The organism is Streptococcus sp. LPB0220, from assembly GCF_008727815.1.
In the GTDB taxonomy this organism is placed as follows: Bacteria; Bacillota; Bacilli; order Lactobacillales; family Streptococcaceae; genus Streptococcus.
In genome coordinates this window covers 1,666,956-1,724,626 of record NZ_CP044230.1, presented here as the reverse complement: position 1 = coordinate 1,724,626, position 57,671 = coordinate 1,666,956, and the positions used below count along the sequence as shown (strand labels likewise).

The window sequence follows — 57,671 nt, the reverse complement described above, 5'->3', positions numbered from 1 at the left end:
ATAAGAGAGGGAGCATCGTTTAATTTCGGATGCTCTTTTTCATAGCGTTCTTTCTCGCTGAAAGAATTCGCCCAAACAGTTGGAGCTCCAAAAAGAGTCCGTGCCGGAATCCCTTTTCCTTGGTTTTCATGGATAGCTGGAAGGATTTCTTGGATGAGGCTTTCTGCTTCTTCCTCTGATTTCCCGTTTTCAAGCAATTGGTGTTTGGCGATGCGGATAAATTCTTGGTTTTTCTTGCTGAGTTGATTCAAATCAAATTGAGACATAAATACTCCTTAGTGTTATTAGTAGGTGTTAGAACCATTTTTTATGGATGAGGTAGACGACGAGAGACCCGGTCAGGGCAAAAGCGATGAAAATGATGAGCCAGAAGGCGTTTGGTTCTCCATTGAGCGGTAATTCATTGTCTTTGAAGTTCATCCCATAGGCAGAGAAAATCATGGTTGGGATGGACATGACGATGGTCACCATGGCCAAGGTCTTCATGATGTTATTCTGGTTGTTGGAGATGATCGATGCGAAGGTATCGGTCATGGAGTGCAGGATATTTCCATAAATATCTGCCATCTCGATGGCCTGCTGGGTTTCGATCAAGGTATCTTCCAACAGATCCTCGTCTTCTAGGTATTTCTTGATGTTGCTAGTGGCACTGGTCAATTTCTTGATCACGCGCTCATTGGTTTTCAGAGAGGCCTTAAAGTAGACGATGGTTTTTTCCAACTCCATCAACTCAATCAGCTCTTCATTACGCGTTGATTTGTGCAATTGACTTTCAATCTGCTCGCTTTTGCGATCCAAGGTACGAAGCGCTGACAAGTAGAGTTCGGCGTTACGGTAGAGGATCTGAAAGATAAAGCGTGACCGCATAAAGGTATAGAAATTCCGCAAGCGTCGGTTGATAAAGATATCTAGAAGCGGCAATTTCTCCAAGCAAGTCGTGATAATAGCCTCTTCTGTCAGGATAATCCCTAGCGGAATCGTCACGTAGTAGGTCTGATTGTTCCGCTCTTCCTTGATGGGAACGTCGACGATGATCAAGGTATACTCATCTTCGATAGTCATACGGGACATTTCTTCCGCATCGAGTGGTGCCCGTAAGTCTGCAATATCGATATTAAAAGCAGAGGCGATTTCCATCGATTCACTTTGGGAAGGGTTCACAAGGTTGATCCAGCTACCGGGTTCCAGCGTCTCTATTTCTTTAAATTCAGTCGTTGTCGATAAAAAGACCTGTTTCATGGTGCCTCCCCTTGTTTTTTTACACCTTAACATTATATCAGAAAAAGGACAGTTTTGGATAAAAGAATACTAAAAAATTTGTTATAATGGAGGTTAACAAAAAGGTGATTAGAGTAAGAATATGCAAGATAAAATTGTCATTCATGGGGCACGCGCCCATAATTTAAAAAATATAGACGTGGAAATTCCACGGGACAAATTAGTCGTGGTGACGGGTTTGTCTGGTTCTGGAAAGTCCAGTCTGGCCTTTGATACTCTCTATGCAGAAGGTCAGCGCCGCTATGTGGAGAGCTTATCGGCCTATGCTCGGCAATTCTTGGGAAATATGGAAAAACCAGATGTCGACTCTATTGACGGCTTGAGTCCAGCCATTTCCATCGACCAAAAAACGACCAGTAAAAACCCACGTTCTACAGTGGGGACGGCAACAGAGATCAATGACTACCTGCGCCTGCTCTATGCGCGTGTAGGGACGCCTTATTGTATCAATGGACATGGGGCTATTACCGCTTCTTCGGTTGAGCAAATTGTCGATCAAGTCTTGGAATTACCAGAGCGCCAACGCCTGCAAATTCTAGCTCCCATTATCCGCAAGAAAAAAGGCCAGCACAAGAATATCATTGAAAAAGTCCAAAAAGACGGCTATGTTCGGGTTCGAGTTGACGGTGAGATCTATGATGTGACAGAGGTTCCAGAACTGTCTAAAAGCAAACAGCACACGATTGAAGTGGTGGTGGACCGAATCGTGATCAAAGAGGGCATCCGCTCGCGTCTCTTTGATTCGATTGAGGCAGCCCTTCGGATAGCGGACGGTTATGTGGTGATTGATACCATGGATGGAAAGGAACTGCTCTTTTCGGAGCATTATGCTTGTCCAGTCTGTGGCTTTACCGTTCCTGAATTAGAGCCCCGTCTCTTTTCTTTCAATGCGCCTTTTGGATCTTGTCCAGACTGTGATGGGCTGGGTATTAAGCTAGAGGTGGACTTGGATTTGGTGGTGCCAGATGATCGCTTAAGCCTTCGCGAAGGAGCTCTTGCTCCTTGGAATCCGATCTCTTCTAACTACTATCCTCAGATGTTGGAGCAGGCCATGATCCATTTTGGTATTGATATGGATCAGCCTTTCTCAGATCTCTCTCAAGAAGAAAAGGACTTGGTTCTCTATGGTTCAAATGGCAAGGAATTCCACTTTCACTATGAAAATGAGTTTGGTGGGGTTCGGGATATCGAGATTCCTTTTGAAGGGGTCGTAAACAACATTCACCGTCGTTTCCGTGAGACCAATAGTGATTTCACCCGCAACCAAATGCGCTCTTATATGAACGAATTGACCTGTGCGACCTGCCATGGCTACCGTCTCAATGACCAAGCTCTCTCTGTTCGTGTCGGAGGAGAAAAGGGGATGCATATCGGGGAAGTGTCAGATCTATCAATTGCGGACCACTTAAAAGCTGTGGATCAGTTGGTTTTAACGGACAATGAAGCTACGATTGCAAGACCGATCCTAAAAGAGATTAAAGATCGCTTGACCTTCTTAAACAATGTGGGGCTCAATTACTTGACCCTGTCACGATCGGCTGGAACCTTATCGGGTGGAGAAAGCCAGCGCATTCGCCTGGCAACCCAGATCGGTTCCAACCTCTCTGGTGTCCTTTACATCTTGGATGAGCCGTCTATCGGCCTCCATCAAAGGGACAATGACCGCCTGATTGCCAGTCTCAAGAAAATGCGCGATTTAGGCAACACCTTGATCGTCGTCGAACATGATGAAGATACCATGAGAGAGGCAGACTACCTGATCGACGTCGGCCCAGGTGCCGGTGTCTTTGGGGGAGAGATCGTTGCAGCAGGAACTCCAAAGCAGGTGGCTCGCAACAGCAAATCCATCACGGGTCAGTACTTGTCCGGCAAGCGCAAGATTCCGGTTCCAACAGAGCGCCGTTCAGGAAATGGTCGTTCTATTGAAATTACAGGAGCCAGTGAGAATAACTTACAAGATATCACAGCGCGCTTTCCTCTAGGAAAATTCATCGCAGTCACTGGAGTTTCCGGTTCTGGAAAATCGACCTTGATCAATGGCATCTTGAAAAAAGCCATCGCTCAAAAGCTCAACCGCAATTCGGAAAAACCAGGGAAATACAAGACCATTCAGGGGATTGAGCATATCGATCGCTTGATCGACATTGATCAAAGCCCGATCGGTCGGACCCCTCGTTCCAATCCAGCAACTTATACAGGTGTCTTCGATGACATTCGAGATCTCTTTGCTCAGACCAATGAAGCCAAAATTCGGGGCTATAAAAAAGGCCGCTTTAGTTTCAATGTCAAGGGCGGGCGTTGTGAGGCCTGCTCAGGAGATGGGATCATCAAGATTGAAATGCACTTCTTGCCGGATGTCTTCGTCCCTTGTGAAGTCTGCCATGGACGTCGATACAATAGTGAGACCCTCGAAGTCCACTACAAGGAAAAAAATATTGCAGAAGTGCTGGATATGACGGTCAATAAGGCAGTTGAATTCTTCAAGCACATTCCAAAAATTGAACGCAAACTCAAGACCATCCAAGATGTGGGCTTGGGCTATGTAACGCTGGGGCAACCAGCGACCACTCTTTCAGGAGGGGAAGCGCAGCGGATGAAGTTGGCTTCTGAATTGCACAAGCGCTCTACAGGAAAATCCTTCTATATCTTGGATGAACCAACGACCGGACTCCATACTGAAGATATTTCCCGCTTGATCAAAGTCTTAGAACGATTTGTGGATGATGGCAATACGGTCCTTGTGATTGAGCACAATTTGGATGTCATTAAGACAGCAGATCATATCATCGATTTAGGACCCGAAGGCGGTGTCGGTGGCGGAACTATTATTGCGACCGGAACACCAGAAGAGGTAGCAGCAAATCCTGCTAGCTACACAGGAAAATATTTGAAAGGAAAATTACAATGAATCAACGGATCAGCAACTTAAGAAACAAAATGAAAGCCCAAAACCTCAAAGCGGTATTGATTAACAATTTGAAAAATGTTTATTATTTGACCAATTTCTGGGGTTCAAACGGGACCGCTTTGGTGACAGAAGAACGCGTGGTCCTCTTTACAGATTCGCGCTACACCATCCATGCCCATGCGACTTGTTTCCCCTTTGTAGAGATTGTGGAAACCCGCGATGAGTTGACTGCAGCTGCAGAGATCGTTAAGGACCTTGGCATCAAAGAACTTGGTTTTGAGGACGAAGTGACGGTAGCCTACCATGCCCGTATGGCTTCTGTTTTCAGTGGCATTAGCCTTCAATCTCTAGCGAACTTTGTAATGGAATTGCGCTTGATTAAAGATGAAACGGAGATTGCGGCCATTAAAAAAGCTTGTAGCATCTCTGACCAAGCCTTCCATGATATTTTAGACTATATTAAGGTAGGGAAAACGACAGAGTTGGAAGCAGCGACTTTCCTCGATTTTAGAATGCGGGAGTTGGGAGCTTCTGGTGTATCTTTCGATATTATTTCAGCAGCTGGTGAACGCTCTGCCATGCCTCACGCGACTCCAAGTGATCGGGTCATTTCAGCAGGAGATGCCTTGACCCTTGATTTTGGTTGCTTGTATGATCACTATGTCAGTGATATGACACGGACTATCTATGCAGGACATGTCAGCGACAAGGAAAGAGAAATTTACGAAACCGTTTTGAAAGCCAATCAAGCCTTGATTGCTGCGGCTAAAGATGGACTTGGCTTCCGTGATTTTGATAAAATCCCACGTGATGTGATCGAGGCAGCCGGCTATGGTCAATACTTCACGCATGGAATCGGTCATGGAATTGGGCTAGATATCCACGAAGAGCCATACTTCAGCCAAACTTCTAAAGAAGCGATTCAAGCAGGGATGGTCTTGACAGATGAGCCAGGTATTTATATCGAAGGCCTCTCTGGTGTGCGGATCGAAGATGACCTCTTGATCACAGAAACTGGCTGTGAAGTCTTGACTCTTGCTCCTAAAGAATTGATTGTCCTATAAAATAGACAGTATTTTCTTAACCCCTGTGTAACAAACAAAGATAAGAAAAGAGGCCTATGAAAAAACGAAGTGTAATAGTTGGAATTCTTCTAGTAGTCCTGCTATTTGTATTTGCTCCTTCTGCCCATGCTGGTGTTGGTAATACAGATAGTGGTGGCAGTAGCTTGATTGATTCAGGTGGTGGTAGCAGTTGGTCCGATAGTGGCAGTAGCTGGTCCGATGGCGGAAGTAGTTGGTCTGGTGGCAGCAGCTGGTCTGGTGGATCCAGTAGCTACAGTTCTAGTTCTGGAACAGACTCTGGTGGTGTAGTGGCAGTTTTTGCTATCGTTGGATTGATTGGATTTATCTATAATATTGCAAAAGAGGCTAATGATAGTGATGAATCATTCTCTTCAAATAGTGGTCCAAAACGGACAACCGAAGAACGGGCTGGTCGACCAATTGAGAACAACTATGAAGCGATTCGCCGTATCCGTAAATTGGATCCAATGTTTGATGAAGACCGCTTCTTGTCGCAAGTCAAGCTGGTTTATCTTCAATTGCAGTCTGCCTGGACAGAAAAAGATTGGAATTCTGTGCGGAACTTAGAAAGTACCAGTCTTTATGAGCAACACTTGACGCAGTTGCAAGAGCATATTCGCGCCAAAACAACCAATGTTCTAGAGCGCGTGCGTGTGGAAGATTCGAAGATCAAAGACTTTATCGAAAATCCAGAAGGCAATGACCGCATTGAAGTTATTCTGTCTTCGACGATGAGAGATTACATCCGAAATGATGAAACGGGTCGTGTGATCGAAGGGGATCCAACCAAAGATCTCTTTACCGTTTACCGCATGGTCTTCCTCCGTGAACATGGAGCTCAGACAGAGATCATTAAGAATTCAGAAGTCGTTAGTGATCACTGTCCGAACTGTGGTGCGCCACTGACGATCGATTCAATCGACAAGTGTGAATATTGCCAAGCATCCTTGAAGCACAATCCAAAAGATTGGGTCTTGGATGTCTACGAAGTTGTGGATGAAATTGAATTCTACAGATAGGAGAATGTATGGGATTTATTAAAGCAGCCCTTTCAGCGGGCATTTCAAGTTTTCAAGATAGTAAATTTAAGGAAGCCATTACCCTGCCAGAAGCTGTTCCAGCAACAGCTTTGGCCATTAAGGGACAGCTCTTAACCAAAGATCCAGATGGGCGCTCTCGTCAGAGTAACCAAAATACGGGCCTATTGACAGATGGTTCTGTCGTCATCGTTCCCCAAGGCTATGTTGCTCTCTTGGTCAATAATGGAACTTTTCTAGGAGACCTTCTAGAAGCAGGGAGCCACGAATGGCAAGCCGGTGAAAATGCCTGGTTGTTTGAAAAGGGTGGTGTGAAAGGAACGTGGGATCAGTTCAAGAATCGTTTCTCCTTTGGAGCCCAAGTGGTCACCCAACAAGAAATTATTTTTGTGCGGATGCAACCTTTTACAGGAAATAAATTTGGCACTCAAAATCCAGTCGAGTATTTTAGCGACCGTTACCAACAACTTCTTAGTATTCGTTTTTATGGTCTTTATGATGTTAAAGTGGCAGATCCTGTACTCTTTTACATCAGTGCAGTCAGTCGTCAAATCACTGCAGATAAGCCATTTACCTTGGAAGATGTGGCTCAGGGAACCTTGCGCCAAAATCTGGCTCCAAAAATTGCAGTGGCCATTTCAAAATATACAGCAGAAAATAAAGCGGATATTTACAATATCAATGCAGACCAAGACGTCTTCAATGAAGTTGCAAAACGCGAAGTCAACAAGACTTGGACAGAATTATATGGTATCGAATTAACCAATGTCCTCATCGAAGATTTGAGCTACGATGCAGACAGTATGGCCAAGGTCAATAAACTGGACAGTGAATTGGCAGCGATGAAGTACAATACCATTGAAATCGAAGAACGTCGTGCTCGCAATGAAGCCTTGGTCGCAGCTGCTAAAAATGAAGGTGGCAATGGCATGAACATGATTATGGGGATGAACTTGGGTCAGGCCCTTGGCAATGACCTTCAAAAACAAGCCTCTCCAGCGCAAGACAAGCCTCATACCTTCTACATCGAAGTAGATGGCAAATATGTCCATGTCACCAAAGATGCTGATGGCAACATTGTGCCTGTGGACCAATAAGGAATAGAGAAGATGGAGTTGGAAATATAGATATTTTAAGGGCTCGTTCCTGCAATCTCTCTCCGCCTTCTAGCCTTCCTAAAAAGAGAAAATTGCTGTTTGAGAAAAATCAAATAGTGTGTTACAATAAAGAGTAATCTATTTTTAAAAAAGAGGTAATAAAACATGATCGAAGCAAGTAAATTGAAAGCTGGTATGACTTTTGAAACAGCTGACGGAAAATTGATCCGCGTTTTGGAAGCTAGCCACCACAAACCAGGTAAAGGAAACACTATCATGCGTATGAAATTGCGTGATGTCCGTACTGGTTCAACATTTGATACAAGCTACCGTCCAGAAGAAAAATTTGAACAAGCGATTATCGAAACTGTTCCAGCTCAATACTTGTACAAAATGGATGATACAGCCTACTTCATGAACACTGAAACATATGACCAATATGAAATTCCAGTTGTGAACGTAGAACAAGAATTGCTTTACATCCTTGAAAACTCAGAAGTAAAAATTCAATTCTACGGAAGCGAAGTCATCGGTGTAACCGTTCCTACAACTGTTGAATTGACTGTTGCAGAAACTCAACCATCTATCAAAGGTGCTACAGTGACTGGTTCTGGTAAACCTGCTACAATGGAAACTGGTTTGGTCGTAAACGTTCCTGACTTCATCGAAGCTGGACAAAAATTGGTCATTAACACTACTGAAGGAACTTACGTTTCTCGTGCATAAGAGACATCTCAGGGTGTCAAATAGAAAGGAACTTCTATGGCAACTGAACAATTTGGTGACATCGTTATTGCACCACGTGTATTAGAAAAAATTATTGCGATTGCGACAGCAAAAGTAGAGGGTGTCTATTCGCTTGAAAACAAGAGTGTTTCAGATAGCTTATCCAAACGCTCCCTTGGACGTGGCGTCTACCTTCATACAGAAGAAGATGGTCAAGTTTCAGTAGACATCTATCTCTATTTAGAATACGGAGTGGCTGTACCATCTGTCGCTGTAGCCATTCAAAAAGCGGTCAAGTCTGCAGTTTATGATATGGCAGATGTAACCTTGGATGCTGTCAACATTCACGTTGTCGGTATCGCAACGGAAAAATCTCCAAAACCGGACTTGAAAGACTTGTTTAATGAGGACTTCCTCAATGACTGATGAAATTTTATTAGAATCACGTCGAGATTTGCGTGAGCGCGCCTTCCAAGCCTTGATGGCCTTGGAATACGATGGAGACATTGTTGAAGCTTGTCGCTTTGCTTATCTACATGACAAGGACCTAGCAGAAGACAAAGAAGTCGATCTTCCTGCCTTTCTCATGAATCTCGTGACGGGTGTCTATCAGTCAAAAGATCAACTAGACCAACAAATCGGTCAACATTTGAAAACCGGCTGGACTGTTGAGCGCTTGACCTTGGTAGAGAAAAACATCCTTCGTTTGGGAATTTATGAAATGACAGAGTTTGATACACCACAGATCGTCGCAGTCAATGAAGCGGTGGAATTGGCCAAGGCCTTTTCGGATGAAACCTCTTCACGATTTGTCAATGGTGTCCTCAGTCAATTTGTGACAGAAGAATAAGTAAAAAGGGAGTGGGAAAGAACTCCAACTAGTTAAAAGAGTTCGTTTTTCCACCCCCGCACAGTTGATTAGGTCATCTTTGGAGCTTAAAAGGCGAACAAAGATGCCAATCAACCACTGCGTCATACAGTTATTTCTATTAAATATAAAATAAATATAAAAGGCTAGACAATTTTTGCCCAGCCTTTTTTTGACGAATAATAACCCCTACAGTATAGAACTGTAGGGGTTGTTTTAGACACTTTTTCCAGAGTGGAGACTAACGGGCAAGAAATAACCGGTAGTCGCTACTTTTTTTCCTTCGATCTTTTGGAGTAAAAGATCCACCATGAGAATAGCAATGTCTTTGAGGGGTTGTTGGATGGTTGTCAGTTCAGGTGTATAGGTCTCGATGAACTGGGTTCCATCATAACCAATCACTTTCAAATCCTGAGGAATCTGAATATCTAATTCTCTAGCGACTTTCATGATCAAGATCGCCGTCAAATCATCAGAGGCAAAGATAGCATCTGGTTTTTGCTGGGTTAAGATCTGTTTGATTTCCATTTCTTTGCGAATAGGGGAGAAATCACTAGAAACATTGATGATCATGGACTCAGGTAGAACCGATGCAAACCCCGCATGACGCAAGCCTGTTGGGGAGTTGGAGTTGTCATTACCAGTGATCATGATGATCTTTTTAGCACCACTTTTGACCAGGGTTTCTGCTGCTAAGACTCCACCAGCATAGTTATCAGAAGAGACAACTGGAATTTCTGGGGAGAGGTTGCGGTCAAAAGCAATGATAGGAGCAGTTACCCGGTTGTAATCTTCAATGCCTAAATTATGACTTCCTGAAATGATGCCATCTACCTGGTTGGCCTCCAACATTTCAATGTATTCACGCTCTTTTTCGGAGTCGTGCTCACTATTGCAGATGATGGTTTTATAGCCGTGTTTGAAGAGTTGGTGTTCTAGTTTGTCGATTAATTCAGCATAGAAAACATTGCTGATGTTGGGAAAGATCAAGCCGACTAACTTGGCTGATTTTCCTTGGAGGCTACGAGCAACATTGTTAGGTTTATAGCCCAATTCTCGCATGGCTTCTTGGACTTTTTGGATCGTTTTTTCAGATAGGTATCCTTTTTTATTGATAACCCGTGAGACAGTAGTAGGGCTGACACCGGCGAGTTTGGCGACATCAGTTAGCTTTGCGACCATAATCAAGTTCGTAGTAAGTTCCAGTAGGGGTTCCAGACTTGATCAAGATTCCATTTTGATCTGCATGTGGGTAGACCCGACCAGAAAATACTTTTTCTCCTTTATTGATAAAGATTTCAAATATCGAATTGTCAATGAAAATATTAGCGGTTGTCGCTTGGTTAGCGATTGTGCAGCTACGGCTCGTACCGAATTCTTGCGCATATTGCTCACCAGCCTGGCTTCGATCGACTGTGACCAATCCTTTAGCCAGATCAAATGTGAGAGCTAAGCCCTTTCCTTCTGCATCGGCAAAGAGGACGATTTCGTTCTGGCTATCTTTTTCAAACTGCAATTCCAATTCATAGCAGTTCTTGGTTTGAGCCTTGTTGGCAAAATCCTCACTCTCAGCGCGCAAGTCCTTGATCGCTTCAACTGGGTATTGGTAGAGCTTGCCATCTTTGATGGTTAATTCTTTGACCAGTGAGAGAGCTCCTTGGTAGTCATAGGAATCTGTTGGATAAGAAACGTCTGGAAGACCTAGCCAGCTAACAGCATAGGCACGTCCATCAGGTGCATTAAATCCTTGAGTCGCATAGGCTTCAAAACCATAGTCGAGATTATGCAATTCAGATACATCGACCATTTTGGCCTTTTCTGGGTCAAAGCTTGCCCCGATCTTGTACATATTTGGATAGATATTGTCATAATCGAGAACTGATTTATCTAAGCCTTGAGGACAGTAGAGGAGAACGGGTTGGCCTCCAACAAAGACTAGGTTAGGACATTCCATCATATAAGCTGTCCGATCGTTTGCAAAATCCAAGTCACCGACTGCAACCCAGTTGGTATAGTCGTTATCTACAGCCTTATAAAGACGGATGAATCCTTTCTTCTCAAGGTCTTGACCACCAACGATAGCGTAGTGTTGACCCTTGAAATTAAAAATTTGTGGGTCACGGAAGTGATCCGTAGAGTCAGCCGGTTGATCAATCAAGATTTTGTCAATTTTTTCAATCTTTCCGTCCTTGTCCATCAAAGCACCAACTTGGTAAGGATGACGAACCCATTCTGCATCACGAACATTTCCAGTGTAGAATAAGAATAGTTTGTCACCAAACTGCATGGCTGATCCGGAATAAGCTCCATGACTATCCAGATCTGTGTCTGGAAGAAGCGTTACCCCAGTTTCTGTGAAATGAACCAAGTCTTCACTTTCTGTTTGTACCCATGATTTTAACCCATGGGCTGCACCAAATGGGAAATTTTGGTAAAACAAGATCCATTTTCCATCAAAGTAGGAAAAACCGTTAGGATCATTTAAGAGACCAGCTTTTGGCTCAACATGATAGTGTGTATGCCAAGGAGATTTGGCCATATGATCTTGGATGGCTTGCTTTTCCTCTTTTGTCCAGTCTTCGTAACGTCTGTAACGACGTTCAGTTGTCCATTCCATTTTATTCCTCCGAATTTTTTCTTACTTCCATAGTACCGATTTCCTATTAAAAATGCAAGCGATAAATGAAAAAAATGGCAAAAAATGTCAAACGATTGACAGCTATTTTGCAGCCTGAAGAAAAGAGGAGAAGTTGAAAATTTATGAAAATATGAAAGAAAATGAAAATAAAAGTCTGATTTAAAGTGCTAAAAAGCGTAGTACAGGCCTGTTTTAAAATGAAAATAGTTTCATACTGTCAAAAGGTGTCAAAAAGTCCAAAAAAGTTTCAAAAAAATCCTGCAAAACGCTTGACATATTTTCAATACGTGGTACAATTAAAAACGTAGAAACGATTTAACCGTTTACATTACAAAAAATAAGGAGATTTTTGCAAAATGTCAAATACAGAAATTGCAAAGCAGGTCATCGATGCAATCGGTGGGGTTGAGAACGTTAGCAGTGTTGCTCACTGTGCGACTCGTCTTCGCGTGATGGTAAAAGATGAATCAAAAATCAACAAAGATGTTGTTGAGAACATTGAAAAAGTACAAGGTGCTTTCTTTAACTCAGGTCAATACCAAATCATCTTTGGTACTGGTACTGTAAACAAGATCTATGATGAAGTAGTAGCTCTTGGCTTACCAACATCATCAAAAGATGAAATGAAAGCAGAAGCCGCTAAACAAGGAAACTGGTTCCAACGCGCGATCCGTACCTTTGGAGACGTTTTTGTTCCAATTCTACCAGCAATTGTTGCGACTGGATTGTTTATGGGGATTCGTGGTGCCATTGCTCAAGACCAGGTTTTGGCTTTGTTTGGCACAACAGCAGATGCATTTAAATCTACTGATTTTTATACCTATTCAACAATTTTAACTGATACCGCGTTTGCCTTCTTCCCAGCCTTGATTTCATGGTCTGCATTCCGAGTATTCGGAGGAAATCCTGTTCTTGGGATTGTAATTGGTTTGATGATGGTTAGTCCGACACTTCCAAATGCGTGGGTTGTAGCGGAAGATCCTTCTAAAGCAGCAACATACTTTGGTATCTTCCATCATGTGGTTGGATTCCAGAACTCAGTTCTTCCCGCTTTCTTCGTTGGTCTAATTGGTGCGAAACTTGAAAAGTGGCTCCATAAGAAAATTCCAGATGTCTTAGATTTGTTATTGGTTCCATTATTCACATTGACAATCATGTCATTCCTCGCTTTGTTTATTATTGGTCCATTCTTCCACAGTATCGAAGAATATGTACTAAATGTAACTAAGTTTATTTTGAATTTACCATTTGGTCTTGCAGGTCTTCTTATTGGTGGCGTTCATCAGTTGATTGTCGTTACCGGCGTCCATCATATCTTTAATCTTCTTGAATCACAATTAATTACTGCAGATAAAAAAGATCCATTTAATGCAATTATTACAGCGGCTATGACTGCACAAGCTGGAGCTACTTTAGCAGTGGCAGTGAAATCTAAATCTCAAAAAGTGAAAGCTCTAGCATTTCCTGCAACTATCTCTGCCTTGTTAGGTATTACTGAGCCTGCAATCTTTGGTGTAAACTTGCGTTATGTGAAACCATTCGTTATTGCTTTGGGAGCAGGTGCAGTAGGTGGTTGGATTGCATCTATGTTAAATCTTGCTGGTACAGGATTTGGTATTACAATTATTCCAGGAACGCTTCTCTATCTAAACGGTCAATTATTGAAATATGTATTTATGGTTGTATTTACAACTGCCCTAAGTTTCGGTTTGACTTATATGTTTGGTTATGAAGATGAAGCTTCATCAGTTCCTGCAGAGGACAAAGAAGCAGAAGCTATTATTGAAGAAGAAACAACTGGAGCTCTTCCAGCATCTCTTCAATACGAAACCATTATCTCTCCGATCGTTGGTCAAGCTGTTGCTTTGTCTGATGTGAATGATCCTGTCTTCTCAAGTGGAGCGATGGGACAAGGAATTGCCATCAAACCAACTGAAGGCGTTGTCTATGCACCAGCTGATGCTGAAGTAACCATTGCTTTTGCAACTGGTCACGCTTACGGTTTGAAGACCGCTAATGGTGCTGAAATCTTGATCCACGTTGGGATTGATACCGTATCAATGAACGGTGAAGGATTTGATCAAAAAGTAGCTCAAGGTGATAAAGTGAAAGCTGGTGATGTCCTTGGTACATTTGATGCAGCGAAAATTGCCGCAGCTGGTCTTGAAGACACAACTATGGTGATCGTCACTAACACAGCTGACTATGCTTCTGTCACACCTGTTGCAACTGGATCTGTTGCGAAGGGTGATGCGATCATCGAAGTCAAAGCTTAATCGAAACAATAAGTTTTCAAGGACTGGTCTATCATCTCCAGTCCTTGAATTTTATTTCTCAAAAAAAGTGTGTTTTTTCTTTAGAGAAGAGAAAAAGATTGACTACAAAATATGCTATAATAAATACAGGATATTTTTCATAATAAAAAAGGAGCCAACATGACAAAATTATATGGAAGTTTGGAAGCTGGCGGTACAAAATTTGTTTGTGCGGTTGGTGATGAAAACTATAATGTTGTGGAAAAAGTACAATTTCCAACAACCAAGCCAATTGAGACGATTGATAAGTGTATTGAATTTTTCTCAAAATTTGAGGATCTAGTTGGGCTTGCGATTGGTTCATTTGGACCAATTGATATCGATCCAAATTCAAACACTTATGGTTTCATCACAACGACTCCAAAACCAAATTGGGCCAATGTAGATATCGTTGGGGCCTTCCGTCGTGCCTTGAATGTACCTATCTATTTCACAACAGATGTGAATAGTTCTGCCTATGGAGAAGTGGTCGCACGCAACAATGCGGGTGGTCATATCGAAAACTTGGTTTACTATACAATCGGAACAGGAATCGGAGCTGGTGTCATCCAACGTGGTGAGTTTATCGGGGGAGCTGGGCACCCAGAAATGGGACACTACTATGTGGCCCAACACCCAATGGATGTGGAAAAAGAATTCAAGGGTGTTTGTCCTTTCCACAATGGCTGTTTGGAAGGTTTTGCGGCTGGTCCTAGTCTCGAAGCTCGTACGGGTATTCGTGGGGAAAACATTGAACTCAACAGCAATGTATGGGATATTCAAGCCTACTACATCGCACAAGCAGCAGTGAATGCGACAGTTACCTTCCGCCCAGACGTCATTGTCTTTGGAGGAGGAGTCATGGCTCAACAACATATGTTAGATCGTGTTCGCACGAAATTTACTGCCCTCTTGAACGGTTACCTCCCTGTACCTGATGTGAGAGATTATATTGTGACACCTGCAGTTGCCGGCAATGGTTCAGCGACCTTGGGGAACTTTGTCCTTGCAAAAGAAGTGAGCGAAAAGCTTAAAAAATAAGCAGCAATTGTCTCTTAGAGGTTAGAAACAAGAGCGAGGAGGCTGGGACAAAAGTCCTAGCCTCTCAATTATTTTTGGATTGTCGAGCAAGACGCAGTGGTTGAGTGGGCTCTACTACGCCGATTTCATCAGCTTTTACAGCCCTACTCAACTGTGCGGAGGTGGGACGATGAAATCCAATTCTAACGAATTACCGATTTCTGTCCCACTCTCTTCTTTCGTCTATCTATCAAGAAGTGAGGAAGGAATGAAAAAGAATATTGTAAAAGATGTCTTATTCTTGGGTCAAAAGTCAGAAGAAGCGACACCTGAGGATCGCACCTTGGCTTTGGATTTGCAGGACACCTTAAATGCTCATCTCCTTGAGTGTGTCGGTTTAGCAGCCAATATGATCGGGGTGAAAAAGCGAGCGATTATCATCCGAATGGGAAGTGAAAATTTGGTCCTGTTTAATCCGGTTCTCCTTGAAAAGAAAAAGCCTTACCAAACAGAGGAAGGATGCTTGTCCTTGGTGGGGAGTCGGCCGACCACTCGTTATGAGGAGATTTCAGTGGCCTATCGAGATATGAATTGGAAAGCAAAAACAATTCATTTGTCAGGCTTTTCGGCCCAGATCTGTCAGCATGAAATGGATCATCTAGAAGGCATTATTATCTAAAGATGAAGGATGGAGTCGATTCGGCTCCTTTTTTTAGTTCTTATGGAAACTTTTTTCTTGACAGGGATCTTTTTTGTGTTAAAATAGTTCTCATAGTAACTTTAAAGTTCTTAAGAGAACTATTTGGAGGAAATGATGGACAAACCTTTACTAGAATTTAAAAAAATCGGTCATCTCATTCACCTCATGGTGGAAAGAGAAGCTAAGAAGCGTGGGTTTGAATTTAGCGCAGGACCACAAGGTCAGGTATTGAGATTCTTATCTCATCGTGAAAAGGAGGGAAAAGTGACCTTGATTCGGGATGTTGAACAGGAACTTCATATCACAAAATCCGTGACCAGTAATCTGATCAAGCGAATGGAGAAAAATGGGTTTATTTATTTAGAGGCTAGTCCGACCGATAAACGGGCCAAGTATGTCTACCTAACAGACAGTGTGAAAGCCAATTTGAATGACATGAAGCAATTCTTTGAAGAGGTAGAACGGAGTCTAGTAGCGGGTGTATCAGAAGAAGAATTGGCTATCTTTTTCAAGGTTATGCAGCAATTTTATGAGAATATGAAAAAAAGGAGCGAGGAATGATCAATATATTTCGGCGCTTAACCGCCAAAGAATGGGGCATGATTGCCCTTAGTACGGTCTTTATCTGTCTAGCGGTTTGGATGGATTTAAAGACTCCTGAATACTTATCTGATATCACGACCCTCTTAGCTAAGGAGGGGACCAAGGTTTCGGATATTATGGATCCGGGAAGCAAGATGTTGCTCTTCTCTTTTGGAAGCTTTTTAATGGCAGTTTTTGTAGGCTTTTTGGCTTCAAGAGTCGCTGCCAGCTTTACGACGCGACTTCGAGGAGAGATTTTCCATCAAGTGATGGATTACTCTGATGCCGAGATCAAGAAATTCTCCGTTCCCTCTCTCTTGACCCGGACGACCAACGATTTGACCCAGTTGCAAATCATGATTGTGATGGGGATGCAAGTTGTGACGCGTGGTCCCATTATGGCGATTTGGGCCTTAACCAAGATTTGGGGGAAGAGCAGTGCCTGGACAACTTCTGTTGGGATTGCGGTCTTGATGGTCTTGATTCTTCTCTCTGTTCTGGTTCTTATTGCCTTTCCGCGCCAGCAAAAGGTTCAAGGTTTGACCGATGCTTTGAATGCGACGACACGGGAGAGTTTGACTGGGGTGCGAGTGGTTCGCGCCTACAATGCGGAAGCGTATCAAAATGAGAAATTCCAGGCTGAAAACAAGGGCTTAACCCGTCTAAATCTCTTTGTTTATCGGTTGATGTCTTTGATGAACCCGGTCATGACAGTGGTATCAAGTGGGTTGACCCTGGCTATCTACTGGATTGGGGCGCACTTGATCAATGATATCGCCATGCCAAAAGATCCTACAAAGATCCTCGCCAGTCCTGCATTAGCGGATCGGACCAAGGTCTTCTCAGATATGATCACCTTCTCCTCTTACGCCATGCAGGTTGTCATTGGCTTTATGATGATGGTGGCCATCTTGATTATCCTTCCTCGTGCCTTGGTATCCGCAAAACGGATTAATCAGGTCTTGGCTCTTGAACCGTCTGTAGCCTTCCCAAGTGAGTCAAAAGAAACAACAGGCCAAGTAGGTACAGTAGAATTTCAAGACGTTTCCTTCCGATATGGACGGACTTCCCGTGCTGTGATTGAGCACGTGACCTTCTCAGCTCAGAAAGGACAAACCGTTGCCTTCATCGGATCAACTGGTTCTGGTAAATCCACTTTGGTCAATTTAATCCCGCGTTTTTACGATGCGACAGAAGGAAAGATCTTAGTGGATGGGGTGAATGTCAAGGACTATAGCCACCAAGAATTGAACAATAAAGTCGGCTACATTCCACAAAAAGCAGTGCTCTTTAGTGGCACGATTCGCTCCAATATGGAATTTGGGGAAAGTAGCCAAGGAAAATTAGAGGATGAAGCCATCTGGAAAGCTCTTGAATTGGCCCAAGCCAAAGAGTTTGTTGCCGCAAAAGAGAAGGGCTTGGATACAGAAGTAGCGCAAGGAGGAAGCAACTTCTCTGGAGGACAACGTCAACGTTTGGCGATTGCGCGTGCCCTTGCACGCAAGCCCGAGATCCTCATCTTTGATGATTCCTTCTCAGCCCTGGATTATAAAACAGATCGGATCTTGCGACAAGCCCTAAAAGAAAAGTTGGCAGATACGACCAAATTGATCGTTGCGCAACGGATTTCGACCATTATGGATGCGGATTTGATTTTGGTCTTGGATCAAGGGAAGGTCGTCGGTCAAGGTACCCACAAGGAATTGCTTGCGACCAATGAAGTCTATCAAGAAATTGCCTATTCACAATTGTCTAAGGAGGAGTTGGAACATGCATAAAACAAAACAAGAATCGTCCCTTTGGAGACAACTTTCTCCCTATTTGAAGGGCTTCCACCTATTTTTCCTAGTTGCTATCCTCTTTTCGGTCGTATCGAGTATTATCACGGTTATTGGACCGGATAAGTTAAAAGAAATTACAGATACCATTACAAAAGGGATGGGAGGCGCCATTGATATTGATAAGATCACTTCGATTGCCCTGACCTTAGCCATCCTTTATGGAGTTGGAGCACTGGTGTCCTACAGCAGTAGTTTCATTATCTCAACGATGATTCAGCGCTTTGCAGAACGCTTGCGCAATGCTATTGCTGAGAAGATCAATCGCGTGCCCCTCCAATATTTTGATAGCCATGAACAAGGAGATACCTTGTCTCGTGTGACCAATGACGTGGATTTGATGACCCAATCCTTTAACCAAAGCTTGGTTCAAATGGTCTCTTCTATTGTCTTATTGATTGGCTCCATCTTTATGATGTTTAAGACGGACTGGCACTTGGCGGTGACAGCGATTGTGTCCGTCTTTGCAGGTTTTGCTCTTTCCAGCATTATTATGGTCAAGAGCCAGCCTCTCTTTAAGCAACAACAGGACAACCTTGCCAAAGTTTCAGGTTATGTTGAAGAAATCTATAGTGGCCACAATATCGTCATTTCCTACAATGGCCGTCACCAAGCCAAAAATCATTTTGATGCCATCAACCAAGATTTGTACCATAGCATGTGGAAATCCCAATTCTTCTCTGGGATCATGATGCCCTTGATGCAGTTTGTAGGGAATTTCGGCTATGTCATGGTCTGTATCGTTGGGGCTGTCCTCACCATTAATGGAGACATTACCATCGGGACCATTGTGGCCTTTATGACCTATGTCCGCATCTTTACCCAACCAATCGGTCAAATGGCGCAAGGAATTACCCAATTGCAATCAGCCAGTGCTGCTATGGGGCGTGTCTTTGAATTCTTAGACGAAGAAGAAATGGAAGACGAATCCCAAAAAACACGTCAATTGGAAACACCCGAAGGTCATGTTACCTTTGAACATGTGCGTTTTGGCTATTCATCAGATAAGACTATTATCCATGACTTTACAGCTGAAGCGAAGCCAGGACAGAAGGTGGCTATTGTTGGTCCAACAGGTGCTGGTAAGACCACCATGGTCAATCTCTTGATGCGTTTTTACGACATTCAAGCTGGTAAAATTACCATCGATGGTGTGGATACTAAGGCCATGAGCCGAGAAGAAGTTCATGATGCCTTTTCGATGGTCTTGCAAGATACCTGGCTCTTTGAAGGCACTATTCGAGAAAACCTGGTCTTCAATCAAACCGATATTTCAGATGAAGCGGTCGAAGCGGCAACCCGAGCTGTTGGGGTCCATCACTTTATTCGGACCTTGCCGAATGGCTATGATACTGTATTAGATGATTCAGTGACCTTGTCCGTTGGTCAAAAGCAACTCTTGACCATTGCGCGTGCCCTCTTGAAGGATGCTCCGCTCCTCATCTTGGATGAAGCAACCTCATCTGTCGATACCCGTACAGAAGAGTTGATTCAAAAAGCCATGGACAAACTCATGGAAGGCCGAACTTCCTTTGTCATTGCCCATCGCTTGTCCACTATCCGTAATGCGGATCTGATTCTCGTGATGAAAGATGGAAATATTATCGAGCAAGGCAACCACCAAGAACTCATGAGCCAAAATGGCTTCTATGCTGATCTCTATAATAGCCAATTCACAGAAGAAGTAGCATGAAATCAAGATACAAGGCTTGTGAAATGTAAAGTAAAAAAATAGGATAGAAGGCAATTCTATGTGCTTCTATCCTATTTTTTATGCTGGAAGAAGGGATGGGAAAGACGATTCTTAGGTACAGAAAAATGACAAAGCGTCAAAAATAGATCGCTTCTAATGTTAAAAAGAAGAAAGAGAGGATAAAAAAGAAGCCTGGCTTGACAGGCTTTCTTAGGATCGCGTATACTAGTAGTACAAAAACGAGATGATAGACAGGAGTGCCAACATGAAGCCCAATCTTCAAGATTATCTGAAATTTTATCGTTGGCTAACCCTGCCTTTTACGAGAAAGCCACGTCGTGTGCAGGTTCTTCAAAGGATGAATCGAATCCTGACGTTCGCCATGCCAGGCATCTACGGCCTGGTCTTTTGTTGGCTGTTTTTAAAGAAAACTTCAATGGGAGAAATCTGGCCTTTTATCTGGATCCCTGCTTCGGGTTTTGTCTTGTTTAGCCTCTTTCGTCATTGGGTCAATGTTCCAAGACCTTATGAAAAATGGGAGATTCAACCCTTATTAGAAAAGAATTCATCTGGTCATTCCTTTCCTAGCCGACATGTATTTTCGGCGACCATTATCTCCATGTGTGTCTGTCAGTTGTCGCTTTCTCTAGGAATGTGCTCCATGCTCCTATCTCTTCTATTAGCCCTTGTCCGAGTTATTGGAGGGGTTCATTATCCCAAGGATGTTCTCGTCGCTTGGGGGCTGGGACTCGTTTGGGGAGGACTCTTTTTGCTGGTTTGAATGAACAAATTGCTGAAAATTGACCTTTGTCTAAGAGCGAGGGATAGTGTATACTGGAAAGTGGACTTAGAATAGGAGAGAAGATGAAGTACAGAAAAGCAGAAAAAGCAGATCTGGATCAGGTGGTTCGAGTAGCCAGTACAGCCTTTGAGGACTATCTATTTTTAAAAGTTATCAAGGATTTGGTTCGGGATCCCAAGCAATACCCAGCCTTTGTTGAGGCAATGATGCGCATCTTGGTGAAGGTTTTTCTTAAGCACCATATTTGCCTTGTGGCAGAAAAAAACGATGAAATTTATGCGGTAGCCTTGTTGCAAAAGGGACCGATTCCTTTTCGGGCCTATCTATTAAATGGGGGATTTGGTTTGCTCAAGTTTATTTCCTTGAAAAATATGTTGGCCTACTTTAAATTTATGGAGGACACGGATAAGGAATTGGAGCAAAATGTAGACTTTGATTGGTATTTGATGCTTCTCGCAGTCGCCCCTAAACACCAACGGCAGGGCTATGGCAGTCGCTTTATGACAGAAGGAATTGAGCCTTTCTTGGAAGAGATCAAAGGGGAAAAACTAGCCTTTTATACCAATACCAAAGGAAATGTCTATTTTTACACGAAAAATGGTTACAAGGAAGTCTATTCAAGTGAGATTAGCTTTAACCAAGTAGAAATGGGAAGTTGGTATTTCTTGAAGGAACTAAAAAAACACTAAGGTTCAAAGCCTTAGTGTTTTTTCATTGTAGCTGTGAATCTGCTTGAATACCGAATTTTTCAAAGAAAGCAGTTCGTTCTTCTATGATGGCATCGGTCGGATGTTTGATATTCCGTAAGAGCTCAACAAGGTCCGGCGTGACTTCACGGAGCAGTTGCCCTAAAGACCAGATAGCCGTTGCAATATGAATCTGATTTTGCGAGGTTTCGATGATGTTCAGGAGCTTAGGGATGGCTGAGCGGTCATTGGCATTGGCTAGTGCGATAATTGCATTGCGTTGGAGGATATTCTTGCCTCGCCAGCTTCCAGCAACATGCCCGAATTTTTCCTTAAATTGTCCGTTAGACAGTTCAATAAAGGGGATCAACTCTGGATGAGCCAGATCAGGATCGATTTCTGTTGCCAAGGGATTATCCAGCCCTTTGTTATAAGGGCAGCTAATCTGACAGATGTCACATCCATAGATGACCGTTTTAATTTTCTTGCGAAATTCTAGGTCCATCATGCCCTTATCTTGGGTTTGGAAGGACAAACAGCGTTTGGCATTCATAGAGCCGTCCCCGATTAAACAGGAGGTTGGGCAAGCATCTAAACAACGTCGACAGTCTCCACAACCATAGTCGACTGGCTGATCTGGTTCGATTTCGAGATTGGTAATCAATTCCCCCAGAAACATGTAAGAACCGTATTCTTTTGAAATGACCAAGCCATTTTTTCCGATAAAGCCAATCCCTGCTCGTTGGGCGACGGCCGTATCTACTAGTGCTCCAGTATCGACCATGCCCTTGTATTCAAAATCTTGCGTCATTTCTTCAATCCCAGCAGCTAAGCGGTTGAGCTTGTCTTGAAGGACATAATGGTAGTCTAACCCCCAGCTGTTGGGAGTGAATTTTCCTCTTTTATAGGCTGTTTTTTGAGGTTGTTGCTTGAGTTTGTGGGGGTAGGCGACAGCGATTGAGATGATGGTCTTGGCGGAGGAGAGACTTAATTTGGGGTGGATGCGCTCTTCAATATTCTTATGCTCGAATCCAGAATTCCGTCCTTCCTCAACGGCCAAGCGGAGCGATTTTTCCAAATAAGCGAAGTCATCAGCAGTTGTAAATCCAATTTTTGAAATCCCAATAGAATGCGCCAGTTGGATAATGTTTTCTTTTAGTGTCATCCCTTTCATTATACACAAAAATAAAGTTTCTGGCGAGAGAGGAAAATGATAGAAAGGGCTTTCAAAAACTTTCTTTTTTTTGTATAATAGAAACATGAAATGCGAGGAGGATATTATGGGACAACCATTATTTTTACATTCAGTCATGCAGGAAAAAATTTGGGGAGGAACTCGTCTGAAAGAAGAATTTGGTTACGAAATTCCGAGCGACCATGTCGGTGAATTTTGGGCGATTTCAGCCCATCCACATGGAGTTTCTAAAGTAGCCAATGGTCCATACGAAGGAATGGGATTGGACCAGCTCTATCAAGAACATCGGGAATTATTCGGTAATCGTAAAGAGCCTGTCTTTCCTTTATTAACAAAGATTTTGGATGCTAACGACTGGCTTAGTGTACAGGTGCACCCGGATGATACCTATGCCATGGAGCATGAAGGAGAACTTGGGAAAACCGAGTGCTGGTATGTGATTGCGGCTGACGAAGGATCAGAGATTATCTATGGACACAATGCCAAGTCAAAAGAAGAACTCCGCCAGCAAATCGAAGATAAAAACTGGGATGCCTTGCTGACAAAAGTTCCGGTCAAGGCTGGAGATTTCTTCTATGTGCCAAGTGGGACCATGCACGCGATTGGATCTGGAATCTTGATTCTTGAAACACAACAGTCGAGTGACACTACCTACCGGGTTTATGATTTTGATCGCAAGGATGATCAAGGAAACTTGCGGGAGCTTCATCTAGAAAAATCAATTGATGTGTTAAACATCGGTGAGCCAGCTAATAGCCATCCAGATATAGTTGTTGTTGATAATCTTCGAATGACCACCTTGGTTGCCAGTGATTTCTTTACGGTTTATAAGTGGGAACTTACTGGAAAAGCTAATTTTGAAAAGACTGCTGATTACAGCTTATTGAGCGTCTTAGCCGGAGAAGGGAAATTGACTGTAGATGGAAAGGATTATCCTATTCAAAAAGGAAGTCACTTTATCTTGCCAAGCGATGTTGAATCTTGGAATTTGGAAGGGCAAGGTTTAGAATTGATCGTGAGTCACCCATAAAAAAAGAAAGGGTTTGAGTTAATGCTGTGGAGTGACTCAAGCCTTTTTTTATCTGGTATAAAAATTTTTTAAAAAAATTCTTGACTCTGACCTAAGGGGAGGGATTATACTATCCTTGTAATACTCTTCGAAAATCTCTTCAAACCACGTCAGCGTCGCCTTACCGTATATATGTTACTTACTTCGTCAGTTCTATCTACAACCTCAAAGCAGTGCTTTGAGCAACCTGCGGCTAGCTTCCTAGTTTGCTCTTTGATTTTCATTGAGTACAAGGAGGAAATCATGTACCATATCAAAAAAGCTGCAGAGCTGTCGGGTGTCTCTATCAAGACCTTGCACCACTATGATAAGATAGGACTTCTAGTCCCTGTGAAATCTGAAAATGGTTATCGGACATACAGTCAAGAAGATTTAGAACGATTACAGGTGATTCTCTACTACAAGTATCTAGGATTTTCCTTAGACCAAATAGCAGAACTCTTAGCCAAAGAAAAATCTAACTTATTGCCCCATTTGACCAAACAGTTGGACTATTTGACTCAAAAAAGGCAACATCTGGATACCTTGATTGCCACCTTGCAAAAAACCATTCAAGAACAAAAAGGAGAAAGAAAAATGACCATTGAGGAAAAATTCACTGGATTTAGCTATCAAGACAATCAAAAATACCACCAAGAAGCAGTAGAGAAATATGGTCAAGAAGTCATGGACCAGGCTCTCGAGCGCCAAAAGGGGCGTGAAGATGAGGCTACGGAAGTCTTCAACCAAGTTTTTCAAGCTTTGGCTCAAAATCTCAAAGATGGACTACCCGTATCAGCAAATGAAAACCAAGATCAAGCCGCCAAACTTTTAGACGCGATTCGAACGTATGGATTTGACTGCTCTATAGAGGTTTTTGGCCATATCGGCAAAGGCTATGTCTATAATCCAGAATTCAAGGAAAACATCGACAAGTTTGGAGCTGGCACAGCCCAGTACACTTCGGATGTTATTGCCTTTTATGTCGAAAATCGAGCAAAATAAAAAAGTGAGAGTGGGACAGAAATCGGTAATTCGTTAGAATTCGATTTCGTCGTCCCACCTCCGCACAGTTGAGTAGGGCTGTAAAAGCTGATGAAATCAGCGTAGTAGAGCCCACTCAACCACTGCGTCTTGCTCGACAATCCAAAAATAATTGAGAGGCTAGGATTTTTGTCCCAGCCTCGTTTTTTGCTGGATCAATTTGAAAAGAAGCGGACCGATCTAAGAGAGCTTGAATGAATGACCACAATGAAAACTTTATGAAAATTTCATAATTTTGGTTGACAGTCTTGAAAAAAAGGAGTAGAATAACCCCTGTTTTATGAAAAGAGGCAGGGAATTCCCGGCCTCATGATCTTTTTTTCAAGGAGTTTTTTATGTTTTCAACATTGAAAAAATGGTTTATTGGCCGTCCGTTGAAATCTGGTGTAGAAGGTGAAGGCGGATTGCTAGGGAAAATGCAGGCCTTGGCCATGCTCTCTAGTGACGCACTTTCTTCTATTGCCTATGGTCCAGAGCAAGTTATCTTGGTCTTGATGACCGTATCAGCGGGAGCCATTTGGTGGTCCATTCCGATTGGGATTGTGGTCCTGGTTCTTCTAGCTAGTTTAACGATTTCTTATCGTCAGGTCATTCATGCCTACCCTCAAGGGGGAGGGGCCTACATGGTGACTACGGAGAATTTGTCTCCCAAAGCGGGATTGATCGCTGGTGGCAGTCTCTTGGTCGACTACATGCTGACAGTAGCGGTATCTGTTTCTTCCGGTGCAGATGCCATCACGTCAGCGATTCCATCTCTTCATCCTTATAATCTTCACATTTCCATTTTGTTGGTCTTGATTTTGATGCTGATGAACCTTCGGGGACTGCGCGAATCGGCCACATCGTTGATGATTCCGGTCTACCTGTTCATTGTCAGTACTATTGCCTTGATTGGCTATGGTGTGATCCAAATTTTGACGGGCCATTTGGCCTATAACGCAACTGCTCATGTGGGTCAAACCATTTCAGGGGTTAGTGTCATTCTCTTATTGAGGGCCTTTACAAGTGGATCAGCTTCCCTAACAGGTGTTGAAGCTATCTCCAATTCGGTTCCTTTCTTTAAGAAACCAAAAGCAAAGAATGCAGCTTCTACCTTGACCATTATGGCTTTGATTTTGGGGATCATGTTTGCAGGGATTACCTTCCTCAATTACTGGGTGGGTGTCGTTCCGGCTAAAGGGGTAACAACTCTAGCCCAAATGGCCCAAGCCATCTTAGGGAATTCCCCAGTTGGACAAGCCTTCTTTTACGTCTTCCAATTATCAACAGCCTTGATCTTGGCAGTTGCGGCTAATACCGGTTTCTCAGCCTTTCCAATGTTGGCCTTTAACATGGCAAAAAATAAATACATGCCACACATGTATATGGAAAAAGGGGATCGTCTGGGCTATTCTAATGGGATTTTGACCTTGGCGATTGGTGCCATCGTCTTGCTCTTGATTTTTGATGGGCAAACAGAAAGCTTGATTCCGCTTTATACCATCGGGGTCTTCATTCCTTTTGCCCTTTCTCAAACAGGGATGGTGATCCACTGGAAACGCCAATATCAAAAAGGATTTCTTAAGTATTCGCTTGCCAATATCCTGGGGGCAGCCATCTGTTATGGGATTGTCTTGATCCTCTTATTATTCCGTTTGCGTGAGATCTGGCCCTTCTTCCCTATTATTGGTCTCTTGCTTTGGATGTTCTTGAGTATCCGTAATCACTATGATAAAGTTGCGGCTCAATTGCGCTTGGGAGGTAAGATTGAAAAGACAAGTTATGCGGGCAATACCGTGATTGTCCTTGTTGGGAATGTCACTCAGGTAAGTGTGGGAGCTATGAGTTATGCAAATAGCCTAGGAAACGATGTTATAGCTATGCACGTCTCAACGGAAGAAACCAAGGTTAAAGATGCGGAAGTGGCGGAAGAATTTAAGCATTATTTCCCTCATATTCGCTTTGAAAATGTCATGACGAGTTACCGGGATATTATCCAGCCAACAGTTGAATTTGTCTCAAAAGTAGCTGAGGAGGCCAAGGAAAAAGGCAACACCGTTACAGTCTTAGTCCCTCAATTTATTCCTAAAAAACATTGGCAAAATATTCTCCACAACCAAATGAGTTTGAAATTGAAGTATGCACTTCGTTGGCATGAAGAAGTGGTTGTGGCAAGCTATTCTTACCATTTGTCTGAATAAACACCGTATATAGAAAAGATGTCTGCTTGAGCAGGCATCTTTTTGGATTTTCTTACACGAAAAAAACCACTCGAAAGTCTTGTAAGATACAGCCTTGATCTTGAAAAAATGTTTAAAAAATGCTAGAATAAAAAGAACATTTTAGATTTTGAAAAATTCAAAGTAAGGAAAAAAATGGCAAATTTATTAAAAACAATTATTGAAAATGATCGAGGCGAAATCAAACGCCTTGAAAAAATGGCTGACAAGGTCTTTTCTTATGAAGACCAAATGGCAGCTTTGACGGATGACGAATTAAAAGCGAAAACAGTTGAGTTTAAGCAACGCTACCAAGATGGTGAGTCTTTGGATGATCTCTTGTACGAGGCTTTTGCAGTTGTTCGTGAAGCTGCAAAACGGGTTCTTGGTTTGTTCCCATACAAGGTTCAGGTCATGGGGGGAATCGTCCTTCACCATGGTGACGTTCCAGAGATGCGTACAGGGGAAGGAAAAACCCTGACAGCCACCATGCCGGTATACTTGAATGCCTTGTCTGGCAAAGGGGTACACGTTGTTACCGTCAATGAATACTTGACAGAGCGGGATGCAACAGAGATGGGAGAACTTTACTCATGGCTTGGCCTTTCAGTAGGGATCAACCTTGCAGCAAAATCTCCAGCTGAGAAAAAAGAAGCTTACCTCTGTGATATCACATACTCAACCAACTCAGAGATTGGTTTTGACTACTTGCGTGACAACATGGTTGTGCGTGCAGAAAACATGGTTCAACGTCCATTGAACTATGCCTTGGTCGATGAGGTAGACTCCATCTTGATTGACGAAGCCCGTACTCCGTTGATCGTTTCTGGTCAGACAGCTTCTGATACGAGCCAGCTCTATCACATGGCGGATGCTTATGTGAAGACCTTGACAGAGGACGATTACATTATCGATGTCCCATCTAAAACCATCGGTTTGTCTGATTCAGGAATCGATAAGGCAGAAAGCTACTTTAATCTTGAAAACTTATACGATATTGAAAACGTAGCTTTGACTCACTTTATCGACAATGCCCTTCGTGCCAACTACATCATGATTTTGGATATCGACTATGTGGTCAGCGAAGATCAAGAAATCTTGATCGTCGACCAATTTACTGGTCGGACCATGGAAGGACGTCGTTATTCTGATGGTCTTCACCAAGCGATCGAAGCCAAAGAAGGTGTTCCAGTTCAAGAAGAAACCAAAACATCTGCGTCGATTACTTACCAAAACCTCTTCCGTATGTACAAGAAGTTGTCAGGGATGACAGGAACAGGGAAAACTGAAGAAGAAGAATTCCGTGAAATTTATAACATTCGCGTGATTCCAATTCCAACCAACCGTCCGATTGCTCGTATTGACCATCCAGACCTTCTCTACCCAAGCTTGAAATCAAAATTCAAGGCTGTTGTGGAAGATGTCAAGTCTCGTCATGAAAAAGGTCAACCAGTCCTAGTCGGTACCGTTGCCGTTGAAACCAGTGATTACCTTTCTCAATTGTTGGTTCAAGCAGGTGTCCCTCACGAAGTTTTGAATGCGAAAAACCACTACAAAGAAGCGCAAATCATCATGAACGCTGGTCAACGTGGTGCTGTTACCATTGCGACCAACATGGCCGGACGTGGTACCGATATCAAGCTTGGTGAAGGTGTTCGCGAACTCGGTGGACTTTGTGTCATCGGGACAGAACGTCACGAAAGCCGTCGGATCGATAACCAGCTTCGTGGACGTTCAGGACGTCAAGGGGATCCAGGTGAATCTCAATTCTACTTGTCTCTTGAAGATGAATTGATGCGTCGTTTCGGTTCTGAACGGATCAAAGCAGTGCTTGATCGCTTCAAGTTGAGCGAAGAAGAATCGGTAATCCGTTCAAACATGTTCACCCGTCAAGTAGAGGGTGCTCAAAAACGGGTTGAAGGAAACAACTACGATACCCGTAAACAAGTCCTTCAATACGATGACGTGATGCGGGAACAACGGGAAATTATCTACGCTGAACGCTATGATGTCATCACTGCTAACCGTGATTTAGCACCTGAAATCAAGGCCATGATCAAACGGACCATCAAACGGATTGTTGAAGGAGCCAGCCACTCAAGCAAGGAAGAACGCGTTGAAGCGATTCTGAACTTTGCCAAATACAATTTGGTTCCGGAAGATACGATTTCTGCAAGCGATATTGAAGGAAAATCTGACAAGGAAGTTATCGATTACTTGTATGCACGTGCAGAAGAAATCTATGCTAGCCAAGTAGCGAAATTGCGTGACGAAGAGTCTGTGCAAGAATTCCAAAAAGTCTTGATCCTTCGTGTGGTGGACAGCAAGTGGACGGACCATATCGATGCTTTGGATCAATTGCGAAATGCGGTTGGACTCCGTGGGTATGCGCAAAATAACCCAGTGGTAGAATACCAATCAGAAAGTTTCCGTATGTTTAACGATATGATCGGATCGATTGAATTTGATGTGACTCGTCTCATGATGAAAGCCCAAATTCACGAACAAGAACGTCCACGTACGGAACACAGTATTTCAACAACTGCGACGCGCAACATTGCAGCGCAACAACAAGATATTCCAGCAGATATTGACTTGTCACAAGTGAAACGCAACGATTTGTGCCCTTGTGGTTCAGGCAAGAAATTTAAAAACTGTCACGGACGTAAATTTTAAGAGCTCCTCTGAAATATAAAGAGGATGGGTCTAGCTAGCATAAGGAGGCCGTATGGTATTCATTACGAAGAGCAATAAGATTGATGAGCAAGAGATCACTTCGCTTTACCGCTTGGAAGGTCCAGCCTTGGAGCGTAAAGAAGCGCGTGATCGAGAATTGGAAGCTATTATCAAAGGAGAAGACCAACGGATCCTTCTTGTGATCGGGCCTTGCTCTTCTGATAATGAAGAAGCTGTGATGGACTATGCCCGTCGCTTGGCAGACTTACAAGAGCAAGTCAAAGATCAGATTTTCATTGTGATGCGGGTCTATACGGCTAAGCCTCGGACCAATGGGGATGGCTATAAAGGCTTGATGCACCAACCAGATACACATGCAGCACCAAGCTTTGTGGACGGTTTGAAAGCGGTCCGACATCTCCACTACCGTGTGATTACAGAAACTGGTTTGACAACTGCGGATGAGTTGCTTTATCCAGCAAGTCTTCCGTATGTTGAAGATTTAATTTCTTATCATGCCATTGGAGCGCGTTCAGTTGAAGACCAGGAGCACCGCTTTGTATCTAGTGGGATCTCTGCTCCGACAGGCATGAAGAATCCAACCTCTGGAAATCTTTCTGTCATGTTTAATGCGATTTATGCAGCCCAACATCCTCAAAACTTTTTGTTCAATGCCCAAGCAGTGGAAACATCAGGAAATCCTTTAGCTCATGCGATCCTTCGTGGAGGCTTGGATGCAAGTGGTAAGAATATTCCAAACTACCATTATGAAGATTTGCTAGCGGCAGCAAAACGCTATAGCGAAATGGGCTTGCAACATCCCTTCATCCTGGTGGATACCAACCATGACAATTCTGGCAAACAATTCGAAGAGCAAGTACGCATCGTGAGAGAAACCATGATGAACCGTGCTTGGAACAAGGATTTGGCAACTTTAGTTCGTGGTTTCATGATTGAATCCTATCTAGAAGATGGCCGTCAAAATGAACCAGTGGTTTATGGACAATCCATCACAGACCCTTGCCTAGGTTGGGAAAAAACACAGGCCTTGGTCAAAGAAATTGCAACGATGAATAAGTAAAAGGCAGGGGCGGAAGGAGTGATTCTTTAGCCCCTTCTCTTTTGTCAGTAAAAACGATACTGAAACAATAAATAAGGATAAAACAAGATGATCAAAGGACATGGCATCGATATCGAATCGATCGCTGCGATTGAAAAAGCCTATCAGAAGAATACTCGATTCGCTGAAAAAGTCTTAACCGAGGCTGAGCGAGAGCGCTTTGAGGAATTGTCTGGAAAACGGAAAATGGAATATTTAACGGGCCGATGGTCCGCCAAAGAAGCCTTTTCAAAGGCAATGGGAACAGGGATTGGACCAGTTGGTTTTCAAGATTTAGAAATTTTAAATGATGCCCACGGAGCTCCCTATTTTTCCAAGTCTCCTTTTTCTGGGAAGGTATGGATTTCGATCAGTCATAAGGGAGACCTAGTGTCGACCAGTGTCATTTTGGAGGAAGAAAATGAAAGCAAGTAAACATAGACCAACTGTTGCTAGAGTCGATTTGGATGCCATTGCCTTTAATGTGCAACAAGTCAGTGACCATATTCCAAGTCAAGCCTTGAAATATGCAGTCGTCAAGGCCAACGCCTATGGTCATGGGGTCGTTGCGGTGACCAAAAAATTGGCGCCTCAGGTAGATGGTTTTTGTGTTTCCAATATGGATGAAGCCCTCGAAATCCGTGAAGAAGGCTTGCAACACCCTATTTTGATTTTGGGAGTTGTGCCAAGTGAAACAGTGAATCTAGCCAAAGAGCATGACATCCGCTTAACGGTGGCGAGTCTTGCTTGGTTGGATCAATTGCTTGGACAAGAAGCAGATCTTTCAGGATTGAAGATCCATATCAAGGTGGATTCAGGAATGGGGCGGATTGGATTCCGAAGAATCGAAGATATCAAAGAGGCTGAACGCCTCCTCTTAGCAGCTGGAGCTGAAATTGAAGGGATCTTTACTCATTTTGCAACAGCAGATGAGGCAGATGATCGAAAATTTCAAGCGCAATACCAGTTTTTCAAAGAAGTATTGGCTGCTCTTGAAATCCTTCCTCCTATTGTCCATGCGAGTAATTCAGCCACTTCTTTGTGGCATGCGGATACGATTTTCACAGCTGTGCGCTTGGGAGATGTCATGTACGGTTTGAATCCGAGCGGATCTGTGTTAGCCTTGCCTTATGAAATCAAGCCAGCCTTGAGTTTGGTGAGTGAGTTAGTTCATGTGAAACAGTTAGAAGCTGGTCAAGATATTGGCTACGGAGCAACCTATACGACGGAAGAACCCCAATGGATCGGGACGATACCTATTGGCTATGCGGATGGTTGGATCCGGGAAATGCAAAATTTCCATGTGCTGATTAAGGGGGACTATTGTCCTATTGTTGGTCGCGTTTCGATGGATCAGATTACTGTTCGCCTTCCAGAAGAATTGCCTCTGGGGACCAAGGTTACCCTAATTGGCCGAGATGGAGAAAAAGAAATTACGGCAACAGAGGTTGCAGATTACCGTGGGACCATTAATTATGAAGTGGTCTGTCTCTTGAGTGATCGGATTCCTCGTGACTATACAGGTGAAGAATAAGAAGAAGCAGGTGGGATTTTCCCGGATGGGCCTGCTTTTTTATAAAAGAAAGGAGGAAAAATGAATCTACACCAACCCTTATCCGTACTTCCTGGAGTCGGTCCAAAATCGGCGGAAAAATTTAAAAAGTTAGGAATTGAAACCTTAGAAGATCTGCTCTTGTATTTCCCCTTTCGCTATGAAGACTTCAAAACGCGCAATGTTTTAGAGTTGGAAGATGGTGAAAAAGCCGTCATCTCTGGGGTAGTAGCAACACCAGCCAATGTCCAATATTATGGCTACAAACGAAATCGCTTGCGTTTTTCGATCAAACAGGGAGACCAGGTCATTGCGGTTAATTTTTTCAACCAACCCTATCTAGCAGACAAAATCGAGGTCCAGCAGACAGTGGCGATCTTTGGAAAATGGGACAAGGCCAAGGGGAGTTTGACAGGAATGAAGCTCCTGGCTCAAGTGGAAGATGATTTGCAGCCGGTCTATCGAGTGACACAAGGAGTGAGCCAAAACAGCCTGGTGAAATTGATCAAAATAGCGTTCGACCAGGGCTTGGACCAGCTTTTAGAAGAGAATCTACCCCACATCTTACGAGAGCGTTATCAACTCATGTCTCGTTCCCAAGCAGTGCAAGCTATGCATTTCCCTAAGGATCTAGCAGAGTATAAGCAAGCTCTTCGCCGGGTAAAATTTGAAGAGCTCCTCTTTTTCCAGTTGCAACTCCAAGTGTTAAAGGAAGAAAACCACGATGCCAGCCAAGGGATTTCCTTGGCCTGGAATCCAGAAAAATTAGCAGAACGAAAAAAACAGCTCCCTTTTGAGCTAACGCAAGCTCAAGAAAACAGCTTGAATGAAATCTTGACAGATATGGCTTCTCCTTATCATATGAATCGCCTCTTACAAGGGGATGTGGGAAGCGGGAAGACAGTCGTGGCCGGTCTTGCCATGTATGCAGCTATTAGTGCTGGTAAGCAAGCTGCCTTGATGGTTCCAACGGAGATTTTGGCAGAGCAGCACAAGGAAAGCTTGCAAAATCTTTTTCCAGATTTGCCAATTGCCCTTCTAACAGGAGGATTAAAGGCGGCTGAGAAACGAGAAGTCTTAGAAGAGATCGCCTCAGGAAAAGCCCAATTGATTGTGGGGACACATGCCTTGATTCAAGAGGGAGTTCACTACCAAGATCTAGGCTTGGTCATTATTGATGAGCAACACCGCTTTGGGGTTTCCCAGCGCCGTATTCTTCGAGAAAAAGGACAAAATCCAGACGTCCTGATGATGACGGCTACCCCTATTCCCCGGACCTTGGCTATTACAGCCTTTGGAGATATGGATGTGTCCATCATTGATCAGATGCCTGCGGGACGCAAGGAAATCATCACACGTTGGGTCAAGCATGAGCAGTTAGAAGTGGTCCTCGACTGGTTAGTCAAAGAACTTGGCAAAGGTTCTCAAGCCTACTTTATTTCTCCATTGATTGAGGAGTCAGAGGCGCTAGATTTGAAAAACGCCCTTGCCCTCCAAGAAGAGCTAGAGACCTTCTTTGGACAGCGAGCACGCGTTTCTCTGCTTCACGGGAAGATGAAAAGTGAAGAAAAAGATGCCATCATGCAGGCCTTTAAAGAGCACCAAGTCGATGTTTTGGTGTCTACGACCGTTATTGAAGTAGGAGTCAACGTACCCAATGCAACCGTTATGGTCATTATGGATGCAGATCGGTTTGGTCTTAGCCAACTTCACCAGCTACGAGGCCGGGTTGGTCGGGGAAACAAGCAATCCTATGCTATTCTAGTAGCCAATCCTAAGACAGATAGTGGCAAGCAGCGCATGAAAATCATGACAGAGACAACCAATGGGTTTGTGCTGGCGGAAGAAGATTTGAAAATGCGGGGTTCAGGTGAAATCTTTGGAACCCGTCAATCTGGGATCCCAGAATTTCAAGTGGCGGATTTGGTAGAAGATTATCCCATTCTGGAAGAAGCGCGGAAAGTTGCCAGCAAGATCGTAGCCACGCCAGATTGGCGCGAACACCCCGATTGGCATTTGCTCTCGCTTTATTTAGAAAAGAAAGAACATTTAGACTAAAATATAAAAAGGGAGTAGAGTGGAAATTCTTTGGATTCCACTCTACTCCCTTTAAGATGGCATTTTACGGGCTTTGTATCTTATTAATTGAACACGGGCTGCGGATTGTGTCAAAAAGATGAATCCTCCTAGAATCTTTTGGATTCTTCGTCGTATTCCCTATTTTGACTGTATCCGCTACGCCCTTTGTATCTTATTTTACCCTTCGATATAGTCTTTGAGTTCTTGTCCTTTTAGGCCGGCATTGAGGGCGATGAGGAGTTTGATGCGCGCTTTGGGTGCATTTAATTCTTTGATGAAAAAGACACCTGCTTGATGGAGTTGGACGCCTCCTCCTTCATATGCGTAGACGGGTTCAGCGATTCCATTGAAGCAACGGGATACTAAAGCGATTGGAAGGCCTGCATCTATAAGCTCTTGGAGTTTATGTGCCGTTTCTTTAGGGATGTTTCCAGCTCCAAAGGCTTCGATAATGAGACCATCCAGCTTTGAAAGATCCAGCATGTCCAGCAGATCGGATTTCATCCCTGCGTAGGTAGCAATGATCGGAACGAAACCATCGATGGTATCGAGATCAAAGCGCACCCTTGGCTCGGCTGTTTTAAAGAAGAGGATTTCCTTTTTCATGACCAAACCTAGTGGACCGTGGGTTGGTGTCTGAAAGGTACTGACATTGGTGGTATGAGTTTTGGTGACGTACTTAGCCGCATGAATTTCATCGTTCATGACGACTAAGACCCCTTTATCGCGTGCTTTTGGATCGGCAGCTACTCGAAGGGCTGTCAGAAAATTATAGACACCATCGCTTCCGAGCTCATTGGAGCTTCGCATAGCTCCTGTAATGACCACAGCAATCTCTGGTAACTCCATGGTATCCAAGAAATAAGCCGTTTCTTCCAGCGTATCTGTCCCATGAGTGATGACGATGCCGTCGTAGTTGTGGGCTTCCTCTTTGATTTTTTGATATAGAGCTAACATGTGACGGGGGGTCATTTGAGGGCTGGGAAGGTTGAAGAAGTCCTCTGAGGTGACTGCAATCCCTTCAATTGGTGAAGTAACTTGGGTCATGGGATTGACTTCATTGGTAATCACTGCCCCAGAGTCATCTGCCGCCATCGAAATGGTCCCTCCGGTATGTAGTGCTAAAATTTTCTTAAACATGTGAAGCTCCTTGGAATATGTGATATAATTTATTTTATCATAAAAAGAAAGAAACAGTAGACATGGAAATAAAAGCAGTCTTTTTTGATATCGATGGAACCTTGGTCAATGATAGTCGAGCGGTCCTAAAATCAACAGAAAAAGCCATTCAGTCTTTAAAGGAAGAAGGGATCTATGTAGGTCTTGCGACAGGTCGGGGACCGGCCTTTGTCAAACCGTTTATGGAACGCTATGGTTTTGATTTTGCAGTGACCTATAATGGTCAGTATATTTTGACCAAGGACCGCGTGCTGTTTACTAGCCCAATCGATAAAAAGAGTCTGCACCAACTAATTGACTATGCTCGAGAACACCGTAAGGAAATTGCTCTCGGTACCAAGGATGGGGTATTTGGTTCTCGGATCATGAGTTTTGGGATGAGTCCTATTTCAACCTGGTCCAGTCGCTTTGTGCCCCGTAAAATGGCCCGTACAGTCAGTCGAGGATTTAACAAAGTTGTCAGCAAGGTCGTCCCACAAGATCAGGACACCCTCTATGCACTAGCGCAAGAACCGATCTACCAAGTGTTGATCTTATCGAGTCCAGAAGAGACTGCAAAAATTGAAAAAGAGTTTCCGGATCTGAAATTCACACGGTCTAGTCCATTTGCAGCAGATGTCCTCAACCCAGGCATTTCCAAGTTAGAAGGGATCCGCATCGTTGGTCAGGAATTTGGCTTTGACATCGATGAAGTGATGGCTTTTGGAGATTCTGATAATGACTTAGAGATGCTGTCAGGTGTTGGCTTGTCTATTGCGATGGGAAATGGGACGACCAGTGTCAAGGCAATTGCCAAGCATACCACGACCAGTAATGGCAAGGATGGCATTCAAAAGGCCCTGCAACACTTTGGTATTCTCTCAGAGAAAGAACTCTTTCTTTCTAAGGATGATCACTTCAATAAGGTCAAAACCTTCCATGGTGTGATGGATGGGGAAACCCAGGAGAAACCAGTTGTTTGGCAGCCTCAAGACGCCCTTTATCGAACCATGTTCAAGCAAGAGGAGTTGGTTGAATTTGTCCGAGCAGCTAGCACAAGTGAGGAAGAATTTGACCGCTCGGTAGCAGCTCTTCACGAAGCCTTGGATAAGGCTGCAGATAAGGTTCGGAGCAAGCATCCAGCTGAGATCTCCATGGTAGGGCAGGTTGATGCCTTAATTGATACCCTCTATCTGACTTATGGTAGCTTTGTACTAATGGGAGTTGATCCTGAAGAGGTCTTTGAGATTGTTCACCGGGCCAATATGGGCAAGATTTTCCCAGATGGAAAGGCGCACTTTGATCCAGTAACCCACAAAATTCTGAAGCCAGATGATTGGGAAGAAAAATACGCCCCAGAACCAGCCATCAAAAAAGAACTCGATCGCCAGCTCAAGGCCTACGAAAAACATGCAAAACAAAAAGAAGCAAAAAAAGACAACTAAAAAAGGTTTGGAACAAAGGTTCCAAACCTTTTTTAGAATGTAGACAAACTATTTTTTACTAAGATAAGTAAAGTGCTCTACAAAGAAGTCGAAATATGTTCTTATTTTTAAAATTTATAAAAAATATTGAAAAACTTTCCACCGTGAGACAAGTGCTAGAAACACTATTGTTTCTAGCACTCGGGAGTTTTGAGACCTTAGGCTCAAAACTTAGTCATGGAACTTCGAAGAAGTTCGCTGACGTCCGTACTCACCTAAGGAAAGTTTTCAATATAACTTTTTCTTTCTTACATGGTTTTATCCTTATCACGTACTACTAGTAAGTCTACTTTGGCGTGGCGAAGGATATATTCTGAGGAGGATCCGACCATTAAACGTTCGAAGGCATTGAGTCCGGTAGCCCCGACCATAATAAGGTCAACCCCTTCCTTACTTGGGATATCATTGGCTAAGAGGACTTTTGGATTTCCCATTTCTACAACAGTCACAACATTTTGAACGCCGACTTTTTCAGCACGTTCCTTGTAGCCCTTGAGCAATTCGTTGGCTTCTTCTTGCAATTCTTCGTAGACCTCAGCATCAAAAGTTGAGACGCTTTGAAGGGCACGGGTATCGATGACGTGGGCAATAGTCAATTTAGAGCCGTTGCGAAGAGATACATTAACCCCTTTTTCAAAGGCTAATTCTGCTTCATGGGAACCGTCGACAGCGACCATGATGTTTTCATATTTTTGAGACATAATCCTACCTCCTTATAGCTTGAAAACATGGATAGAATAGAAGGTAACTCTATTCCTTATACACTTATATTTTATCCCTTTTAGGCTAGAATGTAAAGGTAAAGTCTCGCTTTTTCTAGTATATTTTTGCTGAATTTTTAAAGTCCTCGGTTTGTACTCTATTTCAACTAGTGGTATAATAGAGATAATTTCGTGAATCGAGGCAGAATATGAAGGAATATAATAAATCAAGCAAACTCGAACATGTCGCTTATGATATTCGTGGTCCAGTCTTGGAAGAAGCCATGCGCATGCGAGCAAATGGAGAAAAAATTCTCCGTTTGAATACAGGGAATCCTGCTGAATTTGGCTTTACAGCTCCAGATGAAGTTATCCATGATTTGATCATGAATGCGCGTGATAGTGAAGGCTATTCAGACTCAAAAGGAATCTTTTCAGCCCGCAAGGCTATCATGCAGTACTGCCAGTTGAAAAAAATTCCAAATGTGGATATTGATGATATTTACCTTGGGAATGGAGTGAGTGAGCTGATCGTCATGTCCATGCAAGGACTGCTCGACAATGGGGATGAAGTCTTGGTTCCCATGCCGGACTATCCTCTTTGGACAGCAGCCGTCAGCCTAGCTGGTGGGAATGCGGTTCACTATCTTTGTGATGAAGAAGCAAACTGGTATCCAGATATTGAAGATATCAAGTCGAAAATCACCTCAAACACTAAGGCTATCGTTGTCATCAACCCGAATAACCCAACAGGTGCCCTCTATCCAGATGAGATCCTGCTTGAGATTGTAGAGATCGCTCGTCAAAATAACTTGATCATCTTTGCGGATGAAATTTACGATCGCTTGGTCATGGATGGTGAAAAACACACGGCTATCGCAAGTTTAGCGCCTGATCTCTTCTGTGTGAGTATGAATGGCTTGTCAAAATCTCACCGGATTGCCGGTTTCCGTGTTGGTTGGATGGTTCTGTCCGGACCAAAGCATCACGTGAAGGGCTATATCGAAGGCTTGAACATGTTGTCCAATATGCGTCTTTGTTCAAATGTCTTGTCTCAACATGTTGTGCAAACCTCTCTTGGAGGCTACCAATCCGTGGATGAACTTTTACTTCCAGGTGGTCGAATTTATGAACAACGGAACTTTATCTACAAAGCCATCAATGATATTCCAGGCCTCTCAGCTGTTAAGCCAAAGGCTGGTCTCTATATCTTCCCTAAGATTGATCGGGACATGTACCGCGTGGATGATGACGAGCAATTTGTTTTAGAGTTCTTGAAGCAAGAAAAAATTCTCTTGGTTCATGGCCGTGGCTTTAACTGGAAAGATCCAGATCACTTCCGGATCGTTTACCTTCCACGTGTCGATGAGTTAGCTCAAATTCAAGAAAAAATGACTCGTTTCTTGAAGCAATACAAACGTTAATTAGATAAAGGATTGAAGAGGAAAGTCTTCAATCTTTTTTTTGATTCATTTTATAAAATCCATGTCATCGAAACGACATTTTTCTGAATTGCGCATAATTGTAGAAAAAATAAATAATTTTCAGATAATTTGTTTGAAATTCCCACACTTATATGATATACTTGAGCTGACTATATGCGAGGTTTATTATGGCAAACTTATTAGAAAAGACACGTAAAATTACATCCATCTTGAAACGGACTGATGAACAGTTGCAGTTCGAGATGCCTTATAATGATATTGCCCAGCAATTAGCGGATATTATCCACTGTAATGCCTGTATCATTAATAGCAAGGGAACCCTTCTTGGTTATTTCATGCGTTACAAGACCAACAATGACCGGGTAGAAGCTTTCTTTCAAAATAAAAAATTACCAGAAGATTATGCCAAGGCAGCTAGTTTAGTCTACGATACAGAAGCTAATTTAGATGTGGACCATGATTTGAGTATCTTTCCGGTCGAAACCAAGTCTGAATTTCCTGATGGCTTGACCACCATTGCGCCTATTCATGTTTCTGGGATTCGGTTGGGTTCCTTGATCATTTGGCGCAATGATAAACAGTTTGCGGATGATGATTTGATCTTGGTTGAGATTGCGAGTACCGTGGTAGGAATTCAAATGTTGAACTACCAACGCGAGGAAGACGAGAAGAATATTCGTCGTCGGACAGCGGTGAATATGGCTGTCAATACCTTGTCTTACTCGGAGTTGCGGGCTGTTTCTGCCATCCTTAGTGAATTGAAAGGAAATGAGGGACAGTTGACTGCTTCTATCATCGCGGATCGGATTGGCATTACTCGCTCTGTGATTGTCAATGCACTCCGGAAATTGGAGTCAGCTGGTATTATTGAAAGCCGTTCTCTTGGAATGAAGGGAACCTATCTCAAGGTGTTGATTCCAGATATCTTTGAGGAAATTAAGAAAAGAGATTACTAATGACTAAAGCCTTGATTTCAATTGACTACACTGTCGATTTCGTAGCAGATGATGGTAAGCTTACGGCAGGTGCTCCTGCACAAGCCATTTCTGAGACCATTGCTCAGGTGACCCAATTGGCCTTTGACCAAGGAGCCTATGTCTTTTTTGCCATTGATGCGCATGACGTAGAGGATCCATTTCATCCTGAAAGCAAGCTCTTCCCACCTCATAATATCATTGGGACCAGTGGACGTGATTTGTACGGCCCTTTGGCAGATTTTTATCAGGAGCATAAAGCGGATCCACGCGTCTTTTGGATGGATAAACGTCATTATTCTGCTTTTTCAGGAACGGACCTAGATATCCGCCTGCGGGAACGCCATGTAGATACCGTTATTTTGACAGGTGTCTTGACTGATATCTGTGTCCTTCATACAGCGGTTGATGCCTACAATCTCGGCTACCAGATCGAAGTCGTAGAACCTGCAGTGGCGTCGCTCACTCCTGAAAATCACCAGTTTGCCTTGAATCATTTTAAGCATGTCTTAGGGGCAAGCTTGGTAGACGACGCACTAGCTGTATTAGAAACTAAATAAGAAAACATTGTAAAAGAGGTCATAGACATTTGTTTAGGCCTCTTTTTTGGGGCCTAGAAATTGTCTTCCTCTCTTGAAAATGGTATTCTAATGGAAGAAAATAAGGGGGAGTTATGAGTAAAAAAGCTGTCGTGTTTTCAGCCAATCTGTCTTATATGGAAAAGTTGGAAACCGCTATGAAGTCACTGTGTGCCCATCAGGACCGGTTGAAAATTTATGTCTTAAATGAAGATCTACCAACTGAGTGGTTTACTATCATGAATCAGCGCTTGCGCCAGTTGGATTCAGAAGTGATCAATTGTCGGATGTCTCCCGAGCAATTCCAGTCCTTTTCGCTTCCAAGTGACCATATTCACTATGCGACCTATTTCCGTTACGCTATTCCAGAGATTGTGGAGGAAGAGCGAATCCTCTATTTGGATTGTGACATGATCTTTACACAGGATTTATCGCCTTTATTTGAGGTTGATCTAAAAGGTTATGGACTGGGGGCAGTGGTAGATAAGCCAACGACGATAGATGGATTTAATGCTGGACTTTTGGTGATTGATAAGACTTGGTGGCAAGAGCACCAAGTGACAGAGGCACTTTTTGACCTTACTCGTGAACACCATCAACATGTTTATGGAGATCAAGGAATTTTGAATCTGTATTTCAAAGATGCGTGGTTTCCATTACCTTGGACCTATAATTTACAAGTAGGATCTGATAAGGATCAGTACCTCTATGGGGACTTGGATTGGTATGAAGCCTTTCAAGGGATTCCTGCGGTCATTCATTACACTTCTCATAATAAACCATGGACCTCCAAACGCTTCAATCGTTTTCGGGAACAATGGTGGTTTTACTATGCCCTCTCTTGGGAGGAAATTTTGCTTCGAAAACCGATTTTGAAGCAAACCTATCAAGAGTTAGTGGGAGAATTTCCTTATCATGCTGCCATTTATACCCATACAGCAGATATCCACGAGTTGGAGACGTTGTTAAAAGAGTTGCCAGACGTAGCGATTCATGTCCTTGCCCATAGCCATTTTGGTTTTAATTTGGTGCAATTGGAACGCTACCCCAACCTCTTTCTTTATCCCTCTTTTGATCCCTTGACCAGTCGAAAGGTCCTAGAAAAATTGGATTTCTATCTGGATATCAATCCCTATGATGAGGTGGATCAGATGACGCAAAGGATCCATCAATTGGGCTTACCGATTTTCTCTTTTGAAGGAACCAATCATGTGGAGAATGGAGAGAATCAAGTGTTTGCGGATGATCAGGTGCAGGAGATGGTGGCAGCGATTCGCGATTATTTAAAGAGAAATGAGAAGAAGCATGGAAACAAATGAAGTAGTGAGTATCATCATTCCCATCTATAATGTAGAAGCTTATTTGAGACAATGTTTAGAAACGGTTATCCATCAGACTTACCCTCATTTGGAAATTATCCTGGTCAATGATGGTTCGCCAGACCAGTCAGAAGAGATCTGTAAAGATTTTTTTAGGAAGGATGCGCGCATCCGCTACGTTCGCCAAGAAAATGGGGGCTTATCTGCTGCTCGGAATACAGGGATTGAGCTAGCGACTGGGGATTACCTCACCTTTATTGATCCAGATGACTGGGTGACGGAGGACTATGTGGAAGTGCTCTATCGTCAACTTCAAAAGTATGATGCGGATGTTTCCGTAGCCAACTATAACCTCTATGATGACAGTAGTAGCAAATACTTGATCAAGGTAACGGATGATGATTATTCAGAGACTCTTTATGAGGGGAGAGAGATCATGGACCACGATGCCATCCAGGAGACCAGAGATATGGCCTGGGCTTGTGCCATGATGAAGCTCTATAAGCGTAGCTTATTTGAAGGGCTTCGTTTTCCAGTCGGAAAAAATGTCGAAGACAACTTCCTGATGTACAAGCTATTCTTAAAAGCCCATCGGGTAGTTCATACGGAGAAATGTATTTATTGGTATCGTGTGGGCCGTGCAGATACTCTGTCCCAGGTTTGGACAGAAAAGCGAGTCGTCGATGAGATGGAAGCTAAGCAGGAGAAGTTGGCTCTACTGGGGATGTTGGGCTATGATTTGACTTGGCATCGCTATATCTACAAAACGCGCTTGAAACGGGCCCTTGAAAAATTAGAGGAAGCAGGCTTGCAAGGGACAGAAACCTATGAGCGCGTGGTGACCAACCTCCGTTTTATTGAAACGATGGACTAACCCCTTATTGATGAGAAAGGATCAGCATGTTCATTATTGCATCAGAGCAGACCAGAGAGCTGGATCGTTTGCAAAAATACTTGGACAAACTTAGCCAGCCCTACCGAGTATTTGTGACCAATCTGGAAACAGATTTGGACCAACAGACAGAGAGTCTTGCGACCTTTTTTACCCAAAAAGACCCAGCATCAAAAATTGGAAAACCTTTATTTTTCAATGATCTAGCAGTTCCAGAATTATGGGAATGTTGGACACTAGGGATCACAACCTATCTTTTTGATGGTGAGGAACGTCGTGCCAACGTGGTTTTGCGAGAGGATATCTTGTCTCGAACAGTTGACAGAGTGGAATGGTTTGGTCAGGGAGAAGAGATCGTATCCATTGATGTCTACAACCGCTATGGCTGGAGAAGCAAACAGAGTCTCCTGACGGAAGCTGGCCAACCATATTTAGACATCTATTTGAACCGTCAACAAGAAGAAGTCTTGCTTCACTTTGTCTCACAAGGAACCTTTTTGCTTCAAACTCCTAAGGGACGGGATCGCCTGTATGCCAATAAGAAAGAGCTGCAAAGAGCTGTCCTAGAACAAGTCTTGCCGGAAGATGAAGCCGTTCTTTTGATGGACAAGGCATTGCTAGATGTTGTGAAAGAGAAACCAAAGGAAAGACTCGCCTACTGTGCCAGTGACGCGCATGATTTAGACGAGATCAAAGAACAAGTCAGTCAGATTTTGTTGGTAGAAGATGGTCTGTTGAGTGAGAAAATAGACGGAATCACAGTCTTGTCAGGGCTGGTAGATGTGGAGCAGGAAAGTTTTCAACCAGAAGCCATGGTTATGACGGCTTCTCAAGAGGTCGAAGGCCTATCTAGCCTGGTCCATCAATTCCCACAAGTCACCTTTCACATTGCTGCTTTGACGGCTATGGGGCCGAAATTAACAGACTTAGCGACTCGCTCCAATGTGCGCCTCTATCCAGGGATTTCGCTGGACAAATATGAGGACTTGTTATCCAGCTGCTCTATTTATCTGGATTGCAACCAGGGAGAAGAAGTATGGAGTAGTAGTCTTCATGCTCTTGAAAATGGGCAAGTCTTGTTTGGTTTGAAGAGTACGGTGCATCAGGAAACCTATAAAGACTTGAGCACGATCACAGATACAGTCGAAGAAATGGAACAGCAACTAGATACCTTGCTCCAGCATCCAGAAACCTATAAAGAATTGGTAAGAGAGCAAGCACGAATCTTGAAATTACCTGAAAAAGAAGCTTTGGAAGAGCTATTTAAGCGATTAGAGGGAGGTACAGCATGACCATTTATACCTTTAATCTATTAGTGGGATTTGAACCCAATGGGGTCGATGTTGCACAAGCTTCTCGGGCAAAGATGCTCCGGGGGCTAGGAGTAGCAGCGAAGTTTGTCTTTACCACTTGGCCCACTCCAGAAAAATTGGCCTATTACCTCTCATTGGGGCACCGGGATGAGGAACTGCTTTTTGCCCATTTAGCTTTTACGGATCAACAGACTACGGTCCCTCAAAAGACGGTAGGGGCCTTGCAAATGGAGTTTCAACTGACGCGTCTGGATGTTGTTGAAAAAACGGAAAGAGCCATTCGCTACCAATTTGCGGATGGAAACGCCTTGAGCTTTCATTTGGATCCCTATCATCCAAACTGTGTCCGCTATGTAGACTATCTTTTGGCTGGAAATAGAATCAAGCGAGAGTATTATGGAGCTTGTAAACTTGTCACAGAGTATTTTCAGTATGGTAGTGTTTTCAGACGGACCTATCACCATCAAGATGGGACTATCGCTTTTGAAGAATCGAGGTTAGGTGGACGCTGGCTCTATAAACTGGGGTCTGAGATTTTGACCAACCATACAGAAGTGATGAGACGTTTTTTGTCGCAGCTGTCGCTAAAAGAAGAAGATCTGATTCTGCTTGACCGGGCTTCGCGCATGGATTTTGCTCGCCCTTTGTTGGAGAAACCTGCTCCTTCAAAGCTCGCCATGGTGTTTCATTCGGAGCATGAATTTGAAAATGGCCATCTCAATTATGAATATTATTATGTGTTCAAGTATGCTAAACGCTTCGATTATTTCATCACGGCAACGGATCTTCAAAAAGAAGTCTTGGAGCAGACACTTGCTAAACAAGGATGCCAAGGAATTCCAATCTATAGCATTCCAGTAGGGCATCTAGAAGAATTGACGGAGTCACAAGGAGATCGACATCCCTATAGTGTGCTCACAGCTTCCCGCTTGGATCCAAGGAAACGAATCGATTTGGCTATTCGAGTAGTGGCTCAAGCAAAGAAACGACTCCCAGCCCTTCAGTTTGATATTTATGGGAAGGGAGGAGAAGCTGATCGTTTGCAGCACTTGATTCAGGAGCTTGCAGCACAAGATTATATTCACCTACGCGGTCATGCGGATCTGAAGCAGATCTATCCTTGCTACCAAGCCTACCTCACCACTTCTCAGTGGGAGACCTTTGGATTGACCTTGATGGAGGCGACTGGAGCAGGGTTAGCCTTGCTGGGCTTTGATGCCCGTTATGGCAATCCAACTTTTATAAAAGAGGGTGAAAATGGCTTTTTGGTACCTTATAGCGAGACAGTGCCAGAAGAACAATTGGTCAAAGAGATGGCAGACAAGCTGGTCCAGCTCTTTGAAAGTGACCTTGCACCATTTCATCAGGCTTCTTATAACTTGGCCTCTTCCTACCTCGCATCTCATGTCCAAGAACTCTGGAAAGAAACTCTAATAGAGATGGGACAATTAAGCGAAAAAGCAATATAAAATGAAGAATCTGTAGCGACAAAAAAGTCCTACAGATTTTTTCTAAGGCAAGCAAATTGAGCTAAATTATGGTAAAATAGAGGGTATTGAAAAATCATCAATTCACGAAAGGAAGCAAGATGAAAATTACGCAAGAAGAGGTAACCCACGTTGCCAATCTTTCAAAATTGAAATTCTCTCCAGAAGAGACAGCTGAGTTTGCGACAACCTTGTCGAAGATTGTCGACATGGTGGAATTGTTGGAAGAAGTGGACACAACCGGTGTGGCCCCAACAACGACCATGGCGGATCGTAAGACCGTATTGCGTCCGGATGTTGCTGAAAAAGGGACAGACCGTGACCGCTTGTTTAAAAATGTACCTGAAAAAGATAACTACTACATCAAGGTGCCAGCTATCCTAGAAGATGGAGGAGATGCCTAATGTCATTCAACCATAAAACCATTGAAGAGTTGCACGACCTCCTTGTCTCTAAGGAAATTTCAGCAACCGAATTGACCCAAGCGACGCTTGACGATATCAAGGCGCGTGAAGAAGCCATCAATGCCTTTGTGACGGTGGCTGAAGAAGCGGCACTTTCCCAAGCTAAGGCTATTGACGAAAAAGGAATCGATGCAGATAATCTTCTATCAGGGATTCCACTCGCAGTCAAAGACAATATCTCAACAGATGGCATCTTGACCACTGCGGCATCAAAAATGCTCTATAACTATGAGCCAATCTTTGATGCGACAGCTGTTGCCAATGCTAAGTCTAAAGGTATGATTGTTGTCGGAAAAACCAACATGGACGAGTTTGCCATGGGTGGATCTGGTGAAACATCTTACTATGGACCAACCAAGAATGCATGGGACCACAGCAAGGTGCCTGGTGGCTCTTCAAGTGGTTCTGCAGCTTCTGTCGCTTCAGGACAAGTCCGCTTGTCACTTGGTTCAGATACGGGGGGTTCTATCCGCCAGCCAGCTGCCTTTAACGGGATTGTTGGACTCAAGCCAACCTATGGAACGGTTTCTCGTTTCGGTCTCATTGCCTTTGGTAGCTCACTCGACCAAATTGGACCGTTTGCTCCAACCGTTAAGGAAAATGCGCAATTGCTTAATGTGATTGCCAGTGCAGATGACAAGGATTCGACTTCTGCACCTGTTCGTGTAGCAGACTTTACTTCTAAGATTGGTCAAGACATTAAAGGCATGAAGATCGCCCTTCCGAAGGAATACCTTGGGGAAGGAATTGACCCAGAAGTCAAAGAAACGATTCTTAATGCAGCTAAGCACTTTGAGAAATTGGGAGCAACTGTCGAAGAAGTTAGCCTTCCACACTCTAAATACGGGGTTGCCGTTTACTACATCATCGCTTCATCTGAAGCATCTTCAAACTTGCAACGTTTCGATGGGATTCGCTATGGTTTCCGTGCGGAAGATGCCAAAAACTTAGATGACATCTATGTGAACACTCGTAGCCAAGGCTTTGGTGATGAGGTTAAACGCCGGATCATGCTGGGTACCTTTAGTCTGTCATCTGGTTACTACGATGCTTACTACAAGAAAGCTGGTCAAGTCCGTACCCTCATTATCCAAGACTTCGAAAAAGTCTTTGCAGATTACGACCTTATCCTTGGTCCAACAGCTCCAAGTGTAGCCTTTGATTTGGATTCGCTCAACCATGATCCGGTTGCCATGTACTTGGCTGACCTCTTGACCATTCCAGTCAACTTGGCAGGTCTTCCAGGGATTTCGATTCCTGCAGGTTTTGCGCAAGGTCTTCCAGTTGGTTTGCAGTTGATTGGTCCGAAGTATTCTGAAGAAACCATCTACCAAGCTGCAGCTGCCTTTGAAGCAACGACGGATTACCACAAGCAACAACCCCTTATTTTCGGAGGTGACAATTAATGAACTTTGAAACAGTCATCGGACTTGAAGTCCACGTTGAATTGAATACAAACTCAAAAATTTTCTCACCAACCTCTGCTCACTTTGGGAACGAGCAAAATGCCAATACCAATGTGATTGACTGGTCTTTCCCAGGGGTGCTTCCTGTCTTGAACAAGGGTGTTGTGGATGCTGGTATCAAGGCTGCTTTGGCGCTGAATATGGATATCCATCAGCACATGCACTTTGACCGTAAGAACTACTTCTACCCTGATAATCCAAAGGCCTACCAAATTTCGCAATTTGACGAGCCAATCGGATATAACGGTTGGATTGAAGTGCAATTGGAAGACGGCTCAACTAAGAAAATCGGGATTGAACGGGCCCACTTGGAAGAAGATGCCGGTAAGAACACCCACGGAACAGATGGATTCTCTTACGTAGACCTCAACCGCCAAGGGGTTCCATTGATTGAAATCGTTTCTGAAGCCGATATGCGTTCTCCAGAAGAAGCCTACGCTTATTTGACAGCTTTGAAAGAAGTCATCCAGTACACAGGTATTTCAGACGTCAAGATGGAAGAAGGATCTATGCGGGTGGATGCCAACATTTCCCTTCGCCCATATGGTCAAGAGGAATTTGGTACCAAGACTGAGTTGAAAAACTTGAACTCTTTCTCAAACGTCCGTAAAGGTCTTGAATACGAAGTTGAGCGTCAAGCGAAAATCTTGCGTTCAGGTGGTGTCATTCGTCAAGAAACACGCCGTTATGATGAAGCCAATAAGAGCACGATTCTTATGCGTGTCAAAGAAGGAGCTGCGGATTACCGTTACTTCCCAGAACCAGACCTACCACTCTTTGAAATCTCAGATGAGTGGATCGAGGAAATGCGTACTGAGTTGCCAGAGTTTCCAAAAGACCGTCGTGCTCGCTACGTGGCAGAGCTTGGCTTGTCTGACTATGATGCCAACCAATTGACAGCGACGAAAGTTACTTCTGACTTCTTTGAAGCAGCTGTAGCCCTTGGTGGCGATGCCAAACAAGTGTCTAACTGGCTCCAAGGGGAAGTCGCACAATTCTTGAACGCAGAAGGCAAAACGCTGGAAGAAATCCAATTGACACCAGAAAACTTGGTTGAAATGATTGCCATTATCGAAGATGGAACCATTTCATCTAAGATTGCCAAGAAAGTCTTCGTTCACTTGGCGAAAAACGGTGGCGGCGCGCGTGAATACGTCGAAAAAGCTGGTCTGGTACAGATTTCAGATCCTGAAGTCTTGATACCAATCATCCACCAAGTCTTTGCAGACAATGAAGCAGCCGTAGCTGACTTCAAGTCAGGGAAACGGAATGCGGACAAGGCCTTTACAGGCTTCCTTATGAAAGCAACCAAAGGTCAAGCCAACCCACAAGTAGCCCTCAAGTTACTTGCTCAAGAATTGGCGAAGTTGAAAGAAGAGTAATAGAGAAAAAACCAGCCGAGAGGTTGGTTTTTACTATCCATAAAATTGTGTTAGAATAGGAAAGACCATTACATATCAACTGGCATTAGGAGGAGTTACATGAACAAATTTTTAAGAGTCTTATTTATCCTGGTTATCATCGCCATGACTGGAGCGATTATCTTCCAGCTATTCTTTCCATCCTATATGGGAAGTCATTCGGGATATGGTATTTCTGTCGGTTGGCAACGGGAGATTGGGATTTGGAATGTGGCGGTCCTTGTGATCCTGATTGCTGTCAATCTCAAATACGATTGGTTTTATCTTCGAACGGTTCTATTGGCTTTGATCCTAGGTGGGCTTGGGATCGGTACTAATCATCTCTTCAGTTATTTTCACTATCATCTGCCGGTCAATGGGATCGGTGCGCTTGAAAATTATCTCCTAGTCCTTGGTTGGATTGTTGGGTGGAGATTGGAATCTTCTCGGATCAAGAAGAAATAAGAAGGAGCAATCAAAGGGCTGCTCTTTTTCATCTTCAGTTTTTCCTTGACAAACAAAAGGAAAACGTTTACAATTTTAAATATAAAGTTTCCTGAAAAGAAAACAAAAAAGGTGAAAACAAGGAGATCATCATATGGCTACTATGAAAGCAGCTCGCTGGCATGCAGCAAAAGACGTTCGTATCGAAGAAGTGGAAGTACCTGAAGTACAACCACATCAAGTAAAAGTGGCAGTTAAGTTCACAGGGATCTGTGGTACGGACTTGCATGAATATTTGGATGGACCGATCTTCATCCCAACTGAAGAACATGTGTATTCTGGTCAAAAAGCACCGGTCACTTTGGGACATGAATTCTCTGGTGAAATTGTAGAAGTCGGAAGTGATGTGACTCGTGTCAAAGTTGGCGATCGTGTCACTATCGAACCAATTCTTGCAGAGCACAATTTGATTGGTGATTATAACCTTGATCCAAACTTGAACTTTGTCGGCCTCGCTGCAGATGGTGGTTTTGCCAAATATTGTGTCCTTGATGGGGATTTGGTTCATGTGATTCCAGATAGCTTGAGCTATGAACAAGCAGCTCTTACAGAACCTGCTGCGGTTGCTGTTTATGCCGTTCGTCAATCTGCTTTGAAAACTGGAGATACAGCTGTTATCTTTGGTTTGGGCCCAATTGGTCTTTTGATCGTTGAAGCCCTTCGTGCAGCAGGAGCATCAAAAATCTATGCGGTTGAATTGTCTCCTGAACGCCAAGCGAAAGCAGAAGAATTGGGAGCAATCGTTGTGCGCCCAGAAGAAGGAGAAACAATCGTCGAAGCCATCCATCGTTTAACCGGTGGGGGAGCAGATGTTTCTTATGAAGTTACGGGGGTTCCAGTTGTTTTAGGCCAAGCCCTTGCAGCTGTTCATAAAGCTGGGGAATGTATGGTTGTATCGATTTGGGAACGTGAAGCCAGCATCAATCCAAATGAATTCGCCATCCAAGAAAAATCTCTCAAAGGAATTATTGCCTACCGTCACATCTTCCCTAAAGTCTTGGAATTGATGGAACAAGGCTACTTCTCTGCTGAAAAATTGGTTACTAAGAAAATCAAATTGGAAAATATCGTTGAAGAAGGATTTGTTGAATTAACACAAGATAAATCCCAAATCAAGATCTTGGTTCAACCTGAATAAGCGAATAAATTTATATGAAATAAAGCAAGGCTGAAACGTTTCGTTTCGGCCTTTTGTGATACAATAAAAGTAAGGAACAGATTTGGGAGGGGACTATGTCAAAGACGATGAAGGGGACGCTCATGACCTTGATTGCTGGGATCGCTTGGGGTTTATCAGGAGCTTGCGGCCAGTACCTGATGGCTCATGGATTTACAGCAATTGGTTTGACAACAATTCGTTTAGTGTTTTCAGGAGCTGTACTACTGCTTCTTGCATATCTAGCGGACCAGGAAAAAGTAAAGGCCTTTCTAACAGACCGCTCGTCATACATCCCCTTGCTTTTATTTGCATTTTTGGGATTGTTAATGACTCAATTGACTTATTTAGAAGCGATTGATGCGACTAATGCAGGTACTGCAACTGTTTTGCAATATCTCTGTCCCATTGGAGTTTTGGCCTATTCTTGTGTTAAGGACCGGGTAGCTCCTACGGTATCGGAAATCTTTTCGATGATCTTAGCCATCGCAGGGACCTTTCTCATTGCAACCCATGGTCAACTCAATCAATTGGCAATCACTCCTAAAGGGCTAGCTTGGGGACTTGTTTCTGCCTTTGCCTATGCCCTCTACATCATTCTGCCTATTCAGTTAATTCAAAAATGGGGTAGTATGTTGGTGATTGGTATCGGTATGCTCATTCCAGGACTTGTGATGATTCCCTTCACAGGAAGAAGACTTTTTCATGGCCAATATAGCATGGATAATCTAATGGGCTTAGTTGGCTTAGTGTTGATTGGGACCATATTTGCCTATACGGTCTTTTTGAAAGGGACAACTCTGATTGGACCGGTCAAAGGTAGCCTTCTTGCAGCTATTGAGCCTATTTCAGCTGTATTTTTTGCCTTTGCCATTATGAATGAACATTTCTTTGCCATTGATTTTATCGGGATGGCTATGATCCTCCTTGCGGTCCTCTTGATTTCCCTTAAGGATCTCATGATTCAAAAAGAAAAAGGAATCTTGTGAAACCAAGATCAATTATTTTTCAGTTAAAAGGTTGAGACGAAAGTCTTGGCCTTTTTGTAATCCTCGCCCTTTGAGGGAAGAGTTATCACTATATAGCGTATACATAGCTAGAAAAAGATGTTAAAATAGAACAAAACTTTTTTAAGGAGATGAGAATGAAAAAGATTTTTAAATGGACCTTATTTGCTGTGGCGACCTTGAGTCTAGTAGCTTGTGGAACTACTGCTCAAAAGACAAATTCGCAGCAAGCAAAGACAGAAAAAGCAGCGAAAAGCTCCGCATCTGACGGTCAAGTCGTGGTGAGTTTAAAAGGAGGGCAATACATCAAACCACCTGTCCTCAATGACTCAGAAGACGGAACCTATTTAGCCCTTCAATTAGAATTTAAAAATGTTGCCAAAGAATCTATCAACGTGTCAGATTCAGATATCACTATTTACGATGCGGATAATAACAAGGTCAAATTGCAGTCAGGAATTTATGACCAAACGGAAGCCTTCCAATTGCTCAAGAGTGATCAGTTGGCTAAGGATAAAAAATTAACCGGCTATATCGTTTTCCCAGTCGAAAAAGGCAAAAAATACGAAGTGCAGTATGAACGAAAAACCTATAGCTCTGATAAAAAATCCAAACCTCTAAAATTTGCGGTGGATTCTTCTCGGTATGAGGACAAGGTGGAAGCTTCTACCCTTCTTGCAGATGAATACATCAATCAAGTTTACTTCAGTGGCCAACGAAAGGTCAAAAAGGATGACGCTTTTGTTTTGGGAACTGATTTGAAAAAGGAAGCCAGTGATTTCCGTGCGAAATTTGCGGCTGATTTTACTCGTCAATTACATGATTACCAATTCTCTGAAGAAGAAGTGAACCAGTTTATCGATGCTTATGAAAAGGAAAATGCTAAGCGTGCGAAATTAACCTATAAGGTCAAACAATATCTCCCAGACAAGGTGGTCATTAGTCTAAATCCTGAGACCGTCAGCATGGAAAAGACGATCTTAAACCACATGCAGACCTTCTATCAGGAACATCGAAAAGACTACCCAGGGATCATCGAAGCAAACCAGGCTCAAAACAAAGCCTATAGAGAGGAAATGATGGCTTCTCTTGCAGATCGTCCCTTGACGACGCCGGATCGATACGACTACCAGTTGACCTTTGTTAAGAAAGATGGCAAATGGGAAGTAGAAAAAGCCTATAATAGTGATAGCTTTATGGAAAAATTCGAGGGAAATCTTTCTTAATGCTGAAGTTGGCACTCCTAGGACATGAATCTAGGAGTGTTTTTATCTATAGTTTGAAACTATATCAAAACCCAAGAAACAGGAATTAGACGGAAACACCTATTAGTGATAAAATAATTTTAAGTTTGAAAGGAGATGAAGGCTTGTGTCTTTTTCTTATGAAGAGTTAGCAGAGATTCGCCACTATATCCACCAACACCCGGAATTGTCTGGTCAAGAATACCAGACAACCGCCTTTCTAAAGGAGCGTTTAGAAGAGTTGGGGATTCGTATTTTAGAGAGTGGATTGAAAACTGGTCTGATTGCAGAAATTGGGTCCGGCCAACCGGTGGTGGCACTTCGAGCAGATATCGATGCCCTTCCGATTTTGGAACAAACGAATCTGCCCTACCAAAGTCAGAATCCAGGAGTCATGCATGCCTGTGGCCATGATTTTCATCAAACCAGTCTTCTGGGAGCAGCAGCTCTTCTCAAGGAAAAAGAAGACCAGCTTGAAGGGACCGTTCGCTTGATCTTTCAACCAGCAGAAGAAATCTCAGAAGGTGCTTCTGACGTTTTGGCAACAGGACTGTTGGAGGATGTTCAAGGAATTATTGGTTTTCACAACATTCCTCAGCTAAAAGCAGGGCAACTTGCCTTGAATGCTGGAGCTATGATGGCAGGGGTTGAGAAATTCAAGGTTACTGTGACAGGGGTTAGTAGTCATGCTGCAAGACCGGATTTGGGAGTTGACACTGTAACGGCCGTCACAACCATGGTTCAGAATGTACAATTATTAATTTCACGGACCGTTTCTCCCTTTGAAACAGCTGTTTTGTCCATTACGCACCTGGATGTGGGCTCAACTTGGAATGTGCTCCCAAAATCAGGCTATTTTGAAGGGACCATTCGTTCCTTTAATCCAAGTGTGCAAAGAGACTTGAAGGCACATTTTATTTCCATCATTCGACACATTGCAGAAAGTCTGGAAGTAGATGTAGCTTTTGAGTGGGGTGTGACCCCGCCAGTTACCTTTAATGATGAGGAATTGACGAAAGTGGTTTGGGAAGCTTCACAAGGTTTGGCTGAAGTGATCCCAGCAAATCCTTCTACTGCTGGAGAAGACTTCGCCTTTTACCAAGAGCGAATTCCTGGAGTCTTTGCCTTTATCGGTTCAAATGGAGAGCCGGATGCTCCAGACCTTCATCATGATCACATGACCATCGATGATGCAGCCTTTGAGGTATCGGTTCCCTATTATGTTGAAAATGCGCAAGCTTTATTGCGGTATTTTAAGGCCAAAGAAGTGTGATAAAGAAAAACTATCACCTCCATAAAAAATATATATTAGGCAAGTAAATGCTTTTTTGATAAAATAAAAAAATACTTTTAGAATGGCGTTTTATGTGCCTGAAACGATAAGGAGATCCTATGAATCTAAAAAAAGTGATTAAGTATTCTGCTTTAGGATTAGTTGCAGTCCTTGCAACCAGTGCTTTAGTAGCATGTTCATCTGGTAAATCAGCCAGTGGGAAGAAAACCATTGAAGTTGGGACTGTTGGAACAACCAAACCATTCTCTTACGAAGAAAAAGACGGCAAGCTAACCGGTTATGAAATCGAAGTTTTGCGTGAAATCTTCAAAGGTTCAGACAAATATGAAGTAAACTTTAACAAAACAGAGTGGTCTTCAGTCTTTGCTGGCTTAGATAGTGACCGTTTCCAAATCGGTGCCAACAACATTAGTTACTCAAAAGAGCGGGAAGAAAAATACCTCTATCCGAATCCATATGCTCGCAATCCATTAGTATTGGTCGTACCAAAAGATTCTTCTATTAAATCTTTGGATGACATTGGTGGCAAGAAAACAGAAGTTGTTCAAGGAACATCTACTGCTAAACAATTAGAAGATTACAATAAAAAACATTCAGATAATCCAACTGACTTGCAATACACAGATGGAACCATTCAAACCATCATGGCTAATTTAGCGGATGGTCGTACAGATTACAAGATCTTCGAACGGATCTCAGTAGATACTATCATTCGTGATCAAGGCTATGACAACTTGAAGGTTATCGAGCTTCCAAGCGACCAACAACCTTATGTGTATCCAATTATTGCAAAAGAAGATAAAGACCTTCAAAAATTTGTCAACAAACGGATCAAGGAACTCTATGACAATGGAACCCTTGAAAAACTGTCTAAAAAATACTTTGGTGGAGTTTATCTACCAGAAGCAAAAGATATTAAAGAATAATATATAATTAAAGGAGACTTCAAAATGAAATTGAAAAAAATTCTTGGTTTAACAGCTCTTGCAGCTATTGCAACATTTGCTCTTGCAGCATGTGGTTCTTCAAAATCATCTAGCAAAGATGGTGAAACAACTGTAAAAGTGGGTGTTATGACTTTGAGCGACACTGAAAAAGCTCGTTGGGATCAAGTTCAAAAGAACTTGGATGACGCTAAAACAGGAATCAAATTGGAATTCACTCAATTTACAGACTACTCACAACCAAACGTGGCTGTAAAAGATGGTAGCGTGGATATCAATGCTTTCCAACACTACAACTTCCTTGATAACTGGAACTCTAAAAACGACAATGCCCTTGTTGCAGTAGCAGATACGTACATCGCTCCAATCCGTCTTTACTCTGGTACAGAAAACGGTAAAAACAAATACACTTCAATTAAAGAAATTCCTAAAGGTGGAACAATCGCTGTACCAAATGACCCAACAAATGAAAGCCGTGCCTTGTATGTCTTGCAATCAGCTGGTTTGATTAAATTGGATACCAAAGATGGTCAATTGGCAAACGTGTCAAACATCAAAGAAAATTCAAAAGATTTGAAGATTTCTGAATTGGATGCTTCACAAACACCATCTGCTCTTCCATCAGTAGATGCTGCAGTCATCAACAATACCTTCGTTCGTGAAGCAGGCGTTGATTTCAAAAAAGCTATCTATGTTGAAAAGAAAGACAACAACTCAAAACAATGGTACAACGTGATCGCTGCTAAGAAAGATTGGGAAAAATCTGATAAAGCAAAAGCAATCAAAGAAATCATCAAAGCCTATCACAAAGACAATGTGAAGAAAGTGATCGAAGAATCTTCAGAAGGAATGGACCAACCAGTCTTCTAAGATTTGATCTCAAGTGTATGAAGGAGGTGGAGAAGCAATTCTCTACCTCTTATCGTGTATTAGGAGGAATGCATGCCTTTTGCAACAGAAGCGGAACAAATCCGTAAATTTGAAAATGATGAGGTCGCACAACATTATTTTGAAGTGTTGCGAACATTGATTTCAAAAAAATCCATCTTTGCCCAACAAGTTGGTCTCAAGGAAGTGGCCAACTATTTGGGGGAAATTTTTACAGCTGCAGGAGCCAAAGTCGAAGTTGATGATAGCTATACAGCTCCTTTTGTGATTGCCAAATTTTTCTCGCCAAATCCTGAAGCCAAAACCATCATTTTTTATAACCACTATGATACGGTACCAGCTGATGGAGACCAACCTTGGACGGGAGATCCCTTCACCTTGTCAGTTCATTATGGAACCATGTACGGTCGAGGGGTTGATGATGATAAGGGGCATATCACAGCTCGTCTCACAGCTCTTCGAAAATACATTCGTGAAAGTGGCGATTTGCCAGTCAATATCACCTTTATTATCGAAGGGGCAGAGGAGTCTGCATCGACTGACTTGGATAAATACTTGGCCAAACATAAGAAACACTTGCGTGGGGCAGACCTCTTAGTGTGGGAACAAGGTACCCGAAATAATCAGGGTCAGTTGGAAATTTCCGGTGGTAGCAAAGGGATCGTCACCTTTGATATGGTGGTGAAGAGTGCAGAAGTGGATATCCATTCCAGCTATGGTGGCGTGGTGGAATCTGCTTCTTGGTATTTGTTAAATGCTATCGCCAGTCTTCGTGACAAAGAAGGCCGAATCTTGGTGGATGGGATTTATGATCAGATCCAAGAACCCAATGAACGCGAACTAGCTTTGATCGAGCAATATGCCAACAAAGGACCAGAAGATGTAGCGGAAACCTATGGTCTAACCCTTCCAATCTTGAAGGAAGACCGAAAAGAATTCCTGCGTCGTTTCTATTTTGAACCAGCCCTGAATATTGAAGGTTTTGGCTCTGGTTACCAAGGACAAGGTGTTAAAACGATTCTTCCGGCAGAGGCGCGTGCCAAGATGGAGGTGCGCTTGGTTCCAGGTCTAGATCCCAAGGATGTCTTAGAAAAGATCAAGCAACAATTGAAGAAAAATGGCTATGATCAGGTCGAATTGGTCTATACTCTCGGTGAAATGAGTTACCGAAGTGATATGAGTGCCCCATCGATTTTAAATGTCATACGGCTGGCCAAAGATTTCTATAGAGAAGGAGTTTCTGTTCTTCCAACAACAGCAGGGACAGGCCCCATGCATACGGTCTTTGAGGCTTTGCAGGTGCCGATGGCAGCCTTTGGAATTGGGAATGCCAATAGCCGGGACCATGGGGGCGATGAAAATGTGAAAATCGCCGATTATTACACCCATATTGAATTGATAAAGGAGTTAATAGCAAGTTATGAGTAAAGCAATGATTCAGCTGGACCACATTGATGTGACCTTCCAGCAAAAGAAACGTCAGATCCAAGCTGTCAAAGATGTGACCATTCATATCAATGAAGGTGATATCTATGGGATTGTAGGTTATTCTGGAGCCGGGAAATCGACCTTGGTTCGGGTGATCAATCTCTTACAAGTTCCAAGTGCCGGAACCATCACTGTGGATGGGGATGTGATTTACCAAGATCGGGTGACCTTAAAACCGGCTGCTCTTCGAGAGAAACGTCGGGATATCGGGATGATCTTCCAACACTTCAACTTGATGGCTCAAATGACCGTCGCAGAAAATGTAGCCTTCGCTCTTAAACATTCAAATTTAAATAAAGAACAAAAGAATGAAAAAGTGGCG

50 protein-coding genes (2 of these 50 cut by a window edge) are annotated in these 57,671 nt (G+C 43.2%); 43 read left to right on the top strand and 7 right to left on the bottom strand.

Annotation, left to right across the window (positions count from 1 at the left end):
* Together LPB220_RS08905 and LPB220_RS08900 are read right to left on the bottom strand one after the other, a co-directional pair.
* Positions 1 to 266, bottom strand: partial view of a DUF1129 domain-containing protein gene (locus LPB220_RS08905; protein WP_031576885.1) — the 5' end (the start) only. Its footprint begins 412 nt before the window's first position; 266 of the gene's 678 nt are visible here — the first part of the coding sequence; its start codon is at positions 264 to 266; the stop codon falls past the left edge of the window.
* A gap of 28 nt (positions 267 to 294) precedes the next feature.
* Positions 295 to 1,239, bottom strand: coding sequence for a magnesium transporter CorA family protein (locus LPB220_RS08900; RefSeq protein WP_031576884.1), 945 nt, complete (start codon positions 1,237 to 1,239; stop codon positions 295 to 297).
* Positions 1,240 to 1,360: 121 nt separating this feature from the next.
* On the opposite strand from LPB220_RS08900, the gene uvrA reads away from it, so the two are divergent.
* The 7 genes from uvrA (at position 1,361) to nusB (ending at position 8,981) form a co-directional block, all read left to right on the top strand.
* On the top strand, positions 1,361 to 4,186 hold the full coding sequence (gene uvrA / locus LPB220_RS08895) for an excinuclease ABC subunit UvrA (protein ID WP_031576883.1): 2,826 nt from the start codon (positions 1,361 to 1,363) through the stop codon (positions 4,184 to 4,186).
* Positions 4,183 to 5,250 (top strand): M24 family metallopeptidase, encoded by a 1,068-nt coding sequence (locus LPB220_RS08890; RefSeq protein ID WP_049471837.1) that lies wholly within the window; start codon positions 4,183 to 4,185, stop codon positions 5,248 to 5,250. The genes uvrA and LPB220_RS08890 overlap by 4 nt, the downstream gene beginning before the upstream one ends.
* Positions 5,251 to 5,306: 56 nt before the next feature.
* Positions 5,307 to 6,290, top strand: a complete 984-nt coding sequence (locus LPB220_RS08885; RefSeq protein ID WP_003008610.1) for a TIM44-like domain-containing protein — start codon at positions 5,307 to 5,309, stop codon at positions 6,288 to 6,290.
* A gap of 8 nt (positions 6,291 to 6,298) precedes the next feature.
* On the top strand, positions 6,299 to 7,405 hold the full coding sequence (locus LPB220_RS08880) for an SPFH domain-containing protein (RefSeq protein ID WP_118227869.1): 1,107 nt from the start codon (positions 6,299 to 6,301) through the stop codon (positions 7,403 to 7,405).
* A gap of 165 nt (positions 7,406 to 7,570) precedes the next feature.
* Positions 7,571 to 8,131, top strand: coding sequence for an elongation factor P (efp, locus tag LPB220_RS08875; RefSeq protein ID WP_003005479.1), 561 nt, complete (start codon positions 7,571 to 7,573; stop codon positions 8,129 to 8,131).
* A 36-nt stretch (positions 8,132 to 8,167) separates the two neighbouring features.
* Positions 8,168 to 8,557 (top strand): Asp23/Gls24 family envelope stress response protein, encoded by a 390-nt coding sequence (locus tag LPB220_RS08870; protein ID WP_003005404.1) that lies wholly within the window; start codon positions 8,168 to 8,170, stop codon positions 8,555 to 8,557.
* Entirely contained in the window at positions 8,550 to 8,981 is a 432-nt protein-coding gene (nusB, locus tag LPB220_RS08865) for a transcription antitermination factor NusB (protein WP_003008602.1), read from the top strand. The genes LPB220_RS08870 and nusB overlap by 8 nt, the downstream gene beginning before the upstream one ends.
* A 234-nt stretch (positions 8,982 to 9,215) precedes the next feature.
* Here the strand turns inward: nusB and LPB220_RS08860 are convergent, their stop codons facing one another.
* Both LPB220_RS08860 and LPB220_RS08855 read right to left on the bottom strand, forming a co-directional pair.
* Complete coding sequence (locus LPB220_RS08860; protein ID WP_070586938.1) at positions 9,216 to 10,181, bottom strand: LacI family DNA-binding transcriptional regulator; 966 nt, start codon at positions 10,179 to 10,181, stop codon at positions 9,216 to 9,218.
* Positions 10,162 to 11,616, bottom strand: a complete 1,455-nt coding sequence (locus tag LPB220_RS08855; protein ID WP_150906484.1) for a sucrose-6-phosphate hydrolase — start codon at positions 11,614 to 11,616, stop codon at positions 10,162 to 10,164. Before LPB220_RS08855 ends, LPB220_RS08860 begins: the two co-directional genes overlap by 20 nt.
* A 377-nt stretch (positions 11,617 to 11,993) precedes the next feature.
* On the opposite strand from LPB220_RS08855, the gene LPB220_RS08850 reads away from it, so the two are divergent.
* The 8 genes from LPB220_RS08850 to LPB220_RS08810 all read left to right on the top strand — a co-directional run bounded on the left by LPB220_RS08850 (position 11,994) and on the right by LPB220_RS08810 (position 21,255).
* Positions 11,994 to 13,913: a sucrose-specific PTS transporter subunit IIBC gene (locus LPB220_RS08850; RefSeq protein WP_150906482.1), complete on the top strand. Its 1,920-nt coding sequence runs from the start codon at positions 11,994 to 11,996 to the stop codon at positions 13,911 to 13,913.
* 159 nt (positions 13,914 to 14,072) lie between these two features.
* Entirely contained in the window at positions 14,073 to 14,972 is a 900-nt protein-coding gene (gene scrK / locus LPB220_RS08845) for a fructokinase ScrK (RefSeq protein ID WP_003016958.1), read from the top strand.
* 247 nt (positions 14,973 to 15,219) lie between these two features.
* Positions 15,220 to 15,630: a peptide deformylase gene (locus tag LPB220_RS08835; protein WP_049507051.1), complete on the top strand. Its 411-nt coding sequence runs from the start codon at positions 15,220 to 15,222 to the stop codon at positions 15,628 to 15,630.
* A 135-nt stretch (positions 15,631 to 15,765) separates the two neighbouring features.
* Positions 15,766 to 16,212 (top strand): MarR family winged helix-turn-helix transcriptional regulator, encoded by a 447-nt coding sequence (locus tag LPB220_RS08830; RefSeq protein WP_150906845.1) that lies wholly within the window; start codon positions 15,766 to 15,768, stop codon positions 16,210 to 16,212.
* Positions 16,209 to 18,011, top strand: a complete 1,803-nt coding sequence (locus LPB220_RS08825) for an ABC transporter ATP-binding protein (protein ID WP_150906480.1) — start codon at positions 16,209 to 16,211, stop codon at positions 18,009 to 18,011. The genes LPB220_RS08830 and LPB220_RS08825 overlap by 4 nt, the downstream gene beginning before the upstream one ends.
* Positions 18,004 to 19,764 carry an ABC transporter ATP-binding protein gene (locus LPB220_RS08820; protein WP_150906479.1) on the top strand — a complete coding sequence of 587 codons (1,761 nt, stop codon included), beginning with the start codon at positions 18,004 to 18,006 and terminating at the stop codon, positions 19,762 to 19,764. Before LPB220_RS08825 ends, LPB220_RS08820 begins: the two co-directional genes overlap by 8 nt.
* A gap of 265 nt (positions 19,765 to 20,029) precedes the next feature.
* Positions 20,030 to 20,545 (top strand): phosphatase PAP2 family protein, encoded by a 516-nt coding sequence (locus tag LPB220_RS08815; RefSeq protein WP_024054809.1) that lies wholly within the window; start codon positions 20,030 to 20,032, stop codon positions 20,543 to 20,545.
* Positions 20,546 to 20,628: 83 nt separating this feature from the next.
* Positions 20,629 to 21,255: a GNAT family N-acetyltransferase gene (locus LPB220_RS08810; RefSeq protein ID WP_003008580.1), complete on the top strand. Its 627-nt coding sequence runs from the start codon at positions 20,629 to 20,631 to the stop codon at positions 21,253 to 21,255.
* Positions 21,256 to 21,277: 22 nt separating this feature from the next.
* Here the strand turns inward: LPB220_RS08810 and queG are convergent, their stop codons facing one another.
* The gene (queG, locus tag LPB220_RS08805) at positions 21,278 to 22,417 is read right to left on the bottom strand and encodes a tRNA epoxyqueuosine(34) reductase QueG (protein WP_070595412.1); all 1,140 of its coding nucleotides are present in this window, start codon (positions 22,415 to 22,417) and stop codon (positions 21,278 to 21,280) included.
* 115 nt (positions 22,418 to 22,532) lie between these two features.
* On the opposite strand from queG, the gene manA reads away from it, so the two are divergent.
* The 8 genes from manA to recG all read left to right on the top strand — a co-directional run bounded on the left by manA (position 22,533) and on the right by recG (position 34,122).
* Complete coding sequence (manA, locus tag LPB220_RS08800) at positions 22,533 to 23,477, top strand: mannose-6-phosphate isomerase, class I (protein WP_150906477.1); 945 nt, start codon at positions 22,533 to 22,535, stop codon at positions 23,475 to 23,477.
* Between the two features lie 282 nt (positions 23,478 to 23,759).
* Positions 23,760 to 24,500 carry a MerR family transcriptional regulator gene (locus LPB220_RS08795; RefSeq protein WP_070466482.1) on the top strand — a complete coding sequence of 247 codons (741 nt, stop codon included), beginning with the start codon at positions 23,760 to 23,762 and terminating at the stop codon, positions 24,498 to 24,500.
* A gap of 374 nt (positions 24,501 to 24,874) precedes the next feature.
* Entirely contained in the window at positions 24,875 to 26,719 is a 1,845-nt protein-coding gene (locus tag LPB220_RS08785) for an APC family permease (RefSeq protein ID WP_061454957.1), read from the top strand.
* Between the two features lie 174 nt (positions 26,720 to 26,893).
* The gene (gene secA, locus LPB220_RS08780; protein ID WP_021153773.1) at positions 26,894 to 29,413 is read left to right on the top strand and encodes a preprotein translocase subunit SecA; all 2,520 of its coding nucleotides are present in this window, start codon (positions 26,894 to 26,896) and stop codon (positions 29,411 to 29,413) included.
* A gap of 52 nt (positions 29,414 to 29,465) precedes the next feature.
* Positions 29,466 to 30,494 carry a 3-deoxy-7-phosphoheptulonate synthase gene (locus LPB220_RS08775; RefSeq protein WP_003014498.1) on the top strand — a complete coding sequence of 343 codons (1,029 nt, stop codon included), beginning with the start codon at positions 29,466 to 29,468 and terminating at the stop codon, positions 30,492 to 30,494.
* Positions 30,495 to 30,581: 87 nt separating this feature from the next.
* A complete protein-coding gene (gene acpS, locus LPB220_RS08770; protein WP_003005615.1) occupies positions 30,582 to 30,947 on the top strand; it encodes a holo-ACP synthase in 366 nt (121 codons plus the stop codon).
* Positions 30,934 to 32,046 carry an alanine racemase gene (gene alr, locus LPB220_RS08765; RefSeq protein ID WP_150906475.1) on the top strand — a complete coding sequence of 371 codons (1,113 nt, stop codon included), beginning with the start codon at positions 30,934 to 30,936 and terminating at the stop codon, positions 32,044 to 32,046. Before acpS ends, alr begins: the two co-directional genes overlap by 14 nt.
* Before the next feature lie 60 nt (positions 32,047 to 32,106).
* A complete protein-coding gene (recG, locus tag LPB220_RS08760) occupies positions 32,107 to 34,122 on the top strand; it encodes an ATP-dependent DNA helicase RecG (protein WP_150906473.1) in 2,016 nt (671 codons plus the stop codon).
* A 198-nt stretch (positions 34,123 to 34,320) separates the two neighbouring features.
* Here recG and LPB220_RS08755 read toward each other — a convergent pair whose 3' ends face one another.
* Entirely contained in the window at positions 34,321 to 35,283 is a 963-nt protein-coding gene (locus LPB220_RS08755; protein ID WP_150906471.1) for an asparaginase, read from the bottom strand.
* A gap of 62 nt (positions 35,284 to 35,345) precedes the next feature.
* On the opposite strand from LPB220_RS08755, the gene LPB220_RS08750 reads away from it, so the two are divergent.
* Complete coding sequence (locus LPB220_RS08750; protein WP_049473128.1) at positions 35,346 to 36,746, top strand: Cof-type HAD-IIB family hydrolase; 1,401 nt, start codon at positions 35,346 to 35,348, stop codon at positions 36,744 to 36,746.
* A gap of 287 nt (positions 36,747 to 37,033) precedes the next feature.
* On the opposite strand, the gene LPB220_RS08745 is transcribed toward LPB220_RS08750, so the two are convergent.
* Positions 37,034 to 37,486 carry a universal stress protein gene (locus LPB220_RS08745; protein ID WP_003008541.1) on the bottom strand — a complete coding sequence of 151 codons (453 nt, stop codon included), beginning with the start codon at positions 37,484 to 37,486 and terminating at the stop codon, positions 37,034 to 37,036.
* Between the two features lie 209 nt (positions 37,487 to 37,695).
* On the opposite strand from LPB220_RS08745, the gene LPB220_RS08740 reads away from it, so the two are divergent.
* The 19 genes from LPB220_RS08740 to LPB220_RS08650 form a co-directional block, all read left to right on the top strand.
* The gene (locus tag LPB220_RS08740) at positions 37,696 to 38,910 is read left to right on the top strand and encodes a pyridoxal phosphate-dependent aminotransferase (RefSeq protein ID WP_021153766.1); all 1,215 of its coding nucleotides are present in this window, start codon (positions 37,696 to 37,698) and stop codon (positions 38,908 to 38,910) included.
* A 188-nt stretch (positions 38,911 to 39,098) separates the two neighbouring features.
* Positions 39,099 to 39,887: a GTP-sensing pleiotropic transcriptional regulator CodY gene (codY, locus tag LPB220_RS08735; protein WP_024054997.1), complete on the top strand. Its 789-nt coding sequence runs from the start codon at positions 39,099 to 39,101 to the stop codon at positions 39,885 to 39,887.
* On the top strand, positions 39,887 to 40,465 hold the full coding sequence (locus LPB220_RS08730; protein ID WP_049484006.1) for a cysteine hydrolase family protein: 579 nt from the start codon (positions 39,887 to 39,889) through the stop codon (positions 40,463 to 40,465). The genes codY and LPB220_RS08730 overlap by 1 nt, the downstream gene beginning before the upstream one ends.
* A 113-nt stretch (positions 40,466 to 40,578) precedes the next feature.
* On the top strand, positions 40,579 to 41,802 hold the full coding sequence (locus tag LPB220_RS08725; protein ID WP_070466469.1) for a glycosyltransferase: 1,224 nt from the start codon (positions 40,579 to 40,581) through the stop codon (positions 41,800 to 41,802).
* The gene (locus LPB220_RS08720) at positions 41,789 to 42,676 is read left to right on the top strand and encodes a glycosyltransferase family 2 protein (protein WP_150906469.1); all 888 of its coding nucleotides are present in this window, start codon (positions 41,789 to 41,791) and stop codon (positions 42,674 to 42,676) included. The genes LPB220_RS08725 and LPB220_RS08720 overlap by 14 nt, the downstream gene beginning before the upstream one ends.
* A gap of 26 nt (positions 42,677 to 42,702) precedes the next feature.
* Complete coding sequence (locus LPB220_RS08715) at positions 42,703 to 43,986, top strand: accessory Sec system glycosyltransferase GtfB (protein WP_150906467.1); 1,284 nt, start codon at positions 42,703 to 42,705, stop codon at positions 43,984 to 43,986.
* Positions 43,983 to 45,476, top strand: a complete 1,494-nt coding sequence (locus tag LPB220_RS08710; protein WP_150906465.1) for a glycosyltransferase — start codon at positions 43,983 to 43,985, stop codon at positions 45,474 to 45,476. The genes LPB220_RS08715 and LPB220_RS08710 overlap by 4 nt, the downstream gene beginning before the upstream one ends.
* 119 nt (positions 45,477 to 45,595) lie before the next feature.
* A complete protein-coding gene (gene gatC, locus LPB220_RS08705; RefSeq protein ID WP_002884769.1) occupies positions 45,596 to 45,898 on the top strand; it encodes an Asp-tRNA(Asn)/Glu-tRNA(Gln) amidotransferase subunit GatC in 303 nt (100 codons plus the stop codon).
* A complete protein-coding gene (gatA, locus tag LPB220_RS08700) occupies positions 45,898 to 47,364 on the top strand; it encodes an Asp-tRNA(Asn)/Glu-tRNA(Gln) amidotransferase subunit GatA (RefSeq protein ID WP_150906463.1) in 1,467 nt (488 codons plus the stop codon). The genes gatC and gatA overlap by 1 nt, the downstream gene beginning before the upstream one ends.
* Positions 47,364 to 48,806, top strand: coding sequence for an Asp-tRNA(Asn)/Glu-tRNA(Gln) amidotransferase subunit GatB (gatB, locus tag LPB220_RS08695; protein ID WP_003005611.1), 1,443 nt, complete (start codon positions 47,364 to 47,366; stop codon positions 48,804 to 48,806). Before gatA ends, gatB begins: the two co-directional genes overlap by 1 nt.
* Positions 48,807 to 48,905: 99 nt before the next feature.
* Positions 48,906 to 49,289, top strand: coding sequence for a hypothetical protein (locus tag LPB220_RS08690; RefSeq protein WP_118095490.1), 384 nt, complete (start codon positions 48,906 to 48,908; stop codon positions 49,287 to 49,289).
* A 133-nt stretch (positions 49,290 to 49,422) separates the two neighbouring features.
* The gene (locus LPB220_RS08685) at positions 49,423 to 50,466 is read left to right on the top strand and encodes a 2,3-butanediol dehydrogenase (protein ID WP_021153756.1); all 1,044 of its coding nucleotides are present in this window, start codon (positions 49,423 to 49,425) and stop codon (positions 50,464 to 50,466) included.
* Between the two features lie 95 nt (positions 50,467 to 50,561).
* Entirely contained in the window at positions 50,562 to 51,473 is a 912-nt protein-coding gene (locus LPB220_RS08680; protein ID WP_150906461.1) for a DMT family transporter, read from the top strand.
* Positions 51,474 to 51,628: 155 nt separating this feature from the next.
* Positions 51,629 to 52,717 (top strand): DUF4352 domain-containing protein, encoded by a 1,089-nt coding sequence (locus LPB220_RS08675; RefSeq protein WP_225305910.1) that lies wholly within the window; start codon positions 51,629 to 51,631, stop codon positions 52,715 to 52,717.
* Positions 52,718 to 52,862: 145 nt separating this feature from the next.
* Complete coding sequence (locus tag LPB220_RS08670; protein WP_049492385.1) at positions 52,863 to 54,008, top strand: amidohydrolase; 1,146 nt, start codon at positions 52,863 to 52,865, stop codon at positions 54,006 to 54,008.
* Positions 54,009 to 54,127: 119 nt separating this feature from the next.
* A complete protein-coding gene (locus LPB220_RS08665; RefSeq protein ID WP_031572958.1) occupies positions 54,128 to 54,955 on the top strand; it encodes an amino acid ABC transporter substrate-binding protein in 828 nt (275 codons plus the stop codon).
* 24 nt (positions 54,956 to 54,979) lie between these two features.
* A complete protein-coding gene (locus LPB220_RS08660) occupies positions 54,980 to 55,843 on the top strand; it encodes a MetQ/NlpA family ABC transporter substrate-binding protein (RefSeq protein WP_049492388.1) in 864 nt (287 codons plus the stop codon).
* 72 nt (positions 55,844 to 55,915) lie between these two features.
* Complete coding sequence (locus LPB220_RS08655) at positions 55,916 to 57,289, top strand: M20/M25/M40 family metallo-hydrolase (protein ID WP_150906457.1); 1,374 nt, start codon at positions 55,916 to 55,918, stop codon at positions 57,287 to 57,289.
* Positions 57,282 to 57,671: the 5' end (the start) of a methionine ABC transporter ATP-binding protein gene (locus LPB220_RS08650; RefSeq protein WP_045759787.1), read on the top strand. Its footprint extends 678 nt past the window's final position; only the first 390 of its 1,068 coding nucleotides appear in the window; it begins with the start codon at positions 57,282 to 57,284; the stop codon falls past the right edge of the window. Before LPB220_RS08655 ends, LPB220_RS08650 begins: the two co-directional genes overlap by 8 nt.

What these genes read in the sequence shown, in the direction of transcription:
- LPB220_RS08860 (WP_070586938.1), bottom strand. Translation starts at nt 10,181, where the DNA reads ATGGTCGCAAAGCTAACTGATGTCGCCAAACTCGCCGGTGTCAGCCCT.
- acpS (WP_003005615.1), top strand. Translation starts at nt 30,582, where the DNA reads ATGATCAAAGGACATGGCATCGATATCGAATCGATCGCTGCGATTGAA.
- LPB220_RS08660 (WP_049492388.1), top strand. Translation starts at nt 54,980, where the DNA reads ATGAAATTGAAAAAAATTCTTGGTTTAACAGCTCTTGCAGCTATTGCA.
- manA (WP_150906477.1), top strand. Translation starts at nt 22,533, where the DNA reads ATGGGACAACCATTATTTTTACATTCAGTCATGCAGGAAAAAATTTGG.
- LPB220_RS08745 (WP_003008541.1), bottom strand. Translation starts at nt 37,486, where the DNA reads ATGTCTCAAAAATATGAAAACATCATGGTCGCTGTCGACGGTTCCCAT.
- LPB220_RS08655 (WP_150906457.1), top strand. Translation starts at nt 55,916, where the DNA reads ATGCCTTTTGCAACAGAAGCGGAACAAATCCGTAAATTTGAAAATGAT.
- nusB (WP_003008602.1), top strand. Translation starts at nt 8,550, where the DNA reads ATGACTGATGAAATTTTATTAGAATCACGTCGAGATTTGCGTGAGCGC.
- gatA (WP_150906463.1), top strand. Translation starts at nt 45,898, where the DNA reads ATGTCATTCAACCATAAAACCATTGAAGAGTTGCACGACCTCCTTGTC.
- LPB220_RS08850 (WP_150906482.1), top strand. Translation starts at nt 11,994, where the DNA reads ATGTCAAATACAGAAATTGCAAAGCAGGTCATCGATGCAATCGGTGGG.
- LPB220_RS08825 (WP_150906480.1), top strand. Translation starts at nt 16,209, where the DNA reads ATGATCAATATATTTCGGCGCTTAACCGCCAAAGAATGGGGCATGATT.
- LPB220_RS08680 (WP_150906461.1), top strand. Translation starts at nt 50,562, where the DNA reads ATGTCAAAGACGATGAAGGGGACGCTCATGACCTTGATTGCTGGGATC.
- LPB220_RS08795 (WP_070466482.1), top strand. Translation starts at nt 23,760, where the DNA reads ATGTACCATATCAAAAAAGCTGCAGAGCTGTCGGGTGTCTCTATCAAG.
- LPB220_RS08785 (WP_061454957.1), top strand. Translation starts at nt 24,875, where the DNA reads ATGTTTTCAACATTGAAAAAATGGTTTATTGGCCGTCCGTTGAAATCT.
- secA (WP_021153773.1), top strand. Translation starts at nt 26,894, where the DNA reads ATGGCAAATTTATTAAAAACAATTATTGAAAATGATCGAGGCGAAATC.
- LPB220_RS08675 (WP_225305910.1), top strand. Translation starts at nt 51,629, where the DNA reads ATGAAAAAGATTTTTAAATGGACCTTATTTGCTGTGGCGACCTTGAGT.
- LPB220_RS08890 (WP_049471837.1), top strand. Translation starts at nt 4,183, where the DNA reads ATGAATCAACGGATCAGCAACTTAAGAAACAAAATGAAAGCCCAAAAC.
- LPB220_RS08870 (WP_003005404.1), top strand. Translation starts at nt 8,168, where the DNA reads ATGGCAACTGAACAATTTGGTGACATCGTTATTGCACCACGTGTATTA.
- LPB220_RS08775 (WP_003014498.1), top strand. Translation starts at nt 29,466, where the DNA reads ATGGTATTCATTACGAAGAGCAATAAGATTGATGAGCAAGAGATCACT.
- LPB220_RS08725 (WP_070466469.1), top strand. Translation starts at nt 40,579, where the DNA reads ATGAGTAAAAAAGCTGTCGTGTTTTCAGCCAATCTGTCTTATATGGAA.
- LPB220_RS08880 (WP_118227869.1), top strand. Translation starts at nt 6,299, where the DNA reads ATGGGATTTATTAAAGCAGCCCTTTCAGCGGGCATTTCAAGTTTTCAA.
- scrK (WP_003016958.1), top strand. Translation starts at nt 14,073, where the DNA reads ATGACAAAATTATATGGAAGTTTGGAAGCTGGCGGTACAAAATTTGTT.
- LPB220_RS08715 (WP_150906467.1), top strand. Translation starts at nt 42,703, where the DNA reads ATGTTCATTATTGCATCAGAGCAGACCAGAGAGCTGGATCGTTTGCAA.
- LPB220_RS08900 (WP_031576884.1), bottom strand. Translation starts at nt 1,239, where the DNA reads ATGAAACAGGTCTTTTTATCGACAACGACTGAATTTAAAGAAATAGAG.
- LPB220_RS08740 (WP_021153766.1), top strand. Translation starts at nt 37,696, where the DNA reads ATGAAGGAATATAATAAATCAAGCAAACTCGAACATGTCGCTTATGAT.
- LPB220_RS08750 (WP_049473128.1), top strand. Translation starts at nt 35,346, where the DNA reads ATGGAAATAAAAGCAGTCTTTTTTGATATCGATGGAACCTTGGTCAAT.
- LPB220_RS08720 (WP_150906469.1), top strand. Translation starts at nt 41,789, where the DNA reads ATGGAAACAAATGAAGTAGTGAGTATCATCATTCCCATCTATAATGTA.
- queG (WP_070595412.1), bottom strand. Translation starts at nt 22,417, where the DNA reads ATGACACTAAAAGAAAACATTATCCAACTGGCGCATTCTATTGGGATT.
- LPB220_RS08815 (WP_024054809.1), top strand. Translation starts at nt 20,030, where the DNA reads ATGAAGCCCAATCTTCAAGATTATCTGAAATTTTATCGTTGGCTAACC.
- alr (WP_150906475.1), top strand. Translation starts at nt 30,934, where the DNA reads ATGAAAGCAAGTAAACATAGACCAACTGTTGCTAGAGTCGATTTGGAT.
- LPB220_RS08855 (WP_150906484.1), bottom strand. Translation starts at nt 11,616, where the DNA reads ATGGAATGGACAACTGAACGTCGTTACAGACGTTACGAAGACTGGACA.
- LPB220_RS08810 (WP_003008580.1), top strand. Translation starts at nt 20,629, where the DNA reads ATGAAGTACAGAAAAGCAGAAAAAGCAGATCTGGATCAGGTGGTTCGA.
- recG (WP_150906473.1), top strand. Translation starts at nt 32,107, where the DNA reads ATGAATCTACACCAACCCTTATCCGTACTTCCTGGAGTCGGTCCAAAA.
- LPB220_RS08885 (WP_003008610.1), top strand. Translation starts at nt 5,307, where the DNA reads ATGAAAAAACGAAGTGTAATAGTTGGAATTCTTCTAGTAGTCCTGCTA.
- gatB (WP_003005611.1), top strand. Translation starts at nt 47,364, where the DNA reads ATGAACTTTGAAACAGTCATCGGACTTGAAGTCCACGTTGAATTGAAT.
- gatC (WP_002884769.1), top strand. Translation starts at nt 45,596, where the DNA reads ATGAAAATTACGCAAGAAGAGGTAACCCACGTTGCCAATCTTTCAAAA.
- codY (WP_024054997.1), top strand. Translation starts at nt 39,099, where the DNA reads ATGGCAAACTTATTAGAAAAGACACGTAAAATTACATCCATCTTGAAA.
- LPB220_RS08665 (WP_031572958.1), top strand. Translation starts at nt 54,128, where the DNA reads ATGAATCTAAAAAAAGTGATTAAGTATTCTGCTTTAGGATTAGTTGCA.
- LPB220_RS08685 (WP_021153756.1), top strand. Translation starts at nt 49,423, where the DNA reads ATGGCTACTATGAAAGCAGCTCGCTGGCATGCAGCAAAAGACGTTCGT.
- LPB220_RS08755 (WP_150906471.1), bottom strand. Translation starts at nt 35,283, where the DNA reads ATGTTTAAGAAAATTTTAGCACTACATACCGGAGGGACCATTTCGATG.
- LPB220_RS08820 (WP_150906479.1), top strand. Translation starts at nt 18,004, where the DNA reads ATGCATAAAACAAAACAAGAATCGTCCCTTTGGAGACAACTTTCTCCC.
- LPB220_RS08690 (WP_118095490.1), top strand. Translation starts at nt 48,906, where the DNA reads ATGAACAAATTTTTAAGAGTCTTATTTATCCTGGTTATCATCGCCATG.
- LPB220_RS08710 (WP_150906465.1), top strand. Translation starts at nt 43,983, where the DNA reads ATGACCATTTATACCTTTAATCTATTAGTGGGATTTGAACCCAATGGG.
- LPB220_RS08830 (WP_150906845.1), top strand. Translation starts at nt 15,766, where the DNA reads ATGGACAAACCTTTACTAGAATTTAAAAAAATCGGTCATCTCATTCAC.
- LPB220_RS08835 (WP_049507051.1), top strand. Translation starts at nt 15,220, where the DNA reads ATGAAAAAGAATATTGTAAAAGATGTCTTATTCTTGGGTCAAAAGTCA.
- efp (WP_003005479.1), top strand. Translation starts at nt 7,571, where the DNA reads ATGATCGAAGCAAGTAAATTGAAAGCTGGTATGACTTTTGAAACAGCT.
- uvrA (WP_031576883.1), top strand. Translation starts at nt 1,361, where the DNA reads ATGCAAGATAAAATTGTCATTCATGGGGCACGCGCCCATAATTTAAAA.
- LPB220_RS08730 (WP_049484006.1), top strand. Translation starts at nt 39,887, where the DNA reads ATGACTAAAGCCTTGATTTCAATTGACTACACTGTCGATTTCGTAGCA.